The sequence below is a fragment of the Streptomyces pseudoechinosporeus genome, from assembly GCF_054783935.1.
On sequence record NZ_BAAGPS010000007.1, the window covers coordinates 57,498 to 99,573 of the forward strand.

Annotated in this window: 40 protein-coding genes and 1 pseudogene (1 of these 41 running past the window's edge); 25 read left to right on the plus strand and 16 right to left on the minus strand. The window is 69.6% G+C overall.

From position 1 onward, the window contains the following. The 7 genes from ACYVO6_RS10430 to ACYVO6_RS10460 form a co-directional block, all read left to right on the plus strand. Window positions 1–796, plus strand: the 3' portion of a protein-coding gene (locus tag ACYVO6_RS10430; protein ID WP_461059637.1) for a cyclase family protein. 176 nt of this gene lie to the left of the window's left edge; the window shows 796 of its 972 coding nt (coding positions 177–972); its start codon lies beyond the left edge, outside the window; its stop codon occupies window positions 794–796. A 24-nt stretch (window positions 797–820) separates the two neighbouring features. Continuing rightward, window positions 821–1,957, plus strand: a complete 1,137-nt coding sequence (locus ACYVO6_RS10435) for an FAD-dependent oxidoreductase (RefSeq protein WP_461059639.1) — start codon at window positions 821–823, stop codon at window positions 1,955–1,957. Further along, complete coding sequence (locus ACYVO6_RS10440; protein WP_461059641.1) at window positions 1,954–2,964, plus strand: amidohydrolase family protein; 1,011 nt, start codon at window positions 1,954–1,956, stop codon at window positions 2,962–2,964. The genes ACYVO6_RS10435 and ACYVO6_RS10440 overlap by 4 nt, the downstream gene beginning before the upstream one ends. Before the next feature lie 12 nt (window positions 2,965–2,976). Then, window positions 2,977–3,915 (plus strand): VOC family protein, encoded by a 939-nt coding sequence (locus tag ACYVO6_RS10445; RefSeq protein ID WP_461059643.1) that lies wholly within the window; start codon window positions 2,977–2,979, stop codon window positions 3,913–3,915. Window positions 3,916–3,928: 13 nt separating this feature from the next. Then, a complete protein-coding gene (locus ACYVO6_RS10450; protein WP_461059645.1) occupies window positions 3,929–4,855 on the plus strand; it encodes a fumarylacetoacetate hydrolase family protein in 927 nt (308 codons plus the stop codon). After that, window positions 4,852–5,604, plus strand: coding sequence for an SDR family NAD(P)-dependent oxidoreductase (locus ACYVO6_RS10455; RefSeq protein WP_461059648.1), 753 nt, complete (start codon window positions 4,852–4,854; stop codon window positions 5,602–5,604). The genes ACYVO6_RS10450 and ACYVO6_RS10455 overlap by 4 nt, the downstream gene beginning before the upstream one ends. Window positions 5,605–5,931: 327 nt before the next feature. Beyond that, complete coding sequence (locus ACYVO6_RS10460) at window positions 5,932–6,936, plus strand: sugar ABC transporter substrate-binding protein (protein WP_461059650.1); 1,005 nt, start codon at window positions 5,932–5,934, stop codon at window positions 6,934–6,936. Between the two features lie 38 nt (window positions 6,937–6,974). On the opposite strand, the gene ACYVO6_RS10465 is transcribed toward ACYVO6_RS10460, so the two are convergent. Continuing rightward, window positions 6,975–7,967: a LacI family DNA-binding transcriptional regulator gene (locus ACYVO6_RS10465; protein WP_461059898.1), complete on the minus strand. Its 993-nt coding sequence runs from the start codon at window positions 7,965–7,967 to the stop codon at window positions 6,975–6,977. Window positions 7,968–8,193: 226 nt separating this feature from the next. Here ACYVO6_RS10465 and ACYVO6_RS10470 point away from each other — a divergent pair, with 226 nt between their 5' ends. The 4 genes from ACYVO6_RS10470 to ACYVO6_RS10485 all read left to right on the plus strand — a co-directional run bounded on the left by ACYVO6_RS10470 (window position 8,194) and on the right by ACYVO6_RS10485 (window position 12,537). After that, window positions 8,194–9,147, plus strand: a complete 954-nt coding sequence (locus ACYVO6_RS10470; protein ID WP_461059652.1) for a TIM barrel protein — start codon at window positions 8,194–8,196, stop codon at window positions 9,145–9,147. A gap of 9 nt (window positions 9,148–9,156) precedes the next feature. Beyond that, on the plus strand, window positions 9,157–10,590 hold the full coding sequence (locus tag ACYVO6_RS10475; protein WP_461059654.1) for a sugar porter family MFS transporter: 1,434 nt from the start codon (window positions 9,157–9,159) through the stop codon (window positions 10,588–10,590). Between the two features lie 61 nt (window positions 10,591–10,651). After that, the gene (locus ACYVO6_RS10480) at window positions 10,652–11,671 is read left to right on the plus strand and encodes a Gfo/Idh/MocA family protein (RefSeq protein WP_461059656.1); all 1,020 of its coding nucleotides are present in this window, start codon (window positions 10,652–10,654) and stop codon (window positions 11,669–11,671) included. Further along, a complete protein-coding gene (locus ACYVO6_RS10485) occupies window positions 11,668–12,537 on the plus strand; it encodes a sugar phosphate isomerase/epimerase family protein (RefSeq protein ID WP_461059658.1) in 870 nt (289 codons plus the stop codon). The genes ACYVO6_RS10480 and ACYVO6_RS10485 overlap by 4 nt, the downstream gene beginning before the upstream one ends. Window positions 12,538–12,655: 118 nt before the next feature. Here the strand turns inward: ACYVO6_RS10485 and ACYVO6_RS10490 are convergent, their stop codons facing one another. From ACYVO6_RS10490 to ACYVO6_RS10500, 3 genes are read right to left on the minus strand one after another with little or no spacing between them, the layout of a single operon-like run. After that, entirely contained in the window at window positions 12,656–13,600 is a 945-nt protein-coding gene (locus tag ACYVO6_RS10490) for a fumarylacetoacetate hydrolase family protein (protein WP_461059660.1), read from the minus strand. Continuing rightward, entirely contained in the window at window positions 13,597–15,207 is a 1,611-nt protein-coding gene (locus ACYVO6_RS10495) for an MFS transporter (RefSeq protein WP_461059662.1), read from the minus strand. Before ACYVO6_RS10495 ends, ACYVO6_RS10490 begins: the two co-directional genes overlap by 4 nt. Before the next feature lie 54 nt (window positions 15,208–15,261). Then, window positions 15,262–16,209 carry an MBL fold metallo-hydrolase gene (locus ACYVO6_RS10500; protein WP_461059664.1) on the minus strand — a complete coding sequence of 316 codons (948 nt, stop codon included), beginning with the start codon at window positions 16,207–16,209 and terminating at the stop codon, window positions 15,262–15,264. A gap of 138 nt (window positions 16,210–16,347) precedes the next feature. On the opposite strand from ACYVO6_RS10500, the gene ACYVO6_RS10505 reads away from it, so the two are divergent. Next, a complete protein-coding gene (locus ACYVO6_RS10505) occupies window positions 16,348–16,980 on the plus strand; it encodes a TetR/AcrR family transcriptional regulator (RefSeq protein WP_461059666.1) in 633 nt (210 codons plus the stop codon). A gap of 39 nt (window positions 16,981–17,019) precedes the next feature. On the opposite strand, the gene ACYVO6_RS10510 is transcribed toward ACYVO6_RS10505, so the two are convergent. From ACYVO6_RS10510 to ACYVO6_RS10540, 7 genes are read right to left on the minus strand one after another with little or no spacing between them, the layout of a single operon-like run. Then, window positions 17,020–17,838 carry an NAD(P)-dependent oxidoreductase gene (locus tag ACYVO6_RS10510; RefSeq protein WP_461059668.1) on the minus strand — a complete coding sequence of 273 codons (819 nt, stop codon included), beginning with the start codon at window positions 17,836–17,838 and terminating at the stop codon, window positions 17,020–17,022. Further along, window positions 17,838–18,383: a DoxX family protein gene (locus ACYVO6_RS10515; protein WP_461059670.1), complete on the minus strand. Its 546-nt coding sequence runs from the start codon at window positions 18,381–18,383 to the stop codon at window positions 17,838–17,840. The genes ACYVO6_RS10510 and ACYVO6_RS10515 overlap by 1 nt, the downstream gene beginning before the upstream one ends. Beyond that, window positions 18,380–19,336, minus strand: coding sequence for an alpha/beta hydrolase (locus ACYVO6_RS10520; protein WP_461059672.1), 957 nt, complete (start codon window positions 19,334–19,336; stop codon window positions 18,380–18,382). The genes ACYVO6_RS10515 and ACYVO6_RS10520 overlap by 4 nt, the downstream gene beginning before the upstream one ends. Continuing rightward, the gene (locus ACYVO6_RS10525; RefSeq protein ID WP_461059674.1) at window positions 19,333–20,991 is read right to left on the minus strand and encodes a thiolase C-terminal domain-containing protein; all 1,659 of its coding nucleotides are present in this window, start codon (window positions 20,989–20,991) and stop codon (window positions 19,333–19,335) included. Before ACYVO6_RS10525 ends, ACYVO6_RS10520 begins: the two co-directional genes overlap by 4 nt. Before the next feature lie 27 nt (window positions 20,992–21,018). Next, window positions 21,019–22,395, minus strand: a complete 1,377-nt coding sequence (locus ACYVO6_RS10530) for a cytochrome P450 (RefSeq protein ID WP_461059676.1) — start codon at window positions 22,393–22,395, stop codon at window positions 21,019–21,021. A gap of 50 nt (window positions 22,396–22,445) precedes the next feature. After that, window positions 22,446–22,637 (minus strand): ferredoxin, encoded by a 192-nt coding sequence (locus tag ACYVO6_RS10535; protein ID WP_461059678.1) that lies wholly within the window; start codon window positions 22,635–22,637, stop codon window positions 22,446–22,448. Window positions 22,638–22,692: 55 nt separating this feature from the next. Next, window positions 22,693–23,553, minus strand: coding sequence for a mycofactocin-coupled SDR family oxidoreductase (locus tag ACYVO6_RS10540; protein ID WP_461059680.1), 861 nt, complete (start codon window positions 23,551–23,553; stop codon window positions 22,693–22,695). A 365-nt stretch (window positions 23,554–23,918) separates the two neighbouring features. Between ACYVO6_RS10540 and ACYVO6_RS10545 the strand changes: the two genes are divergently transcribed. The 3 genes from ACYVO6_RS10545 to ACYVO6_RS10555 all read left to right on the plus strand — a co-directional run bounded on the left by ACYVO6_RS10545 (window position 23,919) and on the right by ACYVO6_RS10555 (window position 27,595). Next, window positions 23,919–25,394: an aldehyde dehydrogenase family protein gene (locus ACYVO6_RS10545; RefSeq protein WP_461059682.1), complete on the plus strand. Its 1,476-nt coding sequence runs from the start codon at window positions 23,919–23,921 to the stop codon at window positions 25,392–25,394. After that, window positions 25,391–26,605 carry a CaiB/BaiF CoA transferase family protein gene (locus ACYVO6_RS10550; RefSeq protein ID WP_461059684.1) on the plus strand — a complete coding sequence of 405 codons (1,215 nt, stop codon included), beginning with the start codon at window positions 25,391–25,393 and terminating at the stop codon, window positions 26,603–26,605. The genes ACYVO6_RS10545 and ACYVO6_RS10550 overlap by 4 nt, the downstream gene beginning before the upstream one ends. A 234-nt stretch (window positions 26,606–26,839) precedes the next feature. Then, window positions 26,840–27,595 (plus strand): SDR family NAD(P)-dependent oxidoreductase, encoded by a 756-nt coding sequence (locus tag ACYVO6_RS10555; protein ID WP_461059686.1) that lies wholly within the window; start codon window positions 26,840–26,842, stop codon window positions 27,593–27,595. 255 nt (window positions 27,596–27,850) lie between these two features. On the opposite strand, the gene ACYVO6_RS10560 is transcribed toward ACYVO6_RS10555, so the two are convergent. Beyond that, window positions 27,851–28,576, minus strand: coding sequence for an enoyl-CoA hydratase/isomerase family protein (locus ACYVO6_RS10560; RefSeq protein WP_461059688.1), 726 nt, complete (start codon window positions 28,574–28,576; stop codon window positions 27,851–27,853). A 182-nt stretch (window positions 28,577–28,758) separates the two neighbouring features. On the opposite strand from ACYVO6_RS10560, the gene ACYVO6_RS10565 reads away from it, so the two are divergent. From ACYVO6_RS10565 to ACYVO6_RS10580, 4 genes are all read left to right on the plus strand, one after another. Beyond that, on the plus strand, window positions 28,759–30,357 hold the full coding sequence (locus ACYVO6_RS10565) for an AMP-binding protein (protein ID WP_461059690.1): 1,599 nt from the start codon (window positions 28,759–28,761) through the stop codon (window positions 30,355–30,357). Between the two features lie 38 nt (window positions 30,358–30,395). Continuing rightward, window positions 30,396–31,574, plus strand: coding sequence for an amidohydrolase family protein (locus ACYVO6_RS10570; protein WP_461059692.1), 1,179 nt, complete (start codon window positions 30,396–30,398; stop codon window positions 31,572–31,574). Next, window positions 31,571–33,004 (plus strand): FadD3 family acyl-CoA ligase, encoded by a 1,434-nt coding sequence (locus ACYVO6_RS10575; protein ID WP_461059694.1) that lies wholly within the window; start codon window positions 31,571–31,573, stop codon window positions 33,002–33,004. The genes ACYVO6_RS10570 and ACYVO6_RS10575 overlap by 4 nt, the downstream gene beginning before the upstream one ends. Before the next feature lie 68 nt (window positions 33,005–33,072). Continuing rightward, a complete protein-coding gene (locus tag ACYVO6_RS10580; protein ID WP_461059696.1) occupies window positions 33,073–33,339 on the plus strand; it encodes a hypothetical protein in 267 nt (88 codons plus the stop codon). A 17-nt stretch (window positions 33,340–33,356) separates the two neighbouring features. Here the strand turns inward: ACYVO6_RS10580 and ACYVO6_RS10585 are convergent, their stop codons facing one another. Further along, on the minus strand, window positions 33,357–34,523 hold the full coding sequence (locus ACYVO6_RS10585) for an acyl-CoA dehydrogenase family protein (RefSeq protein WP_461059698.1): 1,167 nt from the start codon (window positions 34,521–34,523) through the stop codon (window positions 33,357–33,359). Between the two features lie 76 nt (window positions 34,524–34,599). Between ACYVO6_RS10585 and ACYVO6_RS10590 the strand changes: the two genes are divergently transcribed. Further along, the gene (locus tag ACYVO6_RS10590) at window positions 34,600–36,090 is read left to right on the plus strand and encodes a class I adenylate-forming enzyme family protein (protein ID WP_461059700.1); all 1,491 of its coding nucleotides are present in this window, start codon (window positions 34,600–34,602) and stop codon (window positions 36,088–36,090) included. Further along, window positions 36,090–36,860, plus strand: coding sequence for an SDR family NAD(P)-dependent oxidoreductase (locus tag ACYVO6_RS10595; RefSeq protein ID WP_461059702.1), 771 nt, complete (start codon window positions 36,090–36,092; stop codon window positions 36,858–36,860). The genes ACYVO6_RS10590 and ACYVO6_RS10595 overlap by 1 nt, the downstream gene beginning before the upstream one ends. Window positions 36,861–36,907: 47 nt before the next feature. Here the strand turns inward: ACYVO6_RS10595 and ACYVO6_RS10600 are convergent, their stop codons facing one another. Genes ACYVO6_RS10600 through ACYVO6_RS10610 form a run of 3 tightly spaced genes read right to left on the minus strand, consistent with a single transcriptional unit; the run spans window position 36,908 to window position 39,821 of the window. Beyond that, window positions 36,908–38,167 (minus strand): metal-dependent hydrolase family protein, encoded by a 1,260-nt coding sequence (locus ACYVO6_RS10600; RefSeq protein ID WP_461059704.1) that lies wholly within the window; start codon window positions 38,165–38,167, stop codon window positions 36,908–36,910. Window positions 38,168–38,187: 20 nt separating this feature from the next. Then, window positions 38,188–38,517, minus strand: a complete 330-nt coding sequence (locus ACYVO6_RS10605; protein WP_461059706.1) for a hypothetical protein — start codon at window positions 38,515–38,517, stop codon at window positions 38,188–38,190. A 17-nt stretch (window positions 38,518–38,534) separates the two neighbouring features. Further along, a complete protein-coding gene (locus ACYVO6_RS10610) occupies window positions 38,535–39,821 on the minus strand; it encodes an aromatic ring-hydroxylating oxygenase subunit alpha (RefSeq protein WP_461059708.1) in 1,287 nt (428 codons plus the stop codon). Window positions 39,822–40,071: 250 nt separating this feature from the next. Here ACYVO6_RS10610 and ACYVO6_RS10615 point away from each other — a divergent pair, with 250 nt between their 5' ends. From ACYVO6_RS10615 to ACYVO6_RS10630, 4 genes and pseudogenes are all read left to right on the plus strand, one after another. Further along, window positions 40,072–41,364: a cytochrome P450 gene (locus ACYVO6_RS10615; RefSeq protein ID WP_461059710.1), complete on the plus strand. Its 1,293-nt coding sequence runs from the start codon at window positions 40,072–40,074 to the stop codon at window positions 41,362–41,364. After that, window positions 41,361–41,549 carry a ferredoxin gene (locus ACYVO6_RS10620; RefSeq protein WP_461059712.1) on the plus strand — a complete coding sequence of 63 codons (189 nt, stop codon included), beginning with the start codon at window positions 41,361–41,363 and terminating at the stop codon, window positions 41,547–41,549. Before ACYVO6_RS10615 ends, ACYVO6_RS10620 begins: the two co-directional genes overlap by 4 nt. Before the next feature lie 15 nt (window positions 41,550–41,564). Further along, window positions 41,565–41,876 carry a DUF1330 domain-containing protein gene (locus ACYVO6_RS10625; RefSeq protein WP_461059714.1) on the plus strand — a complete coding sequence of 104 codons (312 nt, stop codon included), beginning with the start codon at window positions 41,565–41,567 and terminating at the stop codon, window positions 41,874–41,876. A 15-nt stretch (window positions 41,877–41,891) separates the two neighbouring features. After that, window positions 41,892–42,050, plus strand: a pseudogene (locus tag ACYVO6_RS10630) (alpha/beta hydrolase domain-containing protein); the annotation flags it as partial. Window positions 42,051–42,076 lie beyond the last annotated feature (26 nt).

The following is a 42,076-nucleotide window of genomic DNA, read 5'->3' on the forward strand; positions in this document are numbered from 1 at the left end:
GCGCTTCGACATGAACGGCCCGCAGAAGGGCTGGCGCCGGCGGACCAACCCGGTGCACACCATGCTCGACACCGGCACCGACGCGGCCCTCGGCAACCAGGGCTTCCCCCACGGCATCGGCGGCGCGGACGACGTGATCGCGATGCCTTTGCAGTGCTCCACGCAGTGGGACGGGCTCGGGCACATCTTCGACCACGGCAAGGCCTGGAACGGGCGGGACGCCGAGAAGGTCGTCACCTCCGACGGTGACCTCGTCACGGGCATCGAGCACATGGCCCCGTACGTGGCTGGGCGCGGCGTGCTGCTGGATGTCGCCCGGGTCATCGGTGACGACGACGGCGAGCCGGAGCTGCCGGACGGCTTCGCGATCACCGAGGAGCACCTGACCGCGGCAGCTGAGGCCCACGGTGTGAGCGTCGGCCGCGGCGACATTGTGGTCGTACGGACCGGGCAGCTGGCTCGGGTGCGCCGCGAGGGCTGGGGCGACTACGCGGGCGGGCCGGCGCCGGGGCTGTCGTTCACCACCGCGGGCTGGCTGCACGGCACCGAGATCGCCGCGATCGCCACCGACACCTGGGGTTTCGAGGTGCGGCCGAACGAGTTCGACCATGCCTTCCAGCCGCTGCATCAGGTCGTCATCCCCAACATGGGCCTGCTGATCGGCGAGATGTGGGACCTCGACGCTCTCGCCGCGGACTGCGCGGCCGACGGCGTGTACGAGTTCTGGCTCACTGCCGCGCCCCTGCCCATCACCGGAGCCGTCGGCTCACCGGTCAACCCCGTCGCCGTCAAATAACCGTCAGGGACAAGGGAGTTCTCCATGACCGACACCGACCCCCGCACCGTCCTCGTCATCGGCGGCGGCGCCGCCGGCAACGCCGTCGCCATCCTGCTGAGCCGCGCCGGTATCGCCGTGGACCTGATCGAGGCCAGGCCCGACTGGAACGCCACCACCGGGTCCGGCATCACCCTCCAGGGCAACGCCCTGCGGGTCCTGCGCGAACTGGGTGTGTGGGAACGGGTGGAAGCCGCCGGATACCCCTTCGGCTCGCTGGGCGTAACCGTCCCCGACGGCACCGTTCTGTTCGTCGCCGAGGACATCCAGACCGGCGGGGAGGACCTGCCCGCCACCCTCGGCATGCAGCGCCCCCAGCTGCAGCAGATCCTCATCGACGCGGTCCGCGCCTCCGGCGCCGGCGTTCGCCTCGGCACCACCGCCGAGGCGCTGGAACAGGACGCCGACGGCGTCTCGGTGCGCTTCAGCGACGGCAGCGAGGGCCGCTACGACCTGGTGATCGCCGCCGACGGCCTCAACTCCGCCACCCGCGCCGCGATCGGCATCACCGACAAACCCGAGCCCACCGGCATGGCCATCTGGCGCATCGCCGCCCCACGGCCCGAGAGCGTGACGCGCACCGACCTCGCCTACGGCGGCCCCGCCTACATCGCGGGCTACACCCCCACCGGCGAGAACACCATCTATGCGTACGTCGTCGAAGGCTGCCGTGACCGCGCCTCCATCGACCCGGCCACCTACGCCGACGAGATGCGCCGCCTGGCGCAGGGCTACGGCGGGGTCTGGCCGGAGATCACCGAGCACATCACCGATCCGAAGAAGGTCAACTACACCTGGTTCGACCGCCTGTTGGTCGAGAGCTCCTGGCACCGGGGCCGGGTCGTGCTCACCGGCGACGCCGCCCACTGCTGCCCGCCCACCATGGCCCAGGGCGCGGCCATGTCCCTGGAGGACGCCTCCGTGCTCGCCGAGCTGCTCACCAGCGGCCGTGACTGGGACGACGAACTGCTCCAGGCCTACCACGCCCGCCGTATCCCCCGGGTGCGCACCGTCGTCGAGGCGTCCGTGCAGATCGGCCAGTGGCAGTTGGACGGCGTGCGCGACGCCGACATCGCGGGGCTGGTCGGCCGCACCATGAACCTCCTCAAGGAGCGCCCGTGACCGCCACCGCATCCTCCGCGCCGACCATCGACGTCCACGCCCACCTCCTCCTGCCGGAGATCGAGGAGGCGGTCGCCGGTCAGCCCGGCCTCGCCGAAGCGCGCAACCTCGACGCCCGCCGCAACGGGTCGGCGGCCCTCGCCGTGAACGGTCCGATGGTGGGCGCGCGCGTGCCGAAGCTGACGGACGTCGCCGTGCGCCTGGCAGCCATGGACGAGGCCAATGTGGACGTGCAGCTGGTGAGCCCCTCGCCGGGTCACTACCACTACTGGGCCGAGCCCCAACTGGCAGACAAAATCTGCCAGTTGGCCAACGAGGGCACCGCCGCGCACTGTGCGAAGGCTCCCGACCGGCTGTACGGCCTCGGTCTGGTCCCGCTCCAGCACCCCGGCCTCGCGGTCGAGTCACTCGACCACGCACTGGAGCAGGGGCTGAGGGGCGTGGAGATCTCCTCGCACGCACCTGGGCGCGAGTTGTCTGATTCGGCATACGAGCCCTTGTGGGCGCGGGCCGAGGAGACCGGCGCCCTGCTCTTCCTGCACCCGTTCGGCTGCACGTTCGACGAGCGCCTTGACCAGTGGTACCTGTCCAACACCGTCGGCCAGCCCACCGAAAACGCGGTCGCACTCTCCCACCTGATCTTCTCCGGCGTACTGGACCGCCATCCGGACCTGAAGCTGATCGCGGCACATGGCGGCGGCTACCTGCCCACCCACATCGGCCGCTCCGACCACGCATGGCGGGCCCGCCCCGACGCCCGGGACTGCGCCCGTGAGCCGAGCAGATACCTGAAGCGGCTGTACTTCGACTCCCTCGTCCACAACCCGTACGTACTACGGGAGTTGATACGCGCCGCGGGCCCGGACCGGGTCCTGCTCGGCTCCGACTTCCCCTTCGACATGGGCACGGAAGACCCGCTGGGCGCACTGCGCACCGCGGACCTGCCCGACCCCGACTTCCACGCCATCCGCGGCGGAAACGCCGCCGCCCTGCTCAACCTCGCCTGAGGAGGAACCCCCATGACCAACCGCCTGCTCACCCATCTGCGGCACGTCGACCTCGCCGTGCCCGACTACGACAAGCAGCTCGACTTCTACTCCGGCGTCTGGGGCCTGACCCAGGTCTCCGAGGACTCCGGCATCTCCTTCCTCGCCGCCGAGGGCAGCCCCGAACAGTACGTCGTACGACTGCGCAAGGCCGACGAGAAGCGCCTCGACCTGGTCTCGTACGGGGCGGGCAGCCCGGCCGACGTGGATACCCTGGCCGACCAACTCCTCTCCCAGGGCGTGCAGTTGATCTCCCAGCCGGGGAAGGTCGACACCCCCGGCGGCGGCTACGGCTTCCGCTTCTTCGACGTCGACGGGCGCACCATCGAGGTCTCCGCCGACGTCGAGGCCAGGCAGCACCGCCGTATCGAGGAGAAGGAGGCGATCCCGGTCCGCCTCTCGCACGTGGTGCTCAACTCCCCCGACCTGAACAAGACGCGGGAGTGGTACGAGCGCCACCTCGGCTTCCGCCTCTCCGACACCCTCCACTCGCCGCACATGGGCGAGGTCATGCACTTCATGCGGATCAGCAACCAGCACCACTCCATGGCCATCGCCCAGGGCCCGCACACCGCCCTGCACCACGTCTCCTTCGAGATGCGCGGCCTGGACGAGTACATGCGCGGCTCCGGCCGAGTGATGCGGGCCGGTGTCCGCAAGATCTGGGGCCCGGGCCGGCACATGGCGGGCGACAACACGTTCACGTACTTCCTGGACCCGCACGGCAACACCGTCGAGTACACCACCGAGTTGGAGGAGCTGGACGAGGACACCTGGCATCCCCACGTGTACGACTTCTCCAAGCCCGAGGTCACCGACCAGTGGGGCACCGCGAACCCGATGAACGAGCTGGTCGCCAAGGAGTCGTTCAACGATCCCGACCGTGGCTGCTTCGTGGCCCCGCCGGTGTAAGGGGCGCCGACCATTGCGCATCGCCACTTACCTGTACGAGGGGCGCCGTCACTGCGGGGTCGTGGAGGGCACCGTCGTCCGCGCGCTGCCCGACGGGACCTCGCCTCTCGACGCGTCGGGTGTACGTCCGGTCGGCCCCGCCGTTCCGTTGACGGACGTACGGCTGCTGCCGCCGCTGGAGCCGCCGACCATCCGGGACTTCGTCACGTTCGAGGAGCACGTGGAAGGCGTACGCCGGTCGATCGACAAGTCCGCTGGGGTACCGGAGGCCTGGTACGACGCGCCGACCTTCTACTTCACCAATCCGTACGCGGTCATCGGCCCGCACGACGACGTGCCCGTGCCCCCGGGTTCACAGGTCCTCGACTTCGAGCTGGAGGTGGCCGCGATCATCGGCCGCGCGGGCCGTGACCTCACCCCCGAGCAGGCCCGCAACCACATCGTCGGCTACACGATCTTCAACGACTGGTCCGCCCGCGACCTCCAGTCCGCCGAGATGAAGGTCGGCCTCGGCCCCTGTAAGGGCAAGGACACCGCCACCACGCTGGGCCCGTATCTGGTCACCGCCGACGAACTGGAGAGGTTCCGCGACGCGGACGGCTTCCTGCGGCTGGCGCTGACCGCCGAGGTCAACGGTGAGGTCGTCGGCAAGGACCTGCTGTCCAACATGAGCTGGACCTTCGAGGAGATGGTGGCCTACGCCTCGCGCGGGACATGGGTGCGTCCTGGCGACGTCCTCGGCTCGGGCACCTGCGGCAACGGCGGCTGCCTCGCCGAGCTGTGGGGCGTACGCGGCAAGCAGGACCCGGTGCCGCTCAAGCCGGGCGACACGGTGACCCTCACCGTCGAGGGCATAGGCTCCGTCTCCAACACCGTGGTGGCTGGCCCCGACCCGCTTAAGGTCCCGGTCGCCCGCAAGCGCACGAGGGAGCGGCCATGACCGACGACATCCGCACAAAACGACTCCTGGGCAAGGTCGTCGTGGTCACCGGCGCGGCCGGTGGCCAGGGCGCGGCGGAGGTCGAGGCGCTGGCCCGCGAGGGCGCGCGGGTGATCGCCACCGACATCGCCGAGGCGCCCGGCTGCCGGCGCCTGGACGTCAGCAACGAGGAGGACTGGGCGCGGCTCGCCGCCGAGCTGCGCACGGAGTTCGGGCAGGTGCACGGCCTGATCAACAACGCGGGCATCATCTTGCGGGCCCGCGTCGGCGAGGTGGCGGCCGAGGACTTCGCCCGCGTCCAGGCGGTCAACGCCGCCGGTCCGCTGCTGGGCATCCAGAACCTGGCCCCGCTGATGCCGCCGGGCGCGTCCGTCGTCAACATCGGTTCCGCCGCCGCGCTGACCGGCCACTATACGGTCGCGTACACGGCCAGCAAGTGGGCGCTGCGCGGTCTGTCGAAGACCGCGGCCATGGAGCTGGGTCCACGCGGCATCCGCGTGAACACCGTCCTGCCCGGCTACATCGAGACCGAGATGACGGCCTCGGCGCACCCCGCCTTCCACGAGGCCAACATCCGCGAGACTCCGCTCGGCCGCACCGGCACCCCCGACGACATCGCCCCGCTGGTGGTCTTCCTTCTCTCCGACGAGGCGTCCTTCATCACCGGTGCCGAGATCCCCGTCGACGGCGGCCTCACCGCGCACGGCGGCGTCAAGTCGATCTCGGACGCCCTGCGTCAGGACATCTGAGCAGCAGCAACGGAAGACGGAATTCCTCTCCTCGGCATCTGTCGGGACATCCGGACAAACCTGTTGACAGCATCAGGGGTCGGCTCCATAGTTACCTTTCACTAGAGCGCGCTAATGATGCGCTCTAGTCACGGAAGGCGAGGTGGGTCTTACCCATGAGACCGCCGCGGACCAGCAACAACGGTCCCGCCGCCTCCCAAGCCCCCTCCCACGGCACACCCGCCTCCTGGGCCGGGCGTGCTCCGCTCCGGGTTCCTGAAGCCCTTCGAGAGCCAGGCCCCTGCCTCCCGTATCCACCCCCCGACCGCACAGTGAGGTGCAAGGGACATGCACAGACACCACCGAACCGCGGCTCTCGCCGCCACCGTCCTCGTCGGCACCCTGCTCGCGGCCGGCTGCTCCAGCAGCTCCGGTGGCAAGGAGTCGGAGGAAGGCGGCGCGGAAGCCGCGGCGGGCAAGGCGAGCACCCCGCGGATGACCGTGGCCATGATCACCCACGCGGCTCCCGGCGACACCTTCTGGGACCTGATCCGCAAGGGCGCTCAGGCAGCCGCCGACAAGGACAACGTCAAGCTCGTCTACTCCAGCAGCCCCAACGCCGCCGACCAGGCCAACCTGGTGCAGAACGCGATCGACCAGAAGGTCGGCGGCATCGCGCTCACGGCAGCCAAGCCGGACGCCATGAAGGACGTGGTGGCCAAGGCCAAGGCGGCCGGTATCCCGGTTGTCGGCTTCAACTCCGGCCTGGACAACTGGAAAGACCTCGGCATGCTCGAGTACTTCGGCCAGGACGAGAACATCGCCGGCCAGGCCTTCGGTGAGCGCCTCAACCAGATCGGCGCGAAGAGCGCCGTCTGCGTGGTCCAGGAGCAGGGCCACGTCGCCCTGGAAGCACGCTGCGCGGGCTTGAAGAAGGCGTTCGAGGGCAAGACCGAGAACCTCTACGTCAACGGCGCCGACATGCCGTCCGTGAAGTCGACGATCACGGCCAAGCTCAAGCAGGACTCGTCCATCGACGAGGTCGTCACGCTCGGCGCCCCGTTCGCGCTGACCGCCGTGCAGTCCGTGGCCGACGCGGGCAGCGATGCGAAGGTCGCCACCTTCGACCTCAACAAGGACCTGGTGAACGCCGTCAAGGAAGGCAACGTCCAGTTCGCCGTCGATCAGCAGCCCTACCTGCAGGGTTACCTCGCGGTGGACGGCCTCTGGCTGTACAAGAACAACGGAAACTTCAGCGGCGGCGGCACCGCACCGGTCCTGACCGGTCCGGCCTTCGTCACCGACGAGAACGTTGACGAGATCGCCAAGTTCGCCGAGAAGGGCACGCGGTAACAAATAGGCCGCCCCTCAACGAGCTTCCAGGCCGGCCCCTACTCCGGGGCCGGCCCGCTCGTTCCCCGCACCACCAGTTTCGGGTCCAGGACCGCCTCCCGTGGCTCCAACTCCCCGTCCTCCAGGCGTTCCACGGCGAACCGGACCGCGTACTCCGCCATCAAGAGCGAGTCCTGGCGGACGGTGGTCAGGCCGATCGGCATCAGGTGAGACAGGTGGCTGTCGTCGTAGCCGACGACGGACAGGTCGCGCGGGACCTCGATACCGGCCCGCGTCAGAGCCATCAGCAGGCCCATCGCGCACCGGTCGTTCCCGGCGAGGACCGCCGTCGGCAGCGGCAGCCCGCGATCGCGCTCCGCCACCAGCAGTCGGCCGGTCTCGATGCCGGACTCCTCGGTGTGATCACCGGGGATCACCCGCAGCTCGGAGTCCAGACCGTGCCGGCGCATCGCGGCTCGGTAGGCACGCCGCCGCTCGGCCGAGCCGGGGCCCCGGCCGCCGTCGATGTGCACGATCCGGCGGTGCCCCAGCTCCACGAGGTGGTCCATGGCCTGCCGTATGCCCTTGCTCTCGGCGGTGTGCACGCTGTCGACACGGGTTTGGGGCACCCGGCGCCCGACCGAGACGGCGACCGTACGGTGTCCGAGGGCGTCGAGGTCCGCGGCCGCCGTGTCCGGGCCCAGGAGGATCACCGCCTCGCAGCGATGGCTGAGCAGGGCCTCGACGGCCTTCGCCTCGCCCCTCCCCTGGCCGGTGGCGGAGAGCAGAACCTCGTAGCCAAGCCGCTCGGCTTCGGAGTAGATGCCCTCGACCAGGTCGGCGTGGAAGGTCTGGTGGACGGTGAACATCACGCCGAGCGTGCGGCTGCGGCCACGGGCCAGCAGGCGGGCCGCGTTGTCGGGGCGGTAGCCGATCTCGTCGGCGACGCGCAGTACGCGCTCGCGGGTCTCCTGGCTCGCGCCCGGCTGGCCGCGGAAGATGATCGAGACGAGCGCCCGGGACACGCCCGCCTTCGCGGCGACGTCCACCATCGTGGGCCGCTGCTGCTTGCCCGACGCATTCACCTGTGAACCACCCTTCGACGCGCCCACTTTACGGGCGGTCCTGAAATCTCCCGGCAACAAGCTATTGACATGACATTTGGACAGGGGCCATCGTACTCGCACTAGCGCGCGCTAGTAGAGCGCGGTAGTCCAGTTCTCCTGTGACAAGTCCCCGGAGCACCCCCACCCGTTCCCTCTTCGAAGGACGTGCAGCATGGCAACGACGCCGTCCCCCCTCCGCACCGTCGTGGGCAACCTGTGTCTCGGCTCGGCCCCCGACTCCTGGGGCGTCTGGTTTCCCGAGGACGAGCACCAGGTCCCGTACACCCGCTTCCTCGACGAGCTGGCCGCGGCCGGTTACCAGTGGCTGGAGCTGGGCCCGTACGGCTATCTCCCCACCGAACCAGCCGTACTGGCCGAGGAGTTGGCCGTACGCGGCCTGAAGGTCTCCGGCGGCACCGCCTTCGGCGCCCTGCACCGCCCGGAGGCCTGGGACGACATGCTCGCCCATGTCCGGCAGGTGGCCGCGCTGACCGCCGCCGCGGGTGCCCACCACCTGGTCTTCATCCCGCCCATGTACCGGGACGAGAAGACCGGCGGCTTCACCGAGTCGCCCGAGCTGACCGCCGAGCAGTGGGCGGGCTTCGGCCGGGCCGCCGACCGGCTCGGGAAGCTGCTCCTCGACGAGTACGACGTACGCCTCGTCGTCCACCCGCACGCGGACAGCCACATCCAGACGCAGCCGGAGATCGAGCGGCTGCTGAACGAGTCCGACTCCCGCTACACCAACCTGTGCCTGGACACCGGGCACGTGGCCTACGGCGGTGGGGACAACCTCGACCTGATCCGCAGGTTCGGGGAGCGCGTCGGCTACGTCCACATCAAGCAGATGGACCCGGAGATCCTCGTCCAGGTGGCCGCCGAGAACCTCTCCTTCGGCGAGGCCGTCAAGCGCGGTGTGTGCGTGTCGCCTCCGGCGGGTGTGCCGAAGCCGGACGACGTGGTCGCCGAACTCGCGGAGCTGGACGCGGAGTTGTTCGTCATCGTCGAGCAGGACCTGTACCCCTGCGCTCCCGAGGTGCCGCTGCCCATCGCGGTCAGTACGCGGGAGTACCTGGCCGGCTGCGGACTGGCCGGTACCCGGCGCCCCGCCCTCGACGACAAGTAGGAGGGGCCCATGGACGTCAGCAACGACACGGCTCAGGCCCCCGCTCCCGCCACCGCCGTCCCGGACGACGCCTCACCCACGGTCAAACGGCGGCTGCGGATCATCACGCTCATCGCCACCTTCGGCGGACTGCTCTTCGGTTACGACACCGGCGTCATCAACGGCGCCCTGCCGTACATGACCGACGACCTCGGCCTGACCCCGTTCACCGAGGGCATGGTCACCAGCTCGCTCCTCCTCGGTGCCGCGCTCGGCGCCGTCACCGGCGGCCGACTGTCGGACGGGCGCGGACGGCGCCGCACCATCCTCGTTCTCGCCGTGCTGTTCTTCATCGGCGCGCTCGGCTGCACGCTCGCCCCGAACACGGCGATCATGGTCGTGGCCCGCTTCGTCCTCGGCCTCGCGGTCGGTGGCGCCTCGGTGACCGTGCCGGTCTACCTCGCGGAGGTGTCGCCCGCCGAGCGGCGCGGTGCGCTGGTCACCCGTAACGAGCTCATGATCGTCAGCGGGCAGTTGCTCGCCTTCACCTCGAACGCGATCATCGCCCGGGTGGGCGACGAGTCCGGCGGCGTCTGGCGCTGGATGCTGGTCGTGGCCACCATTCCGGCGGTCGTGCTGTGGTTCGGCATGCTGGTGATGCCGGAGAGCCCGCGCTGGCTGGCCTCCAAGAGCCGCTTCAGCGAAGCCCTGGAGGTCCTCAAGCAGGTGCGTTCCCAGCAGCGGGCCGAGGCCGAGCTCGCGGAGGTGTCCGCGCTGGCCGTGAAGGACGAGCAGCAGAAGCTCGGCGGCTGGCAGGACATCAAGAGCACGCCGTGGCTGCGCAAGCTGATGCTCGTCGGCTTCGGCATCGCGATCGTGCAGCAGATCACCGGCGTGAACACGATCATGTATTACGGCACGCAGATCCTCACCGACGCCGGCTTCGCCGCGGACAGCGCGCTCACCGCGAACATCGCCAACGGTGTGATCTCGGTGCTGGCCACCTTCGTCGGCATCTGGCTGCTGGGCCGGGTGGCGCGCCGCCCGATGCTGATGGCCGGCCAGATGGGCACGACTTCGGCGCTGTTGCTGATCGGCGTCTTCTCCCTGGTGCTGCCCTCCGGTGACGGCCGGGCGTACGCCGTGCTCGCCATGACCGTCACCTTCCTGGCCTTCCAGCAGGGCGCGATCTCGCCGGTGACCTGGCTGATGCTGTCGGAGATCTTCCCGATGCGGATGCGCGGCTTCGGGATGGGTGTCGCGGCCGTGGTGCTGTGGCTGACCAACTTCGTGATCGGCCTGGTCTTCCCATCGCTGGTCGACGGGATCGGGATCTCCAACACCTTCTTCCTCTTCGTGCTGGCGGGCCTGTGCTCGCTCGCCTTCGTGAAGCTCTACGTCCCCGAGACAAAGGGCCGCACGCTCGAGACGCTGGAAGCGGAACTCAAGGCCCGCTATTCCTGACCTCCTCCCCTGTGGGCCGGTCACGGACTCCGGCCCACAAGCCCTTCGAAGGGATACGGCCATGACCGTACGTGTAGGTGTCATCGGCACCGGAATGATCGGCCAGGACCACATCCGGCGCCTCACCGAGGTGGTCACCGGGGCCAGGGTCACCGCGGTGACCGACCTCGACGCCGACCGCGCCGCCGAGGTCGCCGCCACCGTCGGCGCCGCCGTGCTGCCGGGCGGCGCCGAGCTGATCAACTCCCCCGACGTGGACGCCGTCCTCGTCACTTCCTGGGGCCCCACGCACGCCGAGCACGTCCTGAACGCCATCGCGGCCGGCAAGCCCGTGTTCTGCGAGAAGCCCCTCGCGACGACCGCCGAGGACTGTCTGCGCATCGTCGAGGCCGAGCGCGCCCATGGCAGCCGCCTGGTCCAGGTGGGCTTCATGCGCCGCTTCGACCCCGGCTACCGCCAGATGAAGGAGGTCCTCGCCGCCGGCACCCTCGGCGCCCCGCTGATGGTGCACTGCGCCCACCGCAACCCGACGGTGCCGGACGCGTACCACTCCGCGATGGCGGCGCAGGACACGGCGGTCCACGAGATCGACGTACTGCGCTGGCTGCTCGACGACGAGATCGTCTCCGCCCAGGTGGTCACGCCGCGCGCCACGAGCAAGCGGTTCGAGCACCTCAAGGACCCGCAGATCATGATCTTCGAGACCGTGCACGGGGTACGTATCGACCTCGAGGTCTTCGTCAACTGCCAGTACGGCTACGACATCCAGTGCGAGGTCGTCGGCGAGGACGGCCTGGTCCGGCTGCCCGACCCGGCCGCCGTGGGCGTCCGCACCGCGGCCCGGCACAGCGCGGCGGTCATGCAGGACTGGAAGGTCCGCTTCGCGGAGGCCTTCGACACCGAGTTCCGTGAGTGGATCACCTCGGTCGCGGCTGGCGCCGAGCCCACCGGCCCGTCCGCCTGGGACGGCTACGCCGCCACCGTCATCACCGACGCCGCCGTCCGCTCCCTGGAGTCCGACGGCACCGTCGTCTCCGCCGACATGAAGCCCCGACCCGCGTTCTACGGAGGTGCCGCGTGAAAATCGCCCTCGACCCCTATATGTTCCGCGCCCTGCCGCTCGACGACATGGTGCGCACGGTCGCCGAACTCGGCTATGAGTACATCGAGTTGTCCCCGCGCGACGACTTCATGCCGTTCTTCCTGCACCCGCGGGCGGACGACGAGCGCGTCGCCTCGTTCAAGAAGTCCCTGCGCACACACGGCGTCCAGCTGTCCTCGGTGCTGCCGCTCTACAAGTGGTCCTCACCCGACGAGACCGAGCGGCAGACCGCCGTACGCTACTGGAAGCGGATGATCGAGATCACCGCGGACCTCGGATGCCCGCTGATGAACTCGGAGTTCAACGGCCGCCCGGAGCGCGCCGCCGAGAGCGAGGCCGCCTTCTGGCGCTCGCTGGAGGAACTGCTGCCGGTGTTCGAGCGCGAAGGCATCGCTCTGAACCTGGAGGCCCACCCGGACGACTTCTGCGAGGAGAACACCCCCGCGGTCGACCTGGTCCGCGCGATCAACAAGCCCTGGGTGAACTATCTTTACTGCGCCCCGCACACCTTCCACCTGTCCGGCCCCTCTGAGGTAGGCGCGGACATCGCGAAGATGATGCGCTACGCCGGCGACAAGCTCCAGCACGTGCACATCGCGGACTCCTTCAACCACAAGGGCTCCAGCGGTCTGCGCTACATTCTCAACCCGCCCGGCACCCCGGCCCGTATCCACCAGCACCTGGACATCGGCCAGGGCGAGGTCGACTGGGACACCTTCTTCGGCACCCTGCGCGAACTGGACTTCGACGGCGTCGCCACGTCCTGCGTCTTCGCCTGGGAGGAACGCGCCCGCGATTCCTCCGCGTTCATGCTCGACCGGATCACCAAGGAACTCGCCGCCTGAGAGCGGACGGCGGCAACCAGCCTCCGCCTTCCGGCAGAGTGCTCTGCGTGCCTCGCAAACCGTGGTACGCGTCGTACGCAGAGCGCTCTCGCGGATGCCGTCCGGCCTGGGAGACGCCTCACAGTCTGCGGCGTGCCGAGGCGATGGGCACGGGGGCCACTCCTTCGACGACCGTGTTGCTGAGGGTGCCCAGGCTCTGGGCCGTGATGGTGACGGTGTCGCCGGGCTCCAGGGGCGACGGTTCGAACACGCGGTGGCGGCCCCAGAGTTCGGCCAGGCAGCCGCCGTTGCCGCAGGTGCCGGAGCCCAGGACGTCGCCGGGGCGGACCCAGGTACCTCGTGAGGCGTAGGCGACCATCTCCTCGAACGTCCAGGCCATGTTGGCGAGGGTGTCCTGTCCGACGGTCTCGCCGTTGACGTCCACCGTGAGTTTGAGGTCCAGGAAGCCGTCGGCGTCACGGTGGGGTTCGAGTTCCTCGGCGGTGACCAGCCACGGGCCGAGGGTGGTGGCGGTGTCCTTGCCCTTGGCCGGGCCGAGTCTGACCTTCATCTCCTGGCCTTGCAGGTCGCGGGCGGACCAGTCGTTGAGGACGGTGTAGCCGATGATGTGGTCGCGTGCCTGCTCGGGGGTGAGGTCCCGCCCGGCTCGTCCGACGACGGCGGCCACTTCGAGTTCGAAGTCGAAGCGGCGGCAGCCAGGCGGTACGGGGACGTCGTCGAAGGCGCCGATCATCGCGTACGGGTTGGTGAAGTAGAACGCGGGCCGGGCGTACCACTCCTCGGGCACGGTGTCGCCGTATCCCTCCGCGACGCCCGCGACATGGCCTTCGAAGGTCATGAAGTCCCGTACGGTCGGCGGCTGGATGGGCGGCAGCAGCCGGATCTCGGCGAGGGAGAGGGGCCGCGATCTGGTCAGGGCCCGGGTGCCGGCGGCCCGCAGGTCGTGGTCACCGGCTTCGATGAGTTCCAGCAGGCCGACGCCGTGTTCGAAGGGATGGGCCCGGTCGTCGATGATGACTCCGGAGTGCTGCTGCCCGTCGTGGAAGAAGGTCGCGTACTTCATGCCCGGGTCCCCTCGGGCTCGGTGAGCGGTGCTTCGGTCTTCTCGGGAGCGCCGCCGCCACCGGTCCGGACGCCGAGGAAGACGGCGGCGATCGCGGCGGCGGCCACGCAGGCGATCGCGGTGAGGACGAGTCCGTTGTTGTAGCCGTCGGCGAGAGCGCGTTCGGTGAGCGGGGCGAGTTTGGCGCTGAGCGGGCCGAGTTCGGCGGTGTGCAGGGCGAGGGGTCCGCCCGCGTCGAGGACGGCGGTGGCGGTGCCGTGTTCGGCGGGCGTGAGTCCCGCGTCGGCCAGGCTGCCCGTCAGCTGGCTGGTCGCCATGCCGAGGGCGACGGCGCCGACGATGGCCGGGCCGAGGGTCTGGCCGAGGTCGCGGACCAGGCTGGTGGTGGCGCTGGCCATGCCGGTGAGGCTGGGTGGTACGACGTTGACGGCGGCGGCGGTGATCGCGGCGACGACCAGGCCGAAGCCGACGCCGTTGAGGAGCAGCGGGCCGAGCAGCGGCACCAGGCCGCTCTCGTGGATCGGCACCGCTCGCAGCCACAACTGTGCGCCTGCCAGCGCCGTGAAACCGGTGACCAGCATCGGGCCGGGGCCGACCCTGTGCAACAGCCGGACCAGAAGCGGCCAGATGAACGGAGTGATGCCCTGGATCACCAGGAAGGGCACCGCGGCCTCCAACGGACTCTTGTGCTGGATCACGCCGAGCCGGATGCTCAGGTCGTATGCCCCGCCCAGGAAGCCGAACATGCCGATGACCGCCATCGCGGCCGAGGCGGCGAAGGCAGGAATGCGGAACAGCTCCAGGCGCAGCATCGGCGAGGCACTGCGGTTCTCGGCCCGGACAAAGGCACCGAGCAGAACGGCCGCGGCGACGAAGGAGAGGACGACGGGAGCCGAGCCCCAACCGTCCGAAGGGCCCTGGATGATGCCGTACAGCAGGGCCAGCAGAGACAGCGCGATGGTGATCTGCCCCGGCCAGTCCAGTGAGCGGCCCTCGGGGGCACTGGACTCGCCGGTCAGCAGCCACGCCGCTGCCGCCACCACGAGCGCGAGCAGCCCGGTCACGGCGAACGCCCAGCGGAAGGAGGCGTGTTCGACGATGCCGCCGGAGAGCAGCGGGGCGATGAACGCGCCGAGGGACAGCGCGGTGGTCCACGAGGCAAGGGCGCGGGCCCGGGCGGCGGGCGTCGGCGTACTCGCGATGATCACGGCCAGCGAGGCGGGGAAGAGGGCGGCGGCGCCGATGCCCGAGAGGGCTTGACCGGCGATGAGCTGGCCCGCGGTGTCGGAGGTCGCGGAGACCGCGTAGCCGACGGCGGCCAGCAGCGCGCCGCCCACCAGCAGTTTCTTACGTCCGTACAGGTCGCCGAGGACGCCGAAGGTGAGCGCGAGCACGGCGGCCGGGACGAGGAACGCGTCGCTGATCCAGGTCAGTTCGGCGCCGGATGCCTGAAGTGAGCGCTGCATGACGCCGTTGATCGCGGCGGGCAGCACCAGGCCGATCTGGGCCAGGCAGACCGCGAGGCAGCCGGCGATGATCGTTGCGGTGTGCCGGGGCGGCGCGTCGGATGCGGCGGCGGGTGGGTCAATGGCGGGGCTGGAGACCATGTCTCCTCCTTGGGGTGGCCAGGGTAACGGGCGGTCCGGGGAATGACCGGCGGCTCAGAAACCGGGTTGGGAACAGGCGAGTTGGGCCATGGAGCCGAACAGGCCGGGACCGTCGAGCGGGGGCAGGGAGGGGTCGAGTTCCCGGTAGACGGTGTGCACGTTGACGGCGAGCCGTTCGCTCTCGTCCAGGTCGGCGAAGCGGCCGAGGCGGATGTCGTGTGCGGCGTCCATGACCGGCATTCCGGCGGTGAACCGGGCGGCGGCCTGCTCATGGACGTACTCGAGGTAGTCGCGGATGTCCCGGACCGCCTCCTTGGTGGTGACCGGTCCGTGTCCGGGCACGATGGTGTCGGCGTCGAGGCCGAGGAGCAGTTCGCAGGCGGCGAGCCAGTTGGCGAACGGCCCGTGCCATACGACGGGGGTGGCGCCGGCGAACACGATGTCGCCGGTGTAGACGACACGGGCTCCTGGCACGTGGACGATCGTGTCGCCGGCGCTGTGTGCGGGGCCCACGTCGATCAGGCGGACTTCCGTGCCGCCGACGTCCAGCTCCAGTTCGCCGTCGAAGACCCGGCCCGGCAGGACGGGTTCGATGCCGGCGTAGTCGAAGGCGCCGAAGATCTGGCGGGCGAAACGCCCGGTGAGGTCGGGAGCGGCGGTCAGCTGCCGCATCTCGGCCGGGCCCACCTGTCGCATGTCGGCCAGTGAGCCGCGGGCCGCGACGATCTCGGCGTGGGCCACGAGCTGGTTGCCGAACCAGTGGTCGCCGTTGCCATGGGTGTTGACCACGGTCTCGATGGGCGCGGCGGCGGTCACGGGAGCCAACGCGTCGAGCATCTCTGCGGTCAGCCGCAGGTCGTAGAGGGTGTCGACGAGCAGGGACGCGCCCCGGCCGACGACCAGCCCGGCGTTGCTCATGCCCCAGCCGCCCCGGCTCGCGAGCCAGGCATGACAGCCGTCACCGACCTCCACACGGCCCGCCAACGGGTTTACGGAAGCCACACTGCCCCCTGTCCGTGCCCCGCGAACAACGCGAGACATCAATCTATTGATGGACTGGAGTCCATCAATGGCCTGGAATCTAGATCCGACTCCTCGAAGAGGTCAAGAGGCGTGCAGCGCTGTGCTGTACTGGAGTCCATGAAGATCCCGGACGCAGGAGCGGCTCCCCCGCCCGAGGCACCGGTCCCCGGGCGCCGCGAGCGCAAGCGCCGCCAGATCCGCGACCAGCTGTACGAAGCGGCAGTGGGACTGTTCGTCGACCAGGGCTACGAGGCGACGACCATGGACCAGATCGCCGACGCCGCCGATGTCGCCCGGGCCACCGTCTTCAACCACTTCTCGCAGAAGGTCGGCTTCCTGGAGGAGTGGGGTGCCCGCCGCCGGGCGCGGGTCGCGGCCATCCTCGGCCAGGAGCACGCGGAGGACCTGCCGGTCGGTGAGCGGCTCAGGCGCTATCTGCGGGAGATGGCCGAACTCAACGTCGCCTCCCGCGCGGAGACCACCGTCCTGATGGACGCCTCCGCGCGGTTCGGCCGACTGTTGCAGGATCCGTCACTCGAGATCGAACTCACGAAGATCGTCGAAGAGGGGCAGCGGCGCGGCGAGATCCGGCGGACGGTCGACTCCGCCCAGGCCGGCGCCCTGCTCGCGGCCTGCTACTTCTCCTCCGTACTGCGCTGGATCCGGGAGGAGCCGCCGCCCTTCGACCTGCTCCTCAGCCTCGAAGCCACGCTCGACATCGTCCTGCGGGGCCTGCTCACCTCTGGGTGAGCGGCACGGGCGCGGTACGGCTGCACCCTGCGGTGAGCTTCATCGGTGGTCGTTCATGAGGGCGAGTGCGGCCTCGGCCGCCGAGATGACGATGTCCTTGGGACCGCCCGCCGTGGTCGCGACGTCGGTCACCAGCCGGACGTCCTTGCGCAGCAGGGGCCCGGCGTGGGCGGCGATGCGGTCGAGGGTGCCGCCGGCGGCGGTGACCCGGTTCAGGGCGAAGCTCGTGCCGCTGCCGTGGGCGACGGCGGCGGCGAGGGCGTCGGGGTCGACGCCTAGGTCCCGGCCGAGCGCGAGGGTGCCGGCGGCGGTGGCGAGGTTGGCGGTGAACAGGACGTTGTTGAGGAGCTTCGCGAGTTGTCCGCTCCCGAGCGGGCCCATGTGCACCACCGGGTCGCCGTAGGCGGCGAACACCGGGCGGCAGAACGCGACGGTGCCCTGCTCGCCCCCGGCCATCACCAGCAGGCGGCCCTCGGCGGCGGCCGGACCGCCGCCGCTGACGGGTGCGTCGATCAGGGCGACGCCGCGGGCCCGCGCCCGGTCGGCGAGGCGGCGGCAGGTGTCGGGGTGAACGGTGCTGTGTACGGCGATCACGCCACCCTTGCGCAGGCCGGCCAGGACCCCGGACTCGCCGGTGATGACCTCCTCGACATCGGCGTCGTCGACGACGCAGACGCAGACGAGATCGCTGACCGAGGCCAGATCCGCGGCCGACGCGGCACGTTTGACCGGGGTGTCGTCGAAGGGGACGAGCGAGGCCGGGCGGCGTGCCCACAGCGTCGTCTCGAAGCCGGCGTCGATGATCCGGCGTGCCATGGGGGCGCCCTGGCTGCCCAGGCCGATGAAACCGACACGCATCAGCGCGCCTCCTGTTCAAGGGGTTCGGTGGTGCCCGGCTCGGGTTCCGGCGTCGGCCGGGGGCGCCAGAACACGGCGAGCAGGCCGGCTGTCGCCGCCACGGCAACGCCGAGCGCCACACCGCCACCGGCCCAGCCGGTCACCTCGATGCCGCTCGCCTCGTCCACCGACAGCGGCCCCGGTCCCAGTACGGCCAGCGCGAGAGACACCACCGCGAGCGTGAGGACGTACTCGTAGCCGTCCTTGAAGACGAAGAATCCGTTACGCCGATGCGCGAGGAGGCCCGCGACCAGCATCACCGAGATGACGGCCGCGCAGGCCAGCGGTGTGAGCAGGCCGAGCAGCAGCAGCGCGCCCGCGCCCACCTCGGTGGCGACGCTCATCCAGGCTTGCAGCGTGCCGTGTCTCAGGCCGAGTCCGCTGAACCAGCGGGCGGTGCCTTCGATACGGCCGCCGCCGCGCCAGTGGTTGAGGCCGTGCGCGATCATGACGACGCCCAGGACCAGGCGTACCAGCAGCAGCACGACGGCGTCGGCGTCGCTCATCCCGCCCTCCCCTGCGGTTCGCGTACGTCCTCGGGGTTCGCGATCTCGCGGCTCACCACGCACTCCTCAGCGAAGGAGAGGACCCTGAGGTGGTACGCCCGGGCCGCGTACCCCAGGCTCAGGTTGTGACCGCTGTCCGGCTGTTCGTTGCGGCGGACCCGGGGTGACGCGGTGAACAGCCCGGCGATCTCGGCCAGGCCCGGGGGTCCTGGCCGCCACACCAGCTCGTGGTCGCCCAGGCTGAACTGCACGGGAATGCGCACCCGTGCCGCCAGTTCCGGGAATTCGCGCACCCAGCCGCGCGCCTCGTACTCGTAGGCGGGCGAGGCCGCGCCGATGTCGGTGCCGTCGAAGACGTCCGGCGGATACAGGTGGCTCGGTCCCCACAGCAGGTCGCGCATATGGCTGCGCCGTCGTGCCGACGGTCGCAGTTCCGGCTCGCCGGGCACGACGAACCTGTCGGAGAAGCGGGGATGGTGCTGCCGTCCGGTGCCGGCGATCTCCAGGCCCAGCAGTTCCCGTCCGCGTTCCTCGGCGGCCATCCGTATGGCCAGTTCGCTTCCCGCGGAGTGGGCCATGAGGAACACGCCCGCGCCTTCGGGGCGGGAGGCGAGGAGTTGGTCGAGCGCCGCGTAGGAGAGCTCGACCCGTCGCGAGGGCTCGGTCAGCTTGTCCTGATGGCTGAGCGAGGCGCCGTATCCCGGCCGGTCGAGGGCGATGACGGTGAAGCCGAGCGCGGCGCCGGTCCGCAGCAGCGACAGCAGGGGCCGGTTCGGGCAGTCGAAGTACGTCGACGTGGTCCCGCCGCCGTGCAGGGCGACGACGACGGCGCGTGGCCGGCTCACCCAACTCGCCCGGTACGACAGGGGAATGCCGTCCACGTCGACGACATCGGACACGACGGGGACGTCGCCGCCCGTCAGTACTTCGACCTGGGGATGGCTGTGGTTCACGTGTCCGTCCTGAGGAGAATGACACCGCTGGGCGTGAGGCCGCCGGAGCTGACCACGGCGGTGCGGGCGCCGGGCACCTGCCGCGCTCCGCTCTCCCCGCGCAACTGGACGATCGCCTCGTGGACCAGGCCCATGCCGTGGGTGCGTCCGTGGGAGAGCTGACCGCCGTGGGTGTTGAGGGGCAGTACGCCGTCTCTGGCGATGTTCTTTCCTCCGTCCAGGAAGTCCTTCGCCTCGCCGATGCCGCAGAAGCCCAACGCCTCTATCCAGGACAGGCAGTTGAAGGTGAAGCCGTCGTAGAGCTGGGCCACGTCGACGTCGGCGGGGCGCAGCGAGGTTCGTGTCCAGAGGTGGGCGGACTGGCCGAGGACCTGGGGTTCGTGGGTGAGCGTGCTCTGGTCCCATTCGAGGCGCTCGGTGATCTGGGTGCCGACGGCCTCGACGAGGACGGGCGGTTGGGCGAGGTCACGGGCGGCGTCGACGGCCGAGACGATGACGGCCACGGCTCCGTCGCAGGGCACGTCGCAGTCGTAGAGGCCGAAGGGGGTGGTGATCGGCCGTGCGTCGAGGTAGTCGTCCATCGTCATCGGGTCGCGGTAGATCGCCGTCGGGTTGAGGGCGGCGTTGGCGCGCTGGTTGAGGGCGATCCAGCCGAGGGTCTCGCGGGTGGTGCCGTAACGGTGGAAGTGGCGTTGGGCGTTCTGGGCGAGGGTGTGGGCCGCGGACGTGGCGCCGAAGGTTTTCAGCCAGCCCGGGTCCGAGCCGCCCGGTGGCTGGATCGTGCCGCGCTTGATCAGTTCGGTGTACGTGGCCTCCCACAGGGTCCGGAAGCACAGCACGTGCCGGGCGAGCCCTCCGGCGACCGCCAGCATCGCCGCGATGAGCGAGCCGCCGGGGCCGAAGGTCTCGCCGCCGCCGTTGTGCCAGGTGGGCCGGATGCCGAGGGCGGATTCCAGGGCCGTGATGCCGCCTTCGGCGAAGCCGCCGAACGGCCCGGCTCCGGGGTAGGTGGCCAGGCCGTCGATGTCGTCGAGGGTGAGGCCCGCGTCGGCGATCGCGCGTTCGCAGGCCCGGACGGTGAGGGAGAGCGGGGGGATCATCAGTCGGCGGCCCAGCTCCGAGGCGCCGATGCCGGTGATCGCCACCTTGTCCTCGAACTTCTCCGGGGTGACCATCGGGCGTATGTGGCGCCGGAGTTGCTCGGGCTCGACCTCGTCCTCGGGGAGCGGAGCCGGCTCGCCCTGCTCGGCCGTGGGGCGGAACAGCGGCAGCCACACGTCCCCGGCCTGCTCGAAGACGACCTCCATGCGCATGCCGAGTACGAGCTGCTCGGGGTCGCACTCGACGGCGTTGGTGGTGAGCCGGACACGGGTGTCCTCTTCGAGGGCGACCTGGGCGATGACGTACGGCGCCGGGAGTCCGGGCAGGCTGAAGCGGTGGTTGACGGTGAAGCCGATGAGCGTGGCGAAGCCGGAGACGGTCCGTACGCCCATCCGTTGCCCTCGGCAGTAGCGGCACACAGGCTGGGGCGGGTGGATGAGCGCCGTGCACGAGGTGCACTCCTGCACACGCAGTCGGCCGTCCGCCCCCGAGGTCCAGAAGAACTCGTTCTCCTCGGTGATCAGCGGCAGGGGACGGCCTGGAGATCCGGCCACCTCGTCTCCTCACTCTCGGGCCCGGGCTCAGCGGGCGATGTTCGCCCTCGCCGTCCGTACGGTGACCGGCTCGGCGAGACGCTGCTCGTCACAGGCCTTCTGGAGCGTCTCCAGGGTCTCGTCGAACGAGGGCCCGAGCCGCTTGCCCGGCGTGAAGGTCGCCGGGAGGTGGCGCATGCCCTGGATGACGCCGATCGACTCGTAGTGCACGGTGCCGTCGGGGTCGCAGCGGTAGTCCGGCATCCGGTCGAGTACGGCCGTCACCATGCGCTTGAACACGGTGCGCGCGACGTTCGAGCCGATGCAGCGGTGGATGCCGAGGCCGAAGGCATTGTGCCGGTTGCCCTTGCGCTCCAGGTCGACCCGGTCGGGGTCGGGGAACACGGACGGGTCCCGGTTGGCCATCGCCCAGGACAGCCAGAGGCGTTCGCCCTCCTTGAACTCCTGGCCGGCGATCTCACAGTCCGCGGAGATGGTGCGCCCGTCGCCCGGTGCGGGTGTGAAGAAGCGCAGGAACTCCTCGGTCGCGGGGTCCAGCAGGGTGTTCCGCTCGTGGCTGAGCCGGTCGCGCTCCTCAGGGTTCTGGGCCAGCCACTCCAGCGCGTGCGCGGTGAGGGCCGTCGTGGTGTCGAATCCGCCGCCGATGAGCAGGGCCAGTACGCCGACCAGCTCGTCGTCGGGCGGGGTCTTGCCGTTGATCTCGGCGCGCACGAGGGCGTCCACCAGGCCAGGCCTGGGCTTCTCGCGGGTCTGAACGATCGCCATGTACAGGGCCATGCCCATGTTCCGGCTCAACTCGGTGACCCGCTGTATGTCGGGCGAGTTCGGCGGTGTGTAGACCGAGGCGTGGGCCGGCTCGTTGTAGACGGTCCAGTCCTTGAGCGGGATTCCCATCATCGCCAGCGTGAGGACGGCCGGCACGACGTTGGCGAGGTCGTCGACGAAGTCGATCCGCCCCTCCTCGATCTTCTCGTCGAGGCAGGCGCGCACCACCTCGTCGACGAACGGGATCCAGCGGCTGACGGCCGCCGGGGAGAGGTAGGGGTTGAGTGTCTGGCGGTAGTGGCGCTGCTCCGGCGGGTCCATCTCCAGGAATCCGCCCCGGACTTCCTTGGCACGGGGCGGCGGCGGGATGGAGATGCCCTTGTAGCCGCGCCGCTCCCCTTTGACGTCATGGTCGTTGGAGAGGAACTCGGCGGACCGGGCCAGTTCGAAGACCTCACGGTTGCCGCTGGCGACCCAGTGACCGTCGTAGGTGTCCGACCAGGCGATGGGGCACTTGGCCTGCAGCTCATGGGTGGTCTCTTCGAACTTGTGGCGGTACTCCGGTGTGTGCCGGTCGAAGTGCACCCGGTGTTTCTTACGGTCGTCGTCCTTCTGGAAGTCGTCGACGGCCTCGCTCATGGGTCTTTCCCTCCCGATGCTCGGGAACACGGTGTTCAGTAGATGGCTGCTCAGAAGATGGAGATGGCCCGCTCGGGGCACGAGTGGACGGCTTCGCGCACGTCCTCTTCCTGATCGATGGGGACTTCTTCACTGACGGCCGAGGAGTGGCCGTCGATCTCGTCCAGCTGGAACGCCTTCGGAGCGATCATGGCGCAGAGCGTGTGGCCCTGGCAGCGCTCCGGGTCGACGCTGACCTTCACGACAAACCTCCCTGTCGCGGTTGGATTCCGTGGGATTCGGTTGGATTCCTGCAGTTCAGCGGCGCCAGTCGTACCACTTGAGGTAGCCGCCGGCGTCCACGCGCAGCTGTGTGCCGGTGATGTAGCGGGCCTCGTCGGAGGCGAGGAACAGGACGGCGTTGCTGATGTCCACCGGTTCGACGTACGGGATCGGCATGGCCTGCTGCACCGCGAACCCGGGCTCGGCGTCCTGCCGTGTCGGGTGCTCGAGGTCGGGGCGGAAGGACTTGTACATCGGTTCGCTCATCAGCATGTGGGTGTTGACGTTGGTCGGGTGGACGACGTTGGCGCGCTGCTTCAACGGGGCGAGATTCCGGGCGAGTTCGTGGACGTACTCCGACAGGGCGCGCTTGGCGTAGGCGTAGCCGGAGCCGCCCGGGTTGGAGCCGGGGGTCTGCACGATGCCGTACTCCATGAGGGCGGCGGTCGAGCCGGTGGCGATGACGGAGGCGCCCTCACGCAGGTGCGGAAGGGCGACCTGGATCGCGTTGATAGAACCGATCAGGTCGACGTCCACGGCGTCGCACCAGGCCTGGAGCTTGGGTTCGCCGTGCAGTGGGGCGATGCCGGCCTGCGCCACCACGATGTCCAGGCCGCCGAGTTCGGCGAGGCCCGTCTCCAGGGCGCCACGCAGCTGACCGACGTCGCGTACGTCGGCCTGGAGCGCCATGATGCGGCGGCCCTGCTCCTCGACCAGCCGGACCGTCTCCTTCAGGTCCTCGGGGGTGGCCATCGGATAGCCGACCGTCTCGTAGTCGCGGCACAGGTCCACCGCGATGATGTCGGCGCCCTCCTCGGCCAGCCGTACGGCGTGGCTGCGGCCCTGGCCACGCGCCGCGCCCGTGATGAACGCGACCTTGCCCTCAACTCGTCCCATCGGGGGGTCCCTTCTTCCCTACTTGGTCGGTCTTGCCGTTCAGCCCGCACGGGCGGGTGCTGCCGCGTCAGACAGGGCGTCGAGTGCTGGGCTCATGGCGCCGAGGCCCTGCCGATCCTGCGGTCTCGATTAACAAGAATCTCCCTCCCGAATGCGAGAACCATACTTTCACTATGCCTCACCCGGAAGGCTTGTGACGACTTTGCGTCAAGCCTGACAACGGGCTGACAAGGGCCTGACAGTACGCAGGGATGCACACCAGGGTCGTGACGCGACACCCCGGCCACGCTAAGGTTCTCTGTCAGCGAGTCCCGAGATCTCGTATTCAGAGAATTAGATTTCCAACCAGCCGGGAAGGGGACGGCATGCCACCCCCGAACAGTGCGCCGACCACCGCGAACCGCACGCGGCGCCTGCTCATCGACGGACAACTCGTCGGCGCCGACAGCACGTTCGCCACGCTGAATCCCGCCACCGGCGACGTCCTCGGCCAGGCTCCCGACGCCACGGCCGAGCAGGCCGAGGCCGCCGTGGCAGCCGCCCGCCGCGCCTTCGACACCACAAGCTGGCCGACCGACAACGAGTTCCGCGTCCACTGCCTCGGCCAGCTCCACCAGGCGCTCACCGAACACCTGGAAGAACTGCGCGAGTTGACGATCGCCGAGGCCGGCGCGCCCCGCATGCTCACCCACGGCCAGCAGCTCGACGAGCCCGTGGAACTGGTCCGCTACTACGCCGACCTGCTCGGGACCCATCCCTTGAGCGAGGACCTCGGCGTGGTCGAGTACCAGGGCCAGCGCCATCACCGCTGGGTGGAGAAGGAGGCCGGCGGAGTCCTCGCGGCGATCGTCCCGTACAACTACCCCACCCAACTCGCCCTCGCCAAGCTGGCTCCGGCGCTGGCGGCGGGCTGCACGGTCGTACTGAAGGGCGCCCCGGACACACCCCTGATCACGCTCGCGCTCGGCGAGCTGATCGCGGAGCACACGGACATCCCGTCGGGCGTGGTGAACGTCCTGACCTCCTCCGACGCGGCGATCGGCGAACTGCTCACCACGCACCCCGGCATCGACATGGTCAGCTTCACCGGGTCCACCGCCACCGGCCGCCGCATCATGGCCGCCGCGAGTGGCACGGTGAAGAAGGTCTTCCTCGAACTCGGCGGCAAGTCCGCCCTGATCGTGCTCGACGACGCCGACTTCGCCGCCGCGTCCCTCTATGCGGCGTACATGATCTGCCTGCACGCGGGCCAGAGCTGCGCGATCACCTCCCGGATGCTCGTGCCCAGGCAGCACCACGACGCGATCGTCGAGCAGGTCGCGGCCGCGCTCGACCGAGTGCGCCATGGCGATCCCGCCCACCCCAGGACGTACATGGGCCCGCTGATCAGTGAGCGGCAGCGCGACAAGGTCGACGGCATGGTGCAGCGGGCCGTGGCGGCGGGCGCGACCCTGGTGACCGGCGGAAAGCGGGTGGACCCCGGTTTCTTCTACACGCCGACGCTGCTCACCGGGGTCGACCCCGACAGTGAGCTGGCGCAGGAGGAGGTCTTCGGGCCGGTCCTCGCGGTCATCCCGTACGACGATGAGGACGACGCCGTACGCATCGCCAACGACTCGGTCTACGGGCTCTCCGGCGCGGTCCACAGCGGCGACCGCGACCGGGCGCTCGCGCTGGCACGGCGGATCAGGACCGGCACGTTCAGCATCAACGGCGGCAACTACTTCTTCCCCGACACCCCCTTCGGGGGCTACAAGCAGTCGGGCATCGGCAGGGAAAAAGGCGTGGACGGTCTGGAGGAGTTCATGGAGCGCAAGACGTTCGGGGAGGTGGTCGCATGAGTACGGACGGCCCGCTCACCGGGATACGGGTCCTCGAAGTGGCGATGTACGGGTTCGTGCCGTCGGCCGGTGCCGTGCTCGCCGACTGGGGCGCGGACGTGATCAAGGTGGAGCACGCCGTCAACGGCGATCCCCAGCGCGGGCTGCGGCAGACCGGCACGTTCAAGGTCGAGGGCGATCCGAACCCCAACGTGGAGCACGCGAACCGGGGCAAGCGCAGCATCGGCCTCGACATGGGGACTCCCGAGGGCAAGGAGGTGTTGTACGACCTGGTACGGCACTCGGATGTGTTCCTGACCAGCTTTCTGCCCTCGGCCCGGCGCAAGTTCGGCATCGACGTGGAGAACATCCGCGAGGTCAAGCCGGACATCGTCTACGCCCGCGGCAGCGCGCTGGGGCCGCGCGGCCGGGAGGCGGGCAAGGGCGGATACGACATGACGGCCTTCTGGGCCCGGGGCGGCACCGCCGCCAGCCTCACCCCGCCCGGCACGGAGGGGATGATCACTCCCCCGGCGCCCGCCTACGGGGACACGATCTCCGGTACGAACCTGGCCGGGGGCATCGCGGCGGCCCTGCTGAAGCGGGAGCGCACGGGCGAGCCGTCGGTCGTGGACGTCTCCCTGCTGGGCAGCGGCGTGTGGGCGATGGGCCACGGGATCGCCCTCTCCCTCCATCTCGACCGGGCCTGGGTGGCGCCGCCCGCAGGCGCGCACGGCTCCCCCACGAACCCGCTGTCCGGTGTGTACCGCACGGCCGACGACCACTACCTGTCGTTCGTGATGATGCAGCCGGGCAAGTTCTGGGCCGACGTGTGCCGGCACATCAACCGACCTGAGCTGGCGGAGGACCCGCGCTTCGCCACGGCCGAAGACATCGCCGCCAACACCGAAGAAGCCGTCAAGATCCTGCGCGAGGTGCTGGCCACCCGCACGCTCGCCGAGTGGACCGAGCGGTTCGCCACCCTCGCCGGGCCCTGGGCCCCCGTGCAGGACTCCCTTCAGGTGGGCGCCGACCCGCAGGTCAGGGCGAACGAGTACGTCGTCCGGGCCGGAGAGCTCGAACTGGCCGCGAATCCCGTCCAGTTCGACGTCGGCGCCCCGGAGCTCGGCCCGGCCCCCGAGTTCGCCGCGCAGACCGAGGAGATCCTGCTCGAACTGGGCCTGGACTGGGACCGCATCCTCGCGCTGAAGGCGGCGGGAGCGGTCACCTGAGTGAGCCATCGCCTTCAGCGTGAGGAGTGCTAAGCGCTCCGCTGGAAGAACGGTGAGGAACCCGCGGGCCGGTGAGGGCTGGTCGCGCCCACGCGGCGGAGCCGCACATTGATGCAGCCCCGCGCCCCTTACGGGGCGCGGTACCGCACCGAACTTAACCAAGGCCGCTTAGGAGGCGGTCGCGTGAGCACGGTTCTGTTTGACATCAGGCATCAGGCAAGGAAGGCGTGGCGCATGACGGAGCGACGTACGGCCATCGTCACGGGCGGTGGATCGGGTATCGGGCGCGCCATCGCGCTGCGGCTCGCCGAGGACGGCTTCGCCACCGCCGTACTCGATCTGAACGCGGAAGCGGCGGAGCGGGTGGCCGAGGAGTCACGCCAGAAGGGGCACGAGGCGGTCGCCTTCGGGGACGTCGACGTGTCCGACCGTGCGCAGGTGAACGACGCGGTGCGGCGCGTCCGGGAGACGCTGGGCCCGGTGCTCGTGCTCGTCAACAACGCGGGCCTGAGCGGGACCAAGAGCTTCCTGAAGATCACCGACGAGTCATGGAACCGGATCATGGCCGTGAACCTCAACGGCCCCTTCTACTGCTGCCAGTCGGTCGTGCCCGACATGAAGGACGCCGGGTGGGGCCGGATCGTGAACATCTCGTCGTCGAGCGCCCAGTCGGGGCAGCAGTTCATGACGCACTACGTCGCCTCGAAGGCCGGCCTCATCGGCTTCACCAAGGCCCTGGCTCTCGAACTGGGGCCGACGGGCATCACGGTGAACACCATCCCGCCCGGCTTCATCGACACCCCGATGCTCCGCGCCACGGAGGAGCGCGGCCACCTCGGCGGCTCGGTGGACCACCACGCGGAGCTCACACCGGTACGACGGCCGGGCCGGCCCGAGGACATCGCTGCCGCGTGTTCCTTCCTCGTGTCCGAGGAGGCCGGCTACATCACCGGTCAGGTGATCGGCGTCAACGGGGGCCGCAACACCTGAGCTGCTCCAGCACGCGCGGCGTCGCATGGTCGGCCAGTTGAACCAGCCCGACGAAGCGCATCGTCACCTCCGCGAACTGGTCGTGATTGACGGTTACTTGGGCACGTCCTGAGTATTCCGCCAGCCTTCCACGACCTCGATGATGTCTTGGTGACACGAGTGAGTGTCGAGCCGGTTGGTACGTATGGCATGGATCGTCAGGACCTGGTCCCGCTTCACCGGGGTGCCGTATGCCTTCTTCTCGACCAAGTCGATTCAGCCGCGGCTCCTGCGGGCCATCGCCCGGTCCGCCGCCTCCCAGTGCGCATCGGCCACCCACAGCCGTGCAAAGGCGCGTACCGCCTCGTCCGCCGAACTGCCGCCTCCGACAACGCGTTTGATCTCCCCCGCCGGAGCCGTGGCGAGCGACCTGGCCAGCGAGCGCCAGCCCTCCTCGAAGGAGGCGCGCGGCAGGATCCGGTCCACCAGTCCGACGCGTTGGGCTTCCTCGGCGTCGAGGACCGCTCCCGAACCCGCGAGCATCAGGGCCCTGCCCCGGCCGACCAGTGCGGCGAGCCGCTCGGCGCCGCCCCACGCGGGCATGATCGCCAACGTCACATGGTTGAAGCCGATCCTGATGTCGTCCGCGGCCACGCGGATGTCGGCGGCGACGGCGACCTCGGCGCCGCCGCCCAGGGCATGACCGTTGAGCGCGGCGATCACGGGGGCGGGGAAGTCCGCGAGCCGGTCGCAGATCCCGCGCATCCGCCGGGCCATGGCCGCCGCCTCGTCCTCGGTGCGGATCGCGGCGAGTTCCTTCAGGTCTCCCCCGGAGACGAACGCCCGGTCGCCGGCCCCCCTGACCACCAGGGCCTGTGCGCCCGCCGCCGCGTCGAGCGCCTTCTCCAACTCGCCCATGGTGTCGAGGGAGATGGCGTTGCGGGCGTGGGGGCGATCGATCGTGATGACGGCCAGGCCTTGGTCCAGTTCGAGGTCGATCACGCGAGTCCCCCCGAGGGATATGGGCCACGATATTGGCATTCTCAAATGGCGAGAATAGCATTTGCGCTGCTGATCGCCGCAAGTCTCACCGAGTACGTGCCGTCCGGCAAGAGTCCGCGCACGCACTCGACCTCCGTCTCGAAGACCTCGAAGAGCCGCCCACCGCACTGGAGGTAGCACGCATGCGAAAGATCCCTGCCGAGCTGGTCAAACACTATGAAGCCGAGGGCTGGTGGACCCGGGACACACTCGGGGACCTCCTGGCGCGTGGCCTGGCCGCGGCGCCCGACACCGAGTTCCGGGTGCACTCCGCCGTACGGCCCTGGTCCGGGACCTTCCGGGACGTGGAGCTGACCGCGCGCAGGCTCGCCGCCGGGCTGCGTGAGCGCGGCGTGGGTCCCGGTGACACCGTCGCCTTCCAGCTGCCCAACTGGATGGAGGCGGCCGCGGTCTTCTGGGCGTCGGCGTTCCTCGGTGCGGCCGTGGTGCCGATCGTCCACTTCTACGGGCGCAAGGAGGTCGGCTACATCCTCGACGCCGTCCAGCCCCGCGCCTTCATCGCCGCCGAGCGGTTCGGACGGCTGGAGTTCCAGCCCGACCTGTGTGCGAACGTCCCTGTCGTGGCCGTGGTGGGCCCCTCCCCCACTCTCGGCTTCGCTCGAGCGGGGGGACCCCCATCGCGGCGCGAGCCGCACATCGAATGCTTCGACGACCTCCTGAGTGACACCCCGCTGCCCGAGCCCCTCCGCGCCGACCCGACGGATCCCGCCCTGATCGCCTTCACCTCCGGCACGACCCGCGACCCGAAGGGCGTCGTCCACAGCCACCAGACGCTCGGCCACGAGACCCGCCAGCTCGCGGCGACCTACCCGCCCGACCGGGGCACACAGCTCACCGCGGCCCCCGTCGGCCACTTCATCGGCATGGTGAACGCCTTCCTGATCCCGGTCCTGGACGGAGCGCCGGTCCACCTCACGGACGTATGGGACCCGCACCAGGCACTGGAGTTGATGGTCAGTCACGATCTGCACATCGGAGGCGGCGCCCCCTACTACGTCACCAGTCTTCTCGACCACCCGGACTTCACCCCCGAGCATCTGCACCACATGAAGTACGCCGGCCTGGGCGGCGCGGCGGTCCCGGCGGCCGTCACCACCCGGCTCACGGATCTCGGGATCTGCGTCTTCCGCGCGTACGGCAGCACCGAGCACCCCTCGATCACCTCCTCCTGGTACTCGGCACCCGAGCCCAAGCGGCTGTTCACGGACGGCACGGCGCTGCCAGGTGTGGAGATCCGCCTTGACGAGGACGGCGAGATCCTCAGCCGGGGCCCCGACCTGTGCCTGGGCTACACCGACCCGGACCTCACCGAGCGCGCGTTCGACGACGAGGGCTGGTACCACACCGGCGACATCGGCGTACTCGACGAGGACGGCTACCTCACGATCACCGACCGCAAGGCCGACATCATCATCCGGGGCGGCGAGAACATCAGCGCGCTGGAGGTCGAGGAGGTCCTCCTCTCCCTGCCCGGCGTCGCGGAGGCCGCGGTCGTCACCGCCCCCGATGCCCGGCTCGGCGAACACGCCGCGGCCTTCCTGCGACTGAGGCCCGGTCACCCCCTCCCCACTCTCGACGAGATACGCGCCCACTTCGACGAGATCGGCCTGGCCCGGCAGAAGTGGCCGGAGGAACTGCACGAGGTCCAGGACTTCCCACGGACCCCGAGCGGCAAGGTCCAGAAGTTCAAGCTGCGGAAGGACATTGCCGTACGCACGTGAAGAGAATACGATTCTCTCAAATCGCAAAGGAGGGTCTCATGACGTCGCATGCGCTGCCGTTTCCGCTCTTCGACGCGGACAACCACCTGTACGAGCCCCCGGAGGCGCTGACCAGGCACCTCCCGAAGCAGTACGCAAACGCGGTCCAGTACGTGCAGGTCAACGGCCGCACAAAGATCGCGATCCGTGGCCAGATCAGCGACTACATCCCCAACCCCACCTTCGAGGTGGTGGCCCGGCCGGGGGCGTGGGAGGAGTACTTCCGCAACGGCAACCCGGAGGGCAAGTCACACCGGGAGCTGTTCGGCGAGCCGATGAAGTCGATCCCCGCGTTCCGCGAACCCGCGCCGCGCCTGGAGCTGATGGACGAGCTGGGGATCCAGCGGACGCTGATGTTCCCGACGCTGGCCAGCCTGATCGAGGAGCGGATGCGGGACGACCCGGAACTGATCCATGTGGTCGTCCACGCGCTCAACCAGTGGCTGCACGAGACCTGGCAGTTCAACTACAAGGACCGGATCTACACCACACCCGTGATCAGCCTGCCGATCCTGGACAAGGCGATCGCCGAACTGGAGTGGTGCCTGGAGCGCGGAGCGCGGGCCATTCTGGTCCGGCCCGCCCCCGTGCCCGGGCTCGCGGGGTCGCGGTCCTTCGCCCTGCCGGAGTTCGACCCCTTCTGGAAGCTGGTGGAAGAGGCCGGAGTCCTGGTGGGGATGCACTCCTCCGACAGCGGCTACTCCCGCTACGCGGGCGACTGGGAGGGCAAACAGCAGGAGATGACGCCCTTCCAGGCCCAGGTCTTCCGGATGCTGGGCGAGTGGCGGCCGGTCACCGACGCGGTGGCCTCCTGGGTCTGCCACGGAGCGCTGTTCCGGTTCCCAAAGCTCAAGATCGCCGTCATCGAGAACGGCTCCTCCTGGCTGGTGCCCCTCCTCGACCAGCTGACCGACGTCTACAAGAAGCAGCCGAAGGGGTTCCTCGGCGACCCGGTCGAGGCCGTCAAGTCGCGGATCCACATCAGCCCGTTCTGGGAGGAGGACATGGCCGAGCTGGCCGGGATCGTCGGCGTCGAGCGGGTGCTGTTCGGCTCCGACTATCCCCACCCCGAGGGCCTGGCCGACCCGGTCTCCTACATCGACGCGATCAAGGGCATGAGCGAGACCGACCAGGCCAAGATCATGGGTGGCAACCTCGCCCGGCTGATCGACGTATGAAGTGGGAGACCATCCCCCAGATGGTGCTCAGCGCGGCCGACCGCTTCGGTGACGCCGAAGCAGTCGTCGATGGGCCGCTCCGGCTCACCTTCCCGGAACTCATCGACCGGGTGCGGGTGGCCGCGGGTGCGTTCGCGTCGCTGGGGGTCAAGAAGGGTGACCGGGTGGCGATCTGGGCGCCCAACTCCGCCGAGTGGATCGTCGCCGCGTTCGGGCTGCTGACCGCCGGGGGTGTGCTGGTCCCGGTGAACACCCGGTTCAAGGCGGACGAGGCGCACGACATCGTCGGGCGGAGCGGAGCGAAGGCCGTCCTTGTCCAACAGGGCTTTCTGGGGCTGGAGTTCACTGCTCCGCCGGGCGTTCCGGTGATCGACCTGAAGTCGGACTTCCTCACGAGCGGTTCGCCGTACGAGCGCGAGGTGAGCGGTGAGCAGGTCGCCGACATCGTGTTCACCTCGGGGACGACGGGGCGGCCCAAGGGCGTACTGATGACCCACGCCCAGACGCTGCGGCTGTACGCGGAGTGGTGCGATCTGGCCGATCTGCGGGAGGGCGACCGCTATCTGATCGTCAACCCGTTCTTCCACATCTTCGGCTGGAAGGCGGGCTGCGTCGCCTCCCTGATCCGCGGTGCCACCATCCTCCCCGTGCCGGTCTTCGACGTGGACCGCGTGCTCGACCTGGTCGAGCACGAGAAGGTGACGATGCTGCCGGGCCCGCCCACGCTCTACCACTCCCTGCTTCAGGCGCAGGCGTCGGGCGGACGGGACCTGTCCTCGCTTCGCGCGGCGGTGACCGGGGCCGCCGACATCCCGGTCGAACTCATCCGCAGGATCCGCGGCGAACTGCCCTTCCAGTCGATCATGACCGGATACGGCCTGACCGAGGCGGGCACGGTCACCGCCTCCCGTCCCGGCGACTCCTTCGAGGACATCGCCACGACCGTCGGCACCCCGTGCGACGGCGTCGAAGTGCGCATCGCGGACGACGGCGAAGTGCTGGTGCGCGGCTACAGCGTCATGCTCGCCTACCTCGACGACCTCGACGCGACCGCCGAGGCGATCGACGAGGACGGCTGGCTGCACACCGGCGACCTCGGGACGCTCGACGACCGGGGGCACCTGCGGATCACCGGCCGCAAGAAGGACATGTTCATCGTGGGCGGCTTCAACGCCTACCCGGCCGAGATCGAGAGCTTCCTGCTGAAGCACCCGGCCGTGGCGCAGGTCGCGGTGATCGGCGTCCCGGACGAGCGGATGGGGCAGGTGGGCAAGGCCTTCGTCGTACGGCAGGGGCCGGTGACGGAATCGGAGCTCATCGACTGGAGCCGTGAGCGGATGGCCGGCTTCAAAGTGCCACGGTCCGTGGAGTTCCGCGATGAGTTGCCGCTGAACGCCACGGGCAAGGTGATGAAGGACCAACTGCGATGACGACGAGCGGACAAGCGGACCACCGGGAGGACGGCCTCCCGGCTCCCGCAGGAGAACGGAGATCCATCGTGACGACGAACAACGCCGCCGGCCTGACGGCGAAGATGCCGCTGACCCAGATAGAGCGACTCGACGAGGAGATCATCGCGCTCCTGGCGCGCCGCCGTGCGATGACCCAGGAACTCCCTCCCCCGGCCCGCGCCCGCGCCGTCGACCCCGACTTCGCGGAGACCGTACGGGACATCACGACCCGCTACCGCCAGGAACTCGGCGGTGCGGGTGAACTCGTCGCCCGCGCGGTCATGGTGCTGTGCCATCCCGGCCGTCGGTCCTGAAAGCGACGACGTCGGCCTCAGTACGACCTCGGCAGCCCCAGCACATGCTGGGAGACGTAGTTGAGCACCATCTCCTGGCTGATCGGGGCGAGTCGCAGCAGCCGGGACTCCCGGAAGTACCGCTCGACGTGGTATTCGCGGGCGTAGCCCATGCCGCCCAGCGTCTGTACGGCCCGGTCCGCGGCCTGGAAACCCGCGTCGGCGCACAGGAACTTGGCCATGTTCGCCTCGCGTCCGCACTCCAGGCCGCGGTCGTAGCGCCAGGCCGCGTTACGGGCCATCAGCCGGGCCGCGTCGAGTCGGGTCAGGCACTCGGCCAGGGGGAAGGCGATGCCCTGGTTCTGGCCGATGGGGCGGCCGAAGACGACCCGGTCGCGCGCGTAACGGGTCGCCGCGTCAAGCGCGGCCCGGCCGAGGCCCAGTGCTTCGTGGGCGAGCAGGATGCGTTCGGGGTTCAGGCCGTCGAGCAGATAGCGGAAGCCCTCGCCCTCCTCACCGATCCGGGCGTCGGCCGGGACGCGGAGGCCGTCGATGAAGATCTCGTTGGACGCGACGGCGTTGCGGCCCATCTTCGGGATCGGCCGGATGTCCATGGCGGTGCGGTCGACGTCGACGAGGAAGACGGAGATTCCCTTGGTCGGCTTGTCGACCTCCTCGCGCGGGGTGGTACGCGCCAGGAGGACCATCTTCTGCGAGTCTCCCGCCTTGGTGATCCAGATCTTCCGGCCGTTGATGACGTAGTGGTCGCCGTCACGGCGGGCGAAGGTGGAGATGCTGGTGGTGTCGGTGCCGGCGTCGGGTTCGGTTACCCCGAAGCAGACGTGGAGGTCCCCGGAGGCGGCGTGCGGCAGGATCTCGCGGCGCAGTTGCTCGCTGCCGTGCCGGGCAAGGACGTTCAGGCCGAAGATGGTCAGGTGCATGCTGCTGCAGCCGTTCATCCCGGCACCGGAGGCGGCCACCTCTTCGAGCAGCAGGGAGGCCTCCAGTACGCCCAGTCCTCCGCCGCCGTACTCCTCGGGAACGGCGATGCCCAGCCAGCCGGCCTTGGCGAAGGCGTTGTAGAAGTCCCAGGGGAACTCCGCTCGTTCGTCCCGCTCGGCCCAGTACTCGGGGCCGAAGGAGGCCGCCAGTTCGCGGACGCCCGCGCGGATGTCCTGCTGTTGCTCGGTCAACCCGAAGTCCACGGGGCTCTCCTCCACTACACGGGGAATCGCTATTCTACTAATCTGGTAACGTCATTCTCAATGCAAGGGGCCCACGTTGAACATCGCGATGCTCCTCGACATGGCCGTGGCGGGCGACCCCGACCGGGTGGCGATCGGCCCCCGCGGCTCCGGAACGACGTATGCGCGACTGCGGCGGACCGCCGCGGGTGTGGCGGCCGTCGTCCACGGGACAGGCGCACGGGAGTTGGTGTTCGCCGGGGTCAACGGCCCGGCCTTCCCTGTCCTGCTGTTCGGCGCGGCGCTGGCCGGCGTGCCGCTGGTACCGGTCAACTACCGGCTGTCCGCCGAGGCGTTGACCGGCCTGCTGGCCCACACCGAGAAGCCCGTGGTGGTCGCCGACAAGGCGTTCGCGGGCGCCTTCGCCGCCGCCGGTCTCGACGTCCGCACCCCCGAGGCCCTGCTGAAGGAGGGCCTCGCGGCAGAACCGGCCGAAGGCCTGGAGGGCTCCCCGGACGACCCGGCGGTGCTGCTGTTCACCAGCGGGACCACGGCGGCGCCCAAGGCGGCCGTGCTTCGTCATCGCCATCTGACCAGCTACATCCTGCAGACGGTCGAGTTCGCCTCCGCCGGGCCGGACGACGCCGTACTGACCAGCGTTCCGCCGTACCACGTCGCGGGCGTCGGCTCGGTGCTCAGCAACCTCTACGCCGGGCGCCGCATGGTGCACCTCGGCACCTTCGACCCCGCGGCCTGGCTGCGGCTGGTCCGCGCCGAGGGCGTGACCTCCGCGATGGTCGTACCGACCATGCTGGCCCGCGTCGTGGAGCACCTGGCAGGCAGCCCGGCCGACGTACCGACGCTGCGCTCACTGGCGTACGGCGGCGCCCGCATGCCGCACACCGTCCTGGAGGCGGCGCTGCGCGCCTTCCCCGAGACCGGTTTCACCAACGCCTACGGCCTCACCGAGACCAGCTCGACCATCGCCCTGCTGGGCCCCGAGGACCATCGCGCCGCCCTCTCCTCCGACGACCCCGCGGTGCGCGCCCGGCTCCGCTCGGCCGGCCGTATGGTCCCGGGCGTGGAGGCGGAGATCCGGGACGCGTCCGGCGCTGCCCAACCGCCTGGGATTCCCGGCGAGTTGTGGGTGCGCGGGCCCCAGGTGTCCGGGGAGTACAAGGGGTCGGACACCCTGCTCGACACGGACGGCTGGTTCCACACCCGCGATCTCGCCCACTTCGACGACGACGGCTATCTGTTCATCGAGGGCCGCACCGACGACACGATCATCCGCGGTGGGGAGAACATCGCCCCCGCGGAGGTCGAGGACGTACTGCTGCGGCATGACGCCGTGCGCGAGGCGGCGGTCGTGGGCGTGCCCGACGAGGAGTGGGGCGAGCGGATCGCCGCCTTCGTGGTCACCCACACGGGAGCGACCGTCGACGCCGAGGCGCTGCGCACCTGGGTGCGCAGCCATCTGCGCGGTTCCAAGACACCGGATGCGGTCGTCTTCCGCGATGAACTGCCGTACACGCCCACCGGAAAGCTGCTGCGGCGCGAGCTGCTGACGGCGATGCAGAGAGGCTGATGTCCGTGACGTCCTTCGCAGAGCTCCACGACATGACGGGCAAGGTGGCGGTGGTCACCGGCGGTTCGCGCGGTATCGGCCGGGCCATCGTGCAGACGCTGGCGGAGGCCGGCGCCGACGTCGTCATCGCCTCGCGCAAGATCGAGGCGTGTCAGGCCGTCGCCGAAGAGGTACGGGCGTCGACAGGGCGACGGGCCGTGGGCATCGCCTGCCACGTCGGACGGTGGGGTGACTGCGAGCGGCTCGTCTCCGAGACGCTGGAGCAGCTCGGCAGGCTCGACGTCCTCGTCAACAACGCCGGTATGTCGCCGCCGTACAAGAGTCTCGACGCGGTCAGCGAGGAGCTGTACGACAAGACCCTCGCCGTGAATCTGAAGGGCCCGTTCCGTCTGGCGGTCCTCGCGGCGAAGCACATGGCGGACCACGGCGGCGGCTCGGTCATCAACATCGGTACGGCCGGATCCCTGCTGGCGAGCGTCCATGAACTGCCGTATGCCTGCGCCAAGGCGGGCCTGAACGCCCTGACCGTGGGCCTGGCCGAGGCGTACGCGCCGAAGGTGCGCGTCAACGCCATCCTCCCGGGGCCGGTCCTCACCGGCGCCCACAAGGAGTGGGCGGCCGAGGACTTCGACACCTCGTTCGTGCCGCTGGGCCGGCTCGGGAACCCCGAGGACGTGGCACCTCTGGCCCTGCACTTCGCGAGTGCGGCCTCCAGCTTCACGACCGGCGCGATCGTCCGGGTCGACGGCGGGATCACGCGCAAGGTGTGAGTCGAGGCGGCCCCTCAAGCGGGGGCCGCCTCATCGAATTACGACTCTCAGCGGGCCGTGTCCTCGTGCCGGTACACCTGCCCGCCCTTCATCACGAACCGGACGTCCTCCGTCACCCCGATGTCCGTCAGCGGATCGCCGGGGACGGCGATGACGTCGGCCAGCAGACCGGCCTCCAGGCGGCCCCGGTCGTCCGCGTCGACGAGTTCGGCGGCGACGGTCGTGGCGGCCCGGATGGCCGCCAGCGGGGTCATGCCGCGGTCGACGAGGGCCAGCAGCTCCTTGGCGTTCCGGCCGTGCGGGATCGCCGGCGCGTCCGTACCGCAGGCTATACGGACCCCGCGTTCGACGGCCCTGGCGATGGTCGCCCTGGCACGGGGGAAGACGTCGGCGGCCTTGGCCTGCAGCTCGGGCGCCGCCTTCGACACGTCCATGCCGTCGGCGAGGTAGGTGGTCGCCACCAGGAACGTACCGCGTTCGACCATCAGATCGAGGGTCTCGTCGTCGGCGAGGAAGCCGTGCTCGATGCAGTCGATGCCCGCGTCAAGGGCGGCTCGGATCGTCCGGTCGCCCATGCAGTGAGCGGCCACCTTGAGTCCGGCGCGATGCGCCTCGTCGACGATCGCCCTCAGCTCGTCGTCGGAGTACTGCTGGGCGCCGGCCGGGCCGGTGTGCGACATGATGCCGTTCGAGGCGCAGACCTTGATGACCCGGGCCCCGTGCTTGATCTGGTAGCGGACCGCCTTGCGCACCTCGTCGACCCCGTTGGCGATGCCCTCCTCGACGGTGAGGGGCATGATGTGCGGCGCGAACGCCTGGAACATCGTGGGGTCGAGGTGCCCGCCGGTCGGCGTGATGGCGTGCCCGGCGGGGACGACCCGGGGCCCCTCGATCCAGCCGAGGTCGATCGCCTTCTTCAGCGCCACGTCGAGCAGGAGTCCCCCGGTCTGCACGAACAGACCGAGGTTCCGTACGGTCGTGAAGCCGGCGCGCAGGGTCCGGCGGGCGTTGGCGACGGCACGCAGGGTGCGTACGGCTGGGTCGTCCTGCACCGGATTGAGGGGACTGCGGTGGTCGGGCCCGCCGAGCAGCAGGTTGACCTCCATGTCCATCAGGCCCGGCAGCAGGGTCAGATCGCCGAGGTCGATCACCACAGCGTCCGCCGGGACAGTGGCGGGGGCGACCGCGGCGATGTGCTCGCCCTCGATCAACAGGTCGCCCGGTTCGACGAGTTCACCCTTGTCCACGTCGAGCATGCGGGCGCTGCGGAGGTGGACGGGCGGCTGCGGTGTACGGGGACGCGGCATCGGACGGTTCCCTCCTGCGCTCAGACCGCGGGTTCGATCACCGCGTCGATGCTCGCCGCCCCCGTGTCGGGGACCCTGGGCTGACGCCAGGCCTCGACCGGGAAGGCGACGGTCACCAGCGCGCAGAACAGCCACAGCAGCCGCTTGTCCTGTTCGGAGATGTCGTCCATGGAGACCTTCTGCAGGTATTCCGTTCCGGACGCGAGCAGCGGGAACGCCACGCTGTAGAAGGCGTCGAGCTCGTCCATGGTGGAGGTGATCCGCTTGGCGTAGCGGGCCTTCTCGGTCGGTATCGCCCAGTCGGCGAACGGCTCGAGCGCGGCGAACTCGGGCGGAAAGACGGTAGCCATGGTCGGGTCTCCTCGGGTCAGGACGCGGCCGGGGCGCCGGAGGTGCGCTGCTCGTACTCGCGGACGTACTGGCGGGCGGTGCTGTGCAGGTGGCGCAGGAGCACCTCCTGGTCGTTCAGCGGGAACTCCCCCACCGCACGCGACTCGAGCATGGTCTGCGTCGCCTCCAGGGTGTTGGCGTCCTGCAGGCCGTACTCCTTGAACGACACGGCGGCCAGCTCCTGCTGCAGCCGCTGGAAGGCGTTCTCCGGCGGGACGAAGTAGCAGGTCGCCTCGAAGATGTGCGTGTTGTAGGCGGTCGGCCAGTAGTGGTACGTGAGCACCCAGTTCGGCCGCCAGATCAGCAGCATGAAGTTGGGGAAGAAGAAGAACGTGTCCATGCCCCAGCGCTTGTCCCGGGTCGGGTTGACGGCGGGCGGCAGATCCTCCGTGGCGATACCGATGTCCGGCGCCTCCCAGGGGCCGAACAGACCGCTGCGCAGCGCCGCTTCGATGGGCTTGACCAACGTGCGGTCGCGCGGCGGGGCGATGCCTCCCCAGGAGGACACCATGCTGTGCGGGCCGTCGATGTCGTAGTGGAGCGCCTCGTAGCCGTACTTCTGGATCTTGCGGGCCTCGTCGGAGACGTACTGTCCCGCGTGCAGGATCGGCGCGTGGTAGAACTCGGCGAACGCGTCGATGAACAGCTTCCAGTTGGCGCCGATCTCCGCACGGTACTTGTGGGCCTGGGTCATCTTGTGGAACGGGTAGCCCTCGATGCCCTGGGCGAACTCACCCAGATACTCCCTGAGCGGAGTGGTGTTCTCCGGGTCGAGGTTCACGAAGATGAACCCCTCCCACACCTCGGTCTGCACCTGCTTGAGCCCGTACTGCGACTTGTCGAGGTCGAAGAACTCCTGCTCCTGCTGGACGAAGGCGAGCTTTCCCTCGAGGTCGTAGCGCCAGGCGTGGTACTTGCAGGTGAACTGGCGGCAGACTCCGCTGGTCTCCTCGCGCGGGAAGTCGTTCCACACCAGCTTGTTGCCGCGGTGCCGGCACACGTTGTGGAAGGCACGCACCTCGTCGTCCGTGCCCCGCGCCACGATCACCGACGTACGCGCCGCGTCCAGCTCCTTGGTGAAGAAGCTGCCCCGCTTGGGGAGTTGCTCGAGGCGGCCGACGTTCAGCCAGGTCCGGCGGAAGATGGCGTCCCGCTCGATGTCGTAGTGGCCGGGCGAGATGGAGTCCTCGTACGAGACCGGTTCCGTGTCGATCTTGAGGTGTTCGGTCCAGCTGCCCTCATCGGGCTTCTTGAAGTGCGCCATGGGCCCTGGTCCTCCAGTCGGCTGTACTCAGCGCGATAATCGAGGTCTTCGTGAATGAGAATGCTATTCTCACTCGCGATCAGCGTCAAGTCAGCAACCTGTCAGGGAATCGTCAGGTGACGATCCTGGGCGCGCAGCAAGCCGGGCGAGAATGCCACTCTCAAAAATGCACATTATGGATTCCGGCAGGCAGAGAATTGTGCTAGCGTCCCTCGGCGTCAGGTGCTCCGGCAGGGAGGCGGCTAGGACCGTGACCGACTTCGAGGCGATCGACTTCTTCCGCGACGAGAGGCTCGTGGCAGACCCGTATCCCTACTTCGACGCACTGCGCGGGCAGTGCCCCGTACGCCGCGAGAAGCACCACGACGTGATGATGGTGACGGGGTACGAGGAGGCGGTGCAGGTCTACAACGACACCGACACCTTCTCCTCGTGCACTTCTGTCACGGGCCCCTTCCCCGGGTTCCCGGTCCCGCTCGATGGCGACGACGTGAGCGAGCTCATCGAGCAGCACCGTGCCGAGCTCCCGATGAGCGACCAGCTCCCGACCATGGACCCGCCCCAGCACACGGACCACCGCGCCCTGCTGATGCGGCTGATCACGCCGAAGCGCCTCAAGGAGAACGAGGCGTCCATGTGGCACCTCGCCGACGGTCTGCTGGACACGTATCTCGCCCCCGGTGAGGGCGAGTTCATCAGCGGGTTCGCGGGGCCCTTCACCCTGCTCGTCATCGCCGACCTGCTCGGCGTGCCCGAGGAGGACCGCCAAGACTTCATGGCGAAGCTCCAGCGCCGGCCGCAGGACGGGGCAGGTGTCGGCAGCACCGGCGACGACACGCTGCACCACTCGCCGCTGGAATACCTCTACGGGCGGTTCACGACGTACGTCGAGGATCGCCGCCGCGAGCCGCGCGAGGACGTCCTCACGGGGCTGGCCACCGCGACCTTCCCGGACGGGTCGGTCCCCGACGTCGCCGATGTCGTCCGTATCGCCGCCAACCTCTTCGCCGCGGGCCAGGAGACCACCGTCCGCCTCCTCAGCTCCGCGCTCAAGATCATGGCCGAGCAGCCCGAGCTGCAGCGGATGCTGCGCGCCGAGCGCGACCGCATCCCCAGCTTCATCGAGGAGACCCTGCGCATCGAGAGCCCGATCAAGGGCGACTTCCGGCTGGCGAAGGTGCCGACCACGGTTGGCGGGGTCGACGTCCCCGCCGGTACCACCCTGATGGTGCTGAACGGCGCCGCGAACCACGACCCGCGCCAGTTCGAGGACCCGACGGCGTTCGACGCCGGCCGGACCAACGTGCGGCGTCATCTCTCGTTCGGCCGCGGGATCCACTCCTGTCCGGGAGCACCGCTCGCCCGCGCCGAGGCCCGGGTGAGCATCGAGCGGCTGCTGGACCGTACGTCCGACATCAGGATCTCGGAGCGCGTCCACGGGCCCGCGGACGCCCGCCGCTACCAGTACGTTCCGACGTTCATCCTGCGCGGCCTGACCCATCTGAACCTGGAGTTCACGCCGGCGGAGAGCGAGGCGCGATGAAGGTCACCGTCGACGACGACCGCTGCCGCGGCCACGGGGTGTGCTGCTCGCTCTGCCCCGAGGTGTTCGACCTGAGCGACGACGGCTACGCCGTGGCACAAACGCCGGACGTTCCCGAGGAGTTCGAGAACGCGGTGCGCTCCGCCGCCGGCATGTGCCCCGAGCGGGCCATCACCGTCGGCTGACGACGAGGAGAACCGATGCCGAAGGCGTACGTCATCCTGACCGAGGCCATCAAGGACCCGGCCGGCATGGAGGCTTACGGGCGGGCCGCCGCACCCTCGATGACCGAGGGCGGCGCCTCGGTCCTGGCGGCCGATCGGCGGCCCCAGGTCCTCGAAGGTGACTGGCACGGCGACCAGACCGTCGTCCTCGAATTCGAATCGGTGGAGACGGCCCGGGCCTGGTACGCATCGGCCGGGTACGAGAAGGCGAAGTCGCTGCGGCAGTCGGCGGCCGACACCAACGCCGTGATCGTTGTCGGCTTCGAGCCGCCGCCCGGCCGCGGATGAGCGTCGGCCACGCCCTTCAGCGCCGAGAAGCCGGCGGCTCTGTATCCCACCCACGCCGGGTTCGTCGCGAAGTGGTCGGCCGGCACGGCGGAGGGTGCGGCCGCGGAGTTCATCCGCCCGGCGGACGCTGCTGAACTGGTCGAGGCAGCCGCCGAGTCCGGCATCGGCGGCTGACCCCGCGCCCCGTACGGCGGGGTGTG

Bases quoted from the DNA above. Each gene is read 5' to 3' on its own strand.
- ACYVO6_RS10600 (WP_461059704.1), bottom strand. From the start codon at position 38,167: ATGCCGCGTCCCCGTACACCGCAGCCGCCCGTCCACCTCCGCAGCGCC.
- ACYVO6_RS10605 (WP_461059706.1), bottom strand. From the start codon at position 38,517: ATGGCTACCGTCTTTCCGCCCGAGTTCGCCGCGCTCGAGCCGTTCGCC.
- ACYVO6_RS10545 (WP_461059682.1), top strand. From the start codon at position 23,919: ATGCCACCCCCGAACAGTGCGCCGACCACCGCGAACCGCACGCGGCGC.
- ACYVO6_RS10625 (WP_461059714.1), top strand. From the start codon at position 41,565: ATGCCGAAGGCGTACGTCATCCTGACCGAGGCCATCAAGGACCCGGCC.
- ACYVO6_RS10570 (WP_461059692.1), top strand. From the start codon at position 30,396: ATGACGTCGCATGCGCTGCCGTTTCCGCTCTTCGACGCGGACAACCAC.
- ACYVO6_RS10550 (WP_461059684.1), top strand. From the start codon at position 25,391: ATGAGTACGGACGGCCCGCTCACCGGGATACGGGTCCTCGAAGTGGCG.
- ACYVO6_RS10495 (WP_461059662.1), bottom strand. From the start codon at position 15,207: ATGGTCTCCAGCCCCGCCATTGACCCACCCGCCGCCGCATCCGACGCG.
- ACYVO6_RS10470 (WP_461059652.1), top strand. From the start codon at position 8,194: ATGGCAACGACGCCGTCCCCCCTCCGCACCGTCGTGGGCAACCTGTGT.
- ACYVO6_RS10555 (WP_461059686.1), top strand. From the start codon at position 26,840: ATGACGGAGCGACGTACGGCCATCGTCACGGGCGGTGGATCGGGTATC.
- ACYVO6_RS10445 (WP_461059643.1), top strand. From the start codon at position 2,977: ATGACCAACCGCCTGCTCACCCATCTGCGGCACGTCGACCTCGCCGTG.
- ACYVO6_RS10480 (WP_461059656.1), top strand. From the start codon at position 10,652: ATGACCGTACGTGTAGGTGTCATCGGCACCGGAATGATCGGCCAGGAC.
- ACYVO6_RS10510 (WP_461059668.1), bottom strand. From the start codon at position 17,838: ATGCGTGTCGGTTTCATCGGCCTGGGCAGCCAGGGCGCCCCCATGGCA.
- ACYVO6_RS10530 (WP_461059676.1), bottom strand. From the start codon at position 22,395: ATGAGCGAGGCCGTCGACGACTTCCAGAAGGACGACGACCGTAAGAAA.
- ACYVO6_RS10595 (WP_461059702.1), top strand. From the start codon at position 36,090: ATGTCCGTGACGTCCTTCGCAGAGCTCCACGACATGACGGGCAAGGTG.
- ACYVO6_RS10475 (WP_461059654.1), top strand. From the start codon at position 9,157: ATGGACGTCAGCAACGACACGGCTCAGGCCCCCGCTCCCGCCACCGCC.
- ACYVO6_RS10505 (WP_461059666.1), top strand. From the start codon at position 16,348: ATGAAGATCCCGGACGCAGGAGCGGCTCCCCCGCCCGAGGCACCGGTC.
- ACYVO6_RS10610 (WP_461059708.1), bottom strand. From the start codon at position 39,821: ATGGCGCACTTCAAGAAGCCCGATGAGGGCAGCTGGACCGAACACCTC.
- ACYVO6_RS10435 (WP_461059639.1), top strand. From the start codon at position 821: ATGACCGACACCGACCCCCGCACCGTCCTCGTCATCGGCGGCGGCGCC.
- ACYVO6_RS10515 (WP_461059670.1), bottom strand. From the start codon at position 18,383: ATGAGCGACGCCGACGCCGTCGTGCTGCTGCTGGTACGCCTGGTCCTG.
- ACYVO6_RS10565 (WP_461059690.1), top strand. From the start codon at position 28,759: ATGCGAAAGATCCCTGCCGAGCTGGTCAAACACTATGAAGCCGAGGGC.
- ACYVO6_RS10540 (WP_461059680.1), bottom strand. From the start codon at position 23,553: ATGGGACGAGTTGAGGGCAAGGTCGCGTTCATCACGGGCGCGGCGCGT.
- ACYVO6_RS10455 (WP_461059648.1), top strand. From the start codon at position 4,852: ATGACCGACGACATCCGCACAAAACGACTCCTGGGCAAGGTCGTCGTG.
- ACYVO6_RS10460 (WP_461059650.1), top strand. From the start codon at position 5,932: ATGCACAGACACCACCGAACCGCGGCTCTCGCCGCCACCGTCCTCGTC.
- ACYVO6_RS10490 (WP_461059660.1), bottom strand. From the start codon at position 13,600: ATGAAGTACGCGACCTTCTTCCACGACGGGCAGCAGCACTCCGGAGTC.
- ACYVO6_RS10465 (WP_461059898.1), bottom strand. From the start codon at position 7,967: ATGGTGGACGTCGCCGCGAAGGCGGGCGTGTCCCGGGCGCTCGTCTCG.
- ACYVO6_RS10575 (WP_461059694.1), top strand. From the start codon at position 31,571: ATGAAGTGGGAGACCATCCCCCAGATGGTGCTCAGCGCGGCCGACCGC.
- ACYVO6_RS10620 (WP_461059712.1), top strand. From the start codon at position 41,361: ATGAAGGTCACCGTCGACGACGACCGCTGCCGCGGCCACGGGGTGTGC.